This window comes from Sabulicella flocculans, from assembly GCF_045449635.1.
Lineage (GTDB): Bacteria > Pseudomonadota > Alphaproteobacteria > Acetobacterales > Acetobacteraceae > Roseococcus.
In genome coordinates this window covers 1-53630 of sequence record NZ_JBJJBR010000002.1, presented here as the reverse complement: position 1 = coordinate 53630, position 53630 = coordinate 1, and the positions used below count along the sequence as shown (strand labels likewise).

Below are 53630 nucleotides of genomic sequence, written 5' to 3'. Positions count from 1 at the left end.
CCGGCGCGAGACGGAGGAGGAGGCCGGGCTGACCCCGGACCGGCTGGAGCGCATCGGCCACTTCATGCTGATGCAGGGCGGCTCGGACGAGAACATCCACATCTACTGCGGCCGGGTGCGCCTGCCGCCCGAGGCGCCACGCCACCATGGGCTCGCCGCCGAGGGCGAGGACATCCGCCCGCTCCACCTCGCGGCCGAGCACGCCTTCCGGCGGCTGGACGAGGGCGGCATCCAGAACGCCACCGCGGCCATCTGCCTGTTCTGGCTGCGCACCCATCGCGCGCGGCTGCGCCAGGAATGGACATGACGACCAAGCTCTTTCTCGACGACGCCTATCTGCGCTCCTGCACCGCGCGGGTGGTGGACGTCACGCCCGCCGGCATCGTGCTGGACCGCACCGTGCTCTACGCGCGTTCCGGCGGGCAGCCGGGCGATGCCGGCACGCTGCGCTGGGCGCGCGGCGAGGCCCCGGTGGCCGAGGCGCTGAAGGGCGATGGCGAGGCGGTCGCCCACCCCATCGCCGGCGAGGGGCCCGCCATCGGCGACGAGGTGGAGGTGACGCTCGACTGGGCGCGCCGGCACCGCCACATGCGGATGCACACCACCATGCACCTGCTGTGCAGCCTGACGCCCGGCATCGGCGTCACCGGCGGGCAGATCGGCGCGGAGAAGTCCCGCCTGGACTTCGACCTGCCGGAGCCGCCGCCCAAGGAATGGTGGGCCGAGCGGCTGAATGCCCTGGTGGCGGAGGACCATCCCGTCTCCTTCACCTGGATCAGCGACGCCGATCTGGACGCCAACCCGCAGATGGTCCGCACCTTGTCGGTGCAGCCGCCGCGCGGTTCCGGCCGGGTGCGGCTGGTGCGCATCGGCGGCGAGCCGCCCGTTGACCTCCAGCCCTGCGGCGGCACCCATGTGGCCCGCACCGGCGAGATCGGGCGCGTCACGGTGCTGAAGCTGGAAAGCAAGGGGCGGCAGAACCGCCGCATCTCCATCGGCCTGGAGGACTGAACCGTGGACTCGCTCGTCTCGACCGAATGGCTGGCCGCGGAGCTGGGCGCGCCGGACCTGCTGGTGTTCGACTGCTCGACCTTCCTGCCCAACGAGGCCGGCAACAAGCATGACGGCTTCCGCGCCGCCCACATCCCCGGCGCGCGGCTGTTCGACATCGACGCCATCGCCGATGCCGACACCGACCTGCCGCACATGGTGCCCACCCCGGCGCGCTTCGCCCGGCTGGCGGGTGAGCTGGGCATCTCCAACGCCCATCGCGTCGTGTTCTACGACCAGCATGGCTGGCGCGCCGCGCCGCGCGGCTGGTGGATGCTGCGCCTGTTCGGCCATGACAACGTGGCGGTGCTGGATGGCGGCCTGCCGCTGTGGCAGCGCGAGGGCCGCCCGGTCGAGACCGGCGACCCCGCCCCCGCCACCCCCGCCCGCTTCGTGCCGGATTTCCGCGCGCGGATGCTGCGCGGCATCGGCGACGTGAAGCAGGTGCTGGCCGATGGCTCGGCCCTGGTGCTGGACGCCCGCGCCAAGGGCCGCTTCGACGGCACCACGCCCGAGCCCCGCGCCGGCCTGCCCAATGGCCACATGCCCGGCGCGCGCAACCTGCCGGTGAGCGAGGTCGCCGGCGCCGATGGCCGCCTGAAGGACCCCGCCGCGCTGCGCGCCCTGTTCGCCGCTGCCGGCGTGGATGGCGCCACGCCGGTGGTCACGAGTTGCGGCTCCGGCGTCACCGCCTGCGTGCTGGCCTTCGCCGCCGTGCAGGCCGGCCTGCCCGAACCCGCCGTCTATGACGGCTCCTGGACCGAATGGGCGCTGCGCCCCGAGACCGAGAAGGTGACCACCTGATGCCCGAGGCCCCGCACGGCAAGGACCGCTTCGCCACCCGCATGAGCCATGCCGGGCGGGCAGGCGTGAAGATCCACGGCTTCGTGAACCCCGGCGTGCACCGCGGCTCCACCGTGCTGTTCCCGGATTGCGCGGCACGCAAGGCGGGCGCCGCCAAGCGCTACGACCAGTTCCTCACCTACGGCACCCAGGGCGGCCCGACGCACCACGCGCTGGAGGACGTGATCTGCGAGATCGAGGGCGGCAGCCACTGCACCATCCTCGGCACCGGGCTGGCCGCCGTGGCGGTGCCGCTGCTGGCCTGGCTGAAGGCTGGTGACCACTGCCTGATGCCCGACAGCGTCTATGGCCCCGCCCGCACCCTGGCCGACACGCTCATGAAGGGCTGGGGAATCGAGACGACCTTCTACGACCCCTGCGTGGACGAGGCCGGCATGGCCGCGCTGATCCGCCCCAACACCAAGGTCGTCTACACCGAGAGCCCCGGCTCCCACACCTTCGAGGTGCAGGACATCCCGGCCATCGCCCGCGCGGCGCACGCGCGCGGTGCCAAGGTGCTGATGGACAACACCTGGGGCATCCACCACTTCCAGCCCTTCCGGCACGGCGTGGACTGCTCCATCCAGGCGCTGACCAAGTATGTCGGCGGGCACTCCGACATCCTGCTGGGCAGCGCCACGGTGAACTCGGAGGAGGACCACCTGACGCTGCGCTCCACCGCCTCCATCCTCGGGCAATACGCCTCGCCGGATGATTGCTGGCTGGCGCTGCGCGGCGTGCGGACCATGGCGGTGCGGCTGAAGGAGCAGGCCGAGGCCGGGCTGCGCATCGCCCGCTGGCTGGAGGCGCGGGAGGAGGTGAAGCAGGTGCTGCACCCCGCCCTGCCCTCGCACCCGCAGCACCACCTGTGGCAGCGCGACTTCACCGGCACCTGCTCGCTGTTCGGCGTGGTGCTGCACCCGCGCTACAGCCAGGAGCAGATGACCGGCGTGGTGGATGCTCTGCGGCTGTTCGGCATCGGCGCCTCCTGGGGCGGCTTCGAATCGCTCGCCATCCCCACCACCGGCAACCTGTCCCGCACCGCCGGCACCGGCGATTTCGGCGGCCCCACCTTCCGCATCCACATCGGGCTGGAAGCGGTGGAGGACCTGGAGGCCGACCTGGCGCAGGCGCTCGACGGCATCATGCGAAACTAAGGCCGACCTTGCGTCGTTGGCATGGGGCAAGAGGAACCCCATGCTGGAACGCGCATTCGCCATCGCCAAGGACACGCTCACCGGCTTCTTCGCCGATGACTGCCTGACGCGCGCCGCCGGCATCGCCTACTTCACGCTGTTCTCGCTCGGTCCGCTGCTGTGGATCTCCATGGGCGTGGCCGGGCTGATCTTCGGCGAGGAGCAGGTCCATGCCGCGCTGGCCGCGCAGATGCAGGACATGCTGGGCCGCGACGCCGCGGGCGCCGTCACCGAGATGGCGGACGGCGCGCTGGGCGACGCCCAGGGCGGCTGGGCGCTGCTGATCGGCCTGGGCACGCTGCTGCTGACCGCCACCGGCGCCTTCGGTGCCCTGCAGGGCGCGCTGAACGCCATCTGGAAGACCGCCGCGCCCGAGGCCGACACGGTGACGGAGACGGTGACGGTGTTCCTGCGCGCCAAGGCGGCCGCGCTGGGCCTGGTGGCCACCACCGCCTTCCTGCTGCTGGTGTCGCTGGCCGCCTCCGCCGCCCTTTCCGCCTTCGGCGACTGGATCGGCGCACGCTTCCCGGGGATGGAGGCGGTGCTGCATGTCGCCAACATCGTGCTGAGCATCGCCATCATCACCGGGCTGTTCGCCGCCGTCTACAAGGTGCTGCCCGACCGCGACCTGCACTGGCACGACGTGCTGGTGGGCGCCTTCGCCACCGCGGTGATGTTCACCGCCGGCAAGACGCTGATCGGCCTCTACATCGGCAGCTCCGGCGCGGCCGACGGCTTCGGCGCCGCCGGCGCCCTCGTGGTGGTGCTGCTGTGGATCTACTACTCCGCGGTCATCTTCCTGCTGGGCGCCGAGTTCACCCGCGCCTGGTCGGGCAAGGAGGAGGCGCGCCCCGAGGCCGCCCGCCTGCGGCAGGAGGCCGAGCGGAACCCGCCGCCGCCCCGCCCCGCCCCCATCGAATCGGAAAGCCTGGTCCGGGTCGCCACGACCGCGGGGCTGGTGGCCATCGCGCGCCGCATCTTCCGCGGCCCGCAGAACAAGGAGGGTTGAACACCATGAGTGGCGTCGGATTGATCGGCGCGATCATCATCGGCCTGCTGGCCGGATGGATCGCGGAGAAGGTGATGGGGCGCAGCCACGGGCTGCTGATGAACCTGGTGGTCGGCCTGGTCGGCGCGCTGCTGGGCGGCTTCCTCGCGGGGCTGTTCGGCGTCGGCTACCAGGGCTGGGTGGCCAGCCTGATCGTTTCCACCATCGGCGCCATCGTGCTGCTCGCCATCGTCGGCGCGCTGCGGCGCCGCGTCTGACAACCGCAACAGGAGGCAACACACCGCATGACCAGCAAGATCCGCATGGCGGCGCTCGGCGCCCTCGCCCTCGGCACGGCCGCCTGCACCAACCCTTATGACCCCGGCCAGCGCGCCCTGGGCGGCGCGGCGCTGGGTGCCGGCGGCGGCGCGCTGATCGGCGGCCTGGCCGGCGGCGGCTCGGGCGCGGCGATCGGCGCGGTGGCCGGCGGGCTGGGCGGCGCGGCCGTCGGCGCGGCGACCACGCCCTCGGCGCCGGCCTATTCCTCCCGCCGGCGCGGCTACCGCTCCTGGTGAGGCCTTCTGGCGGCGGGGCGCCTACATCCCCGCCGCCAGCCCGATCTTGACCAGGTCGGGCAAGGACTTCGCGCCCAGCTTCTCCATCAGGTTGGCGCGGTGCACCTCCACGGTGCGCGGGCTGATGCCCAGCTGGTGGGCCACCACCTTGTTCGCCATCCCCTGCACCAGGCAGGCCAGCACCTCGCGCTCGCGCGGGGACAGGCCGGCCACCTGCGCGCCGGCCCGCGCCACCTCGGCCCGGCGCTGCGCCGCCTCGCCGCCCTGGGCCAGCGCCGCGGCCACCGCTTCCAGCAGGCGCTCCTCCGTGTAGGGCTTCTCCAGGAAGTCCACCGCCCCGGCGCGCATGGCGCGCACCGCCAGCGGCACGTCGCCGTGCCCGGTCACCATCACCACCGGCAGCGGCGAGCCGCGGCGGGACAGCTCCTCCATCAGCTGCAGCCCGTCCATGCCGGGCATCCGCACGTCCAGGATCAGGCAGCCTGGCGCCAGCCCGGTGCCGGTGGGCCCGGCGGCCGCCAGCAGGGGCTGCGCCCCCGGATAGGTGATGACGCGATGCCCGGAGGCGACCAGCAGCAGCTCCGCCGAGCGGCGCACCGCTTCCTCGTCATCCACCAGGTGCAGCACAGGCTCCATGACCGAACTCCCGGAATCGCCTTCCCGCAATAACGCCCGCATTAGGTGCGAAGGCAAGAACTGACTCAACCCCTGCGACGTCGCAGCAGCAGGATGACGCCCACCGCCGCCGCAGCCAACGCCAAGGTGACCACGGCCAAGGCATTCGCCTGCGGCGTGAGCCCGAGCCGCAGCTGCGAGAACAGCCACACCGGCAGCGTCGTCCCGCCCGGCCCGGACACGAAGGATGCCAGCACCACGTCGTCCAGCGAAAGCACGAAGGCCAGCAGCCACGCCGCCGCCAGCCCCGGCGCCAGCAGCGGCAGCGTCACCGTGCGCCACGCCGCCCAGGGCGAGGCGCCGAGCCCCATCGCCGCTTCCTCCAGCCGCGGGTCCAGCGCGGCGACGCGGCCTTGCACCACCACGGCGGCGTAGGCGGCGCCGAGCGCGGCGTGGGCCAGCAGCACCGTGCCGGCCCCGCGCTGGACCGGCCAGCCGGCCAGGGATTGCAGCGCCACCAGCACCAGCAGCAGCGCCAGGCCGCTCACCACCTCGGGCAGCACCAGGGGGGCGCCGGCCAGCGCGCCGAACAGCGCGCGGCCGCGGAAGCGCCCGTGCCGCGCCAGCACCCAGCCCAGGGCGCCGCCGGCCAGGGTGGCCAGGGTGGCGGCGGCGAAGGCGACGCGCAACGACAGCCAGGCGGCTTCCAGCAGGCGCTCGTTCGCCGCCAGTGCCGCGAACCAGCGCAGGGAGAAGCCGCCCCATTCGAACGGCTCGCGCGAGGCGGAGAAGCCGAAGCCCGCCAGCAGCAGCACCGGCAGCCACAGGAAGGCCAGCCCCAGCCACAGCGCCGCGCGGGTCACGCGCGCCCCCGGGCCAGGCGCTGCTGCGCCCAGAGCGGCAGCAGCAGCAGGGCCAGCAGGGCAGTGGCCAGCACGGCGGCCAGCGGCCAGTCGCGGGTCTGGAAGAATTCGCCCCAGATGGCGCGGCCCAGCAGCACGGCGTCGGGCGGGCCCAGGAGTTCGGGAATCACCACCTCGCCCATGGCGGGGATGAACACCAGCAGGAAGGCGGCCAGCGCCGCGGGCGCGGCCAGCGGCAAGGTGACGGTGCGCCACGCCGTGAAGGGCGAGGCGCCGAGGTCGGCGGCCGCTTCCTCCAGCGCCACGTCGCGCCGCGACAGCGCTGCCCACAGCGGCAGCACGGCGAAGGGCAGGTAGGAATGGACCATGCCCAGCAGCAGCGCGCCATCGGTGTGCAGCATCTGCCAGGGCCCCAGCCCCAGCGGCGCCGCCAGCCGGTTCAGCAGCCCCGAATCGCGCAGCAGCCCGACCCAGGCCGCCATGCGCAGCACGAACCCCACCAGGAAGGGCGCCAGCACCAGCGCCACCAGCGCGGGCTGCCGGGCGGCCGGCGCGCGGGCGATGCCCAGCGCCATGGCGAAGCCCAGCACCAGGCACAGGGCCGCCGTCAGCCCCGCCAGCCGCGCCGAGCGCCCCGCCGCCTCCAGGTAGAAGGTGTCGGCGAGGAGCAGCGACCAGCCTTCCAGGCTGCCCTGCCAGCCCGCCGGGCCGAAGGGGGGCCGCACCGGCGGGATGCCGGGCTGCGCGGCGCCGAAGCCCATCAGCAGCACCACCGCCAGCGGCAGCGCCACCAGCAGCGCCAGCCACAGCCAGGCCAGGGCGCGGATCATGCGGGCAGCGGCACCAGGTCCGCCGCCTCCCATGCCAGGGAGATGGCGGCGCCGGGCGCGGGCAGCGCGCCGGCGGCCGGCAGCAGCACGCGCAGGGCGGTGCCGTCCGCCAGCCGCGCCACCAGCAGGGCGTCGGCGCCGCGGAACGCCACCTCCTCCACCGTGGCGGGGCGGCCCTGCGCCGCCAGCCGGATGCGCTCGGGGCGCAGGGCGAAGCCGCCGCCCGGGCCGTCCAGCAGGTTGGCGCTGCCGAGGAAGCGCGCCACGGCGCGGGTGGCCGGGCGTTCGTACAGCTCGCGCGGCGGGGCCAGCTGGGCGATGCGGCCGGCGTCAAGCACGGCCACGCGGTCGGCCAGGGCCAGCGCCTCGGCCTGGTCGTGCGTCACCATCACGAAGCCGGCCCCGGTGGCGCGCTGGATGCGGCGCAGCTCGAAGCCGGTGCGCTCGCGCAGGTTGGCGTCCAGCGCGGCCAGCGGCTCGTCCAGCAGCACCAGGGCGGGGCGGCGGGCCAGGGCGCGGGCCAGTGCCACGCGCTGCGCCTGCCCGCCGGACAGCTGGTGCGGGCGGCGCCGCTCCAGCCCATCCAGGCCCAGCAGCGCCACCAGCTCGGCCACGCGGGGGCGCGGGTCCTCGCCGCGGCGGCGCAGGCCGTAGGCGATGTTCTCGAACACGCTCAGGTGCGGGAACAGCGCGTAGGACTGGAACATCATCGCCACGTCGCGCGCCTGCGGCGGCGCGCGCGTGATGTCCTGCCCGCGCAGCAGCACGCGCCCGGCCTCGGCGCGCTCGAACCCCGCCACCACGCGCAGCAGGGTGGACTTGCCCGAGCCCGAGCCGCCCAGCAGCGCCAGGAACTCGCCCTCGCGCACCTCGAGATCCAGCGCGTCCAGGGCGGTGGCGGCGCCGAAGCGCTTGCTCACCCCCTCCAGCCGCAGCAGGCTCAACGCCCGGCCTTGAAGCGCGCCCACAGCCGCGCGCGGGCGCGCTCCGCCGCCTGGGGCGGCGTGCCGGCGAGGAAGGAGCGCGCGATCACTTCCGGCGGCGGGAAGATGCTCGGGTCCTCGCGCAGCTCCGCCGGCAGCAGCGCGCGCGAGGCCGGGACGGCGTTGGGGTAGCGCACCTGCCGGGTGATGCCGGCCATCACCTCGGGCTGCAGCACGAAGTTGATGAAGGCGTGCGCGGCCTCCGGGTTCGGGGCGTCGGCGGGGATCGCCAGCATGTCGAAGGAAAGCTGCGCGCCCTCGCGCGGGGGCAGGTACTGCACGGTGAAGGGGCGCCCGGCCTCGCGCGCACGGGCGCCGGCCTGGATGGTGTCGCCGCTGTAGGCCAGCGCGGCGCAGACCTCGCCCGCGGCCAGCTGCTCGATGATGGCGGGCGGGCTGGGGATGGCGCGCAGGTGCGGGCGGATGGCCAGCAGCCGGCGCTGCGCCTCGGCCAGGTCGGCGGCGTCTCCGCTCAGCGGGTCGCGGCCCAGGTGGCGCAGCACCGTGGGCAGCACGTCCACCGCGCTGTCCATCACCACCACGCCGCAGCGGGCGATGCGGCGCAGGTTCTCCGGGTTCAGCACCAGTTCCAGGCTGTCCAGCGGAGCGTCCGGCCACAGGGCGCGGATCCGCTCCGGCACCACGGCGAGGCCCACCGTGCCCCACAGGTAGATGACGCCGTGGCGGTTGCCGGTGTCCAGCTTCGCCACCTCGGCCATCAGCGCGGGGTCCAGGTGGCGGGCGTTGGGGATGCGCGCCATGTCCAGCGGGCGCAGCGCGCCGGCGCGCAGCAGCCGGTTGAAGGAGGGCTCGGAGGTCGGCACCACGATGTCGTAGCCCGAGCGCCCGGCGGAGAGCTTGCCCTCCAGGGTTTCCAGCGTGTCGTACACGTCGTAGCGCACGCGGATCCCCGTCTCGCGCGTGAAGCGCTCCAGCGCGGCGGGGTCGATGTAGTCGGCCCAGTTGTACACGTTCAGCACGCCCGGATTCGCCGGCGCCTGGGCGCGCAGCGGCGCGGCGCATGCCAGCAGGGCGAGGGCGAGCAGAAGGCGGCGCATCGGGCGGTCTCCGGCGGTTGTGCCGTTCATCGCGCAGCTTCGCCCGGCGGGCAACCGGCTTCGCTTTTTGCTTGACGTTTTTGTTTTGTTCCTGCATTCCGGCCGGGCCAAGGGGCGAGGTGCGCCCGACGCCCCGCCCCCTGGCCACCCCCCCTTCCCGCTTCGGCCCATCCCTTCAGGACACCGCCCGCGCGCGCGCGCCGGCGGCAGGAGACGCACGCCCATGCCCTTCGCCACCAACGCGCTGGTCCCGCTCGTGCAGAACGGCGGCTTCACCATGTGGCTCTACCGCTCGGACGACCTGCGGGCGGATGTCGCGGCGCCCGGCTACTTCAACCCGGCCGCGGCGCGGCTGCGCGCGGGCGACCTGATGCTGCTGGTAGCCGCCGACGCCATGGCCATGCTGCCGGTGCGCTCCAACGCCCTCACCGGCCCGGGCGTGACGCTGGACGGCGCGGTGGCGCCGGTGGCGCTGTCGCGCGCCGTGGCGCAGGCCTTCTCCATCACCCAGGCGGCGCAGGCGGTGGTGCGCACCGTGGTGCTGGCGCCGCTGCTGGCCGGCATCGTCGTCGGCACCGCCATCCCCGTGCAGGCGCAGGTGCACGGCCCGGTGCAGCAGGTGACGGTGACGCTGCGCGACGCGCGCGGCCAGGTGGTGCCCCCGGCGCAGACGCTGGGCGTCTCCCAGGGCTACGTCACCACCACCCTGCCCACGCCGCCGGTCGGCACCGGCTACCGCGTGCGGGTGGAGGACCCGCTGGACCCGGCGGTGGCGGCCACCAGCCCCGCCTTCAACATCCTGCCCGACCTGCGGCTGCTCCTCACGGAGGACGGGCTGCGCCTGGCGCAGGAGGACGGCTCGGTGCTGTCCCAGGGCTGACGCGGCCCCTTCCCCCTTCCCACCCCTGTCCGGAACGGAGCCCATGCCCGACCTCAAGATCAGCGAACTCCCCGCCGCCGCCAGCCTGGCGGACGGCGACGTCGCGCCGCTCACCCAGGGCCTCGGCACCCCGGTGACGCGGCGCGCCAGCCTGGCGCAGATCCGCGCCCACGTGCTGGCCGAGCGCGGCGTGCACGTGCGCGACTTCGGCGCCGCCGGCAACGGCACCGCCGATGACGGGCCGGCGCTGCAGGCCGCCATCAACGCGCTGGGCGCGGCGGGCGGCGTCGTGCACCTCGGCGCGCGCACCTACCGCATCGGCACGCCGGTGGTGGTGACCGGCGGCGCGGTGCGCCTGCAGGGCCAGGGCTTCAGCGAGGGCGGCAACCCCGGCGAGGGCACCTGGCTGACCTGCACCACGCCGGGCCTGTTTCCCCTCACCTTCACCGGCATCGCCGCGCGCGGCTCGGCCGTGCGCGACCTCGCGGTGCGCGAGGCGCACACCGCCAGCATGACCGGCAGCTGGGCGCCCACCCCCTACGAGTGGTTCTTCCGGGTGCTGGACTGCCTGGGCGGGGTGGACTTCGACAACGTGATGCTCTCGCCGGTGAACAAGGGCATCCTGGTGCGCAACTCGGGGCGCACCGACATCCGGCGCCTGCGCGGGCAGTGCTTCACCACCGGCGTCGAGTACGACGAGATCTACGACGTGGTGCGCATCGCCAGCCTGCACCTGTGGCCCTTCTGGTCGGCCAACGACAACGTGCTGCGCTGGCAGCAGGCCAACCACGACAGCCTGGTGTTCCGCCGGGTGGACGGCGTGTTCGTGGACCAGGCCTTCACCCTGGGCGCGCGGGCGATGTTCCGCTTCGGCGCCTCCGCCGCCGGCTACACGCAGAAGTTCTCCATCGGCCAGGCCTATGCCGACTTCGTGCGCCACGGCATCTGGATCGAGGCGGCGAACACCGACGGCCAGGTGGACGCCATGACGGTGCAGTGCGAGCTGTGGAACGGCGGCGGCGCGCACCTGCCGGGCTCGGTCGGCATCCTGCTGGGCGCCTCCAACGCGCGGGTGCAGCTGGGCCAGCTTCGGGTGGACGACGTGGAGGACCACGCCATCCGCGTCGAGGGCGCCGGCAACCGGCTGGACATCGGCGCGCTGCGCGTCGTGAACTTCAACCAGCGCAACAACGGCGCCGCCGCCGTGCACGTGGCGCACGTGGCCTCCGGCACGCCCAACCGGGTGCTGCTGCCCTCCGCCCCGCTGCTGGAGGGCGTCACCAACAACGGCCCGGCGGTGAACCCGGGCACCAACGCCTCCTTCGGGCTGGTGACGCCCGCGGGCAGCCCGGCGCGGCCGGCGCTGGCGGTGGGGGCGGCGGATGCCGGCCTCTCGCTGCCCGCGGCCAATGCCCTGGCCGCCTCGGTGGCGGGGGCGGAGGCGCTGCGGCTGGCGCCGGGCAGCGCCACGCTGGGCGGCCCGGCCGGCGCGCACGGCTTCGAGGTGGCGACGCCCGCCGGCGCGGCCAACCGCCTGCGCGCCCAGGGCGGCGCGGCGGGCGCGGCGCCGGCCCTGCAGGCGGCGGGCGCCGACGCCAACCTGGAGCTGGTGCTGGAAGGCAAGGGCAGCGGCGGCGTGCTGCTGCGCAGCGGCGCCGGCACCCAGGCGGTGGTGGCCCACGTGCCGTCGGCGGTGAACTTCGTGCAGCTGGCCGGCGGCGCCACCGGGGCGCCGGGCCGGGTGGGCATCCAGGCCGCCGGGGCGGACGCGCATGTCGGCCTGGTGCTGTCGCCCAAGGGCAATGGCGCGCTGACGGCCGCCGCGCCGGATGCCACCGCGGCGGGCGGCAACGCGCGCGGCGCCAACGCGGTGGACTGGCAGCAGACGCGCTCCAGCGCCGGTCGCGTCGCCTCCGGCGCCAATGCCACGCTGGGCGGCGGGCGCAACAACACCGCCTCGGGCGCCGACAGCACGGTGGCGGGGGGCGACAACTGCTCGGCCACCGCCTCGCGCTCCACGGTGGGCGGGGGCAACGACAACGCGGCCACCGCCCTGCAGGCCACGGTGGCGGGCGGGTTCAACAACGCCGCCTCCGGCGTGTCCTCGGCCATCGGCGGCGGGTCGTCCAACGTCGCCTCCGGGCAATGGAGCGCCATCCCCGGCGGGGCGGCGGCCTCCACCCGCGGGCATGTCGGGCGCATCGCCTTCGGCGGCGGCGCGTCCTTCGGCGCCGCGGGCGACGCGCAGCTGGGCGAGTTCCTGCTGGCGCGCGTCACCACCGATGGCGCGGCGGCGCGGCTGACCGCCGACAACGCGGCGCCCGGGGCGGCGAACACGCTGAACCTGCCCAACAACGGCACCAGCCGCCTGAAGCTGATGGTGGTGGCGCAGCAGACCGCCGGCACCGCCGGCACGGTGGGCGACAGCGCCTCCTGGGAGGTGAACGTGCTGCTGCGCCGCGGCGGCAGCGCCGCCACCACCGCCTTCGTCGGCGGCACCGCCTTCGCCGGCGCGGCGCTGGCGGCGGTGACGCCGGGCACGGGCTTCGCCGCCGGCCTGCGCGACGCCGGCGCGGCCGCCTGGCTGCTCACCCTGGCCGCCGACACCGCCAATGGCGGCCTGGCGGTGAGCGCGACCGGCGAGGCGAACAAGACCATCCGCTGGGTGTGCCGGGTGCTGTCCGTCGAAGTCGCCGCCTGAACCCCTTCCCCCCACGAGGAGACCCCGCCCCATGGCCTTCATGCTTCCCATCGAGCTCGACAACACGGGGGTGAGCGCCGCGTACTGGCGCATCACCCACCTGCAGCTGGACCGCAACGCGGGCGTGCTGGACGCCGTGCTGCACGGCTTCCGCGACGAGGCGGCGCGCCGCGCCGGCAAGGCGCCGATGCACCGCCTGGCCTTCCGCTTCGGGCCGCAGGCGCCCGTCACCGCGGGGGACCTCGCCATCGAGGAGGTCTACCGCGCCATCCGCGGCGAGCCCGGCCCTGACGGCGCCGCGCCGCTGTTCGCCCACGCCGCCGACATCTGAAGGAGAACGCACGCATGTCCAGCCTGACCGACCACGCCAAGAACCTGCTGGCCCGCGCCGTCGCCGGCCGCAGCCCCGCCCTGCCGACCGGCGCCTTCCTGGCGCTGGGCACCGGCGGCAACGACGCCACCGGCCTGTCCGGCGAGCCGGTGGGCAACGGCTACGCCCGCCAGCGCGTCGTGTTCACCGGCACCGGCGTCCAGGCCAACGCGGAGGCGGTGCGTTTCACCTTCACCGCCGCCGCCGGCACCTTCACCCATGTGGGGCTGTTCGATGCCGCCGCCGGCGGCAACGCGCTGACCTGGTCGGCGCTGGGCAGCCCCGCCGCGGTGGCCGGCCCGGGCACCTTGACGGTCAATCCCGGCGCCTTCACCCTGACCGGAGACTGAGCCTTCCCGCCCCTGCCCTGCCCGTGGCGCAGGGCAGGGGCGACCCGCCGCCAAGCTTGAAACCCGGCCATGTGCAGCATTACGTTCCGGGCTCGACGAGGAGCAAAGCGGTGAACCCACTGGACGCCACGCGGCCCGCGTTGCGCGAAGCCACGCGGACCGACCCCTGCGTGAACTGCGGCAGCCGCCTCACCGGCCTCTGCCAGCCGCTGGATGCGGCCGCGCTGGACGACATCTCCGCCGACAGCGAGCGTTTCGCGCAGCCCGCGCGCTCGGTGCTGTTCCGCGAGGGCGACCAGGCCAGCCGCGCCTTCTCCATCTCGTCCGGGGTGGTGAAGCTGTCGCGGCTGCTGGCGGACGGCAAGCAGCAGGTGGTGGGCTTCCGCTTCCCCGGCGACATCGTCGGCTACGGCGCCGCCGCCACCTATCCCTACGACGCCGAGCTGCTGACCTCCGGCGCCTTCTGCAAGATCGAGCGCCGGCGGCTGGACACGCTGCTGCGCCGCTACCCGGTGATGGAGCGCCGCCTGCTGGACATGTGCCTGGCGGAGCTGGCGGCCACGCAGGAGCACCTGGTGACGGTGGGCCGCCGCTCGGCCGAGGCGCGGGTGGCGTCCTTCCTGCTGGGGCTGGAGGAAGCCTGGCGCCGCCGCGGCGCCCTGCCCGACCCGCTGCCGATGCCGATGACGCGCTCCGACATCGGCGACTTCCTGGGGCTGACGCTGGAAACGGTGAGCCGCACCTTCACCGCCTTCAAGAAGGCCAAGTGGGTGGAGGAGCCGGCCCACCAGAAGCTTCGCATCCGCGACCGCCAGACTTTGGCGGACCTTGCGGAAGGGGTGGTGCAGGAGTTCTAGGGGCGCGTCGCCGCGGGTGGCGTTCCGGACCCCGGCTCCGCTGCACGGAACCGGGGTCACGGAGCCAGTGGCTGCCTTGGCGTCTCCGCCAAGGCGGAACGTGCCTCAGCCGCGCTTGGCGGCTTCGGGGTTCAGGATGCTTTCGGCCAGGCGGGTGAGCAGCTCGTCGGTCTGCTTCTCCTCCGCGAGGTTCTGGTCCAGCAGCTCGACGATCTCCGCCTTGCCGGCGGCCTGGGCCCAGGCGATCAGCGTGCCGTAGCGCGCGATCTCGTAGTGCTCGACGCATTGCGCCGCGGCCAGCAGGCCGGCGTCGCGCACCGGGCCGGGCTCCGGCTCCTCCTCGATCAGCTCGCTCGCTTCCTCCAGGATGCCGTTCATCGCCTCGCAGGTGACGCCCTGGGCGCGCTTGCCCAGCGCCTCGAACACCTGCTGCAGGCGCTCCACCTGGCCCTGGGTCTGCTCCTTGTGCAGGGTGAAGGCCTGCTTCAGCTCGGGGTGCTGGGCGGCGCGGGCCTGCTTGGTCAGCGCCTTCAGCACCTGGCGCTCGGCGTAGTAGACGTCCTTCAGCGTGTCCAGGAACAGCTTGTCCATCGTCATCGGCATGGGGGTGTCCTCCTCTGTCGGGTCAGGCCGCGCGGGCGTCGCGGCGCCGCGCGGGAATGGCGTTGAGGGCGCGCACCGCCGCCGCCTGCCCGGGGCGGAGGTGGCGATGCTGCACGGCGTCGCGCCGCAGGGGGCCGCAGGGCACGTGGCGGTCGTTGTCCCAGCCGGCGTAGTCCATGATGGGGTAGATGCACACGCCCTCCACCGGCACGCCGGCGTCCAGCGCGCGGGCCACCTCCTCGGCGACGTAGCCCATCCAGGCGTCGCCGCGCGGTTCCTCCGCGCCGGTCTCGGCCAGCATCAGCGGCTTGCGGAAGCGGCGGTGGGCATCAGCCAGCAGGCTGGCCAGGCGGCGGAACCGGCCGTCATCCCACCAGATCTGCGGCCCGTCCCAGACCCACTGGTTGTGCGGGTAGTGGTTGAACCCCACCACGTCCACGCTGGAACGGTCGGCGGCCAGCAGCCAGTCCACGATGGCGAAGGAGCCCTCGTTGTGGCCGGCGGCGAGGCGCGCCGCCTCCGGGTCGCCGGGCTCGGGCACCACGTTGATCAGCGGCTCGGCCACGATCACCGGCGCGCGCTCGCCGGCGGCGCGCAGCGCCTCCACCACCGCCAGGTGGCCGTGGAACAGCTGGCGCTTCAGCGCGTCGCCCTGCCCTTCCAGCCAGGGCTCGAAATGGCCCATGTCGCCGCCCGCCCAGGCCCAGAACGACATCTCGTTCATCGGCACCCAGCCGGCGGCCGGCGCCCCCTCCTCCCGCAGCAGGCGGGCGAAGGCGCGGGCCAGCCGGGCGGCACGCGCCGGGAAGGCGGTGGACATGACGTCCAGCCCCTCCGGCACGCCCCAGTGGCAGACGTCCCACACCACCTCCACCCCATGCGCCCGCGCGGCGCGCAGGATGGGCAGCACGGAGGACCAGTCGTAGCGCCCCTCCGCCGGCTCGATGAGGTGCCAGCGCAGCGCCTCGCGCGTCGCGCCGATGCCCAGCTCCCGCATCAGCGCGTAGTCGCGCGCCGCGTGCAGGTCGTGCGCGGAGCTGGCGATGGTGTCCACGCGCCGCCGGTCGCGCCGGCGGTGCGTGGACCCCTCGAAGCCCCCCAGCGCGAAGGAGCGGAACGGCATCACGCCTTCTCGGGCGCGGCCACCTGGATGGCGGTGCGGGCCGAGCCGCCGCCCTGCTGCGCGGGCAGCAGCCGCCGGGCCGTGGCCAGCGCCTGCCCCACCACCTGGTCCATGTTCATGTAGCGGTAGGTGCCCAGGCGGCCCAGGAAGGTCACGCCCTTCTCGGCATCCGCCAGCGCCTCGTACTTCTTGAACAGGGCCGCGTTGGCCGGGTTGGGGATGGGGTAGTAGGGCTCGCCCTCCGCCGTCGGGAACTCCCGGCACAGGCTGGACTTGCGGTGCTGCTGGCCGGTCAGGTGCTTGAACTCGGTGGTGCGGGTGAAGGGCACCGCGGCCGAGGGCTGGTTCACCGTCGCCACCGGCTGCACCCACTCCTGGTCCACCGTCTCATGCTCGAAGCGCAGCGAGCGGTAGGGCAGCGCGCCGTAGCGGTGGCCGAAATAGGCGTCCACCGGCCCGGTGTAGATGACGTGGCCGAACTCGCCGCGCGGCACCTCGTTGAAGTCCACGCCGACCATCGCGGTGATGTTGCGGTGGTCGAGCATGTTCTCGAACATGCGCGTGAAGCCGTGCAGCGGCATGCACTGGTGCTTGTCGGTGAAGTAGCGGTCGTCCAGGCTGGTGCGGGTGGGCACGCGGGCGGTGACGGACTTGTCCAGCTCCGACGGGTCCAGGCCCCACTGCTTGCGGGTGTAGCCCTCGAAGAACAGCTCGTAGAGGCGCTTGCCCACCGCGCTGATGACGAAGTCCTTGGCGGTGCGGATCTCGCCGGCCGGCTCGGCCAGGCCGTCGAGGAATTGCTGCGCCGCGGCCTCGTCGGCCAGGGTCACGTTGAACAGCTTCTCCAGCGTGGTGCGGTTGATGGGCATGGGCAGCATCTGCCCCTCCACCTCCGCCAGCACGCGGTGCTCGTAGGGGCGCCACTGGGTGAAGCGCGAGAGGTAGGCCAGCACCTCGTCGCTGTTGGTGTGGAAGATGTGCGGGCCGAAGCGGTGGATCAGCACCCCCGCGGCGTCGTGGTGGTCATAGGCGTTGCCGGCGATGTGCTGGCGGCGGTCCACCACCAGCACCCTGTGCCCGGCCGAGGCGATGCGCTCGGCCATGACGGAGCCGGCGAAGCCCGCGCCCACCACCAGGTAGTCCGCCGCCTTGGAGGGCACCACGCGCAGCGCCGGCGCCGCCGTGCCCTTGCGCGCGGCGGCGCGGTGCACCAGCGCGGCCATGGCGGCGTGGATGCCGTCCCAGCTCATCGCCTCCAGCATCGCGTCCACCTTGGCCTGGTCGGGCAGCTTCTCCCAGCGCAGGGCGCGCTCGCAGGCGGCGACGAAGGCCTCGGCCGAGCCCGCCACCTGCACCGCCTCCAGCCCCTCGTAGCGCGACACCACGTCGGCGACGGGGGTGGAGACCACCGGCTTGCCGCCGGCCAGGTACTCGGGCGCCTTGGTGGGGGAGATGAAGCGCGTCGCCTCGTTCAGGGCGAAGGGCATCAGCGCCACGTCCCAGTTGGCCAGGAAGCCCGGCAGCTCCTTGTAGTCGCGCCCGCCGAGCCAGTGGATGTTGGCGGCCTTGGGCAGCTCCTCCTCGCTCACCTTCACCACCGGGCCGACCATGACCACCTGCCAGTCGGGCTTCGCCTCGGCGATGGCGCGCAGCAGGTCGAGGTCCAGGCGCTCGTCGATGACGCCGAAATAGCCCAGGCGCGGGCGGGCGATGGGGTGCTGGTCCGCCGGGTCGGGCAGGCCGGCCAGGGCCTGGGCGAAATGCGCGCGGTCCACGCCCGAGGGGAAGCAGTGGATGTTGCCGTGCAGGTGCTTCTTGGCCTCGAACAGGGAGCGTCCGCCGGTGAACACCACGTCCGCCTCCGCGATCAGGCGGCGCTCCAGCTCCGGCAGGTCGGTGCGGGCGAAGCGGAAGGCGGACAGCTCGTCCATGATGTCATAGGCCAGGGCCTTCCACTGCACGTGGGCCGACCAGGAGCGCGTGGCCGGGGTGTAGTACCAGGCTATGCCCGGGCCCTTGTCGGCCAGCAGGGCGTCCAGCATGGCGGTCAGCGCCGCCTCGCCCGCGCCATGCGGCAGGTGCGGGGTGCAGACCGTCACGCCGGTGCGCGGGCACGCGTGCATGTGCAGGCGGGCTTCCTCGCCATGCACCGGCTCCTCGATGAAGAAGACGTCGCGGGCGCGGGCGAAGCGGGACATGAGGTGCTGCGGCCGCTGGAACACGCCGCCCCACCGGAGATGCGAGAAGCAGTAGATGGGCAGGGCATCGGTGCCGGCGCGGACGGAGCCATCCATGTTGCGGGTCCTCGTTCGGGTTGATGGGAACCCGCCCCCGGTGCGCGCGTTGCTGGGCTTCCCGGGGGAAAGCGTCATGCAGGGCGGCGGCGGCTGGTTCCCGACATATGCAGAACGAACAGACCGGGCACGGGTTGCATGCAGCGCAGCATGACCCTGACTGAATGTCACTCCGTGCCGAAGCAGCGGTCCCCGGCGTCGCCCAGGCCGGGCACGATGTAGCCGCGGGCGTCCAGGCGCTCGTCCAGGGCGGCGGCGATGACCGGCACGTCCGGGTGCTCGCCGCGCAGCCGCGCCACGCCCTCCGGCGCGGCCACCACGCAGGCGAAGCGGACCCCGGTCGCGCCCGCCGCCTTGACCCGCGCCACCGCCTGGGCGGCGCTGCCGCCGGTGGCCAGCATGGGGTCCAGCACCAGCGCCCCGCGCTCCGCCAGGTCGCGCGGCAGGCGCACCACGTATTCGCTGGCCACCAGCGTGTGCTCGTCGCGCACCAGCCCCAGGTGGCCGACCGGGGCTTCGGGCAGGATGGCGCGGGCGCCTTCCAGCAGCCCCAGCCCGGCGCGCAGCACCGCCACCAGGCAGGGCTCGGGCGAGGCCAGCATCGGCGCGCGCATGGGCTGCACCGGCGTCTCGAAGGCCACCGGGGCTTCGGGCAGGTCGGCCAGCGCCTCGGCGGTGAGGATGGCGCCGATCTCGGCCAGCAGGCGGCGGAAGGCGGCGCTGTCGGTGCGCCGGTCGCGCAGCCGGGCCAGCTTGTGGCGGAGCAGGGAATTGTCCGGGATGCGCAGCATGGCGGCCTATCTGTCGGTCAGGCGCAGCTCGATGCGCCGGTTGCGGGCGAAGGCTTCGGCGGTGTCGCCGTTGTCCAGCGGCTGGTGCTCGCCGAAGGCGGCGGCGGCGACGCGGTTGGCCGGCAGCCCGGCCTCGATCAGCAGGTTGGCCACCGCAATGGCCCGCGCCGCCGACAGCTCCCAGTTGGAGGCGAAGCGGCCGCCGCGGATGGGGTTGCGGTCGGCGTGGCCGTCCACCCGCAGCACCCAGGGCACGTCGGCGGGAATGCGCGCGGCGATGTCCAGCAGCACGCGCGACAACTGGCGGATCTGCGCCGCCCCGCCCGGCGACAGCTCGGCCGAGGCGGGGGGGAACAGCAGCTCGCTCTGGAACACGAAGCGGTCGCCGACCACGCGCAGCTCCGGCCGGTCGCCCAGCGCCTCGCGCAGGCGGCCGAAGAACTCCGAGCGGTAGCGCTGCAGCTCCTCCACCCGCTGCGCCAGGGCGGCGTTGAGCTGGGCGCGCAGGTTCACCACCTGGGCGTCGCTCTCGCGGTCGCGCGCCTCGGCGGCGTCCAGCGCGTTGGCGAGGCGGTTGAGCTGGCCGCGCAGCTCCTCCAGCTGCCGCGTCAGCAGCGCCACCTGGGCGCGGGCGGCCTCCGAGAGGCGCGCGTTCTCCGCCGCCGCGCCGCGGCGCTCCGTCTCCAGGCTGGCTTGCAGGCGGTCGCGCAGGGCGGCGAGGCGGGCGACCTCCTCTTCCAGCCGGGCGATGTCGGACAGGCGGGCCTCGATGGTGGCGCGGTCGGCGCGCACGGTGCGGTCCAGCGCCGCCTGGGCCTCGCGCAGGGCGGCGATGTCGCGCCGGGCCTGCTCCAGCTGCGCCGCCGCCTCCTGCGCCTGCCGGCGCAGCGCGGCGAGGTCGGCGCGGGCGGTGGCCAGAGCGCCTTCCGATTCGCGCAGCCGGCGGTCGCGCTCGGCCACCGCGCCCTCGGCGGTGGCCAGGCGCGTCTCGGCGGCGGCGCGGGCGCCGCGCTCGCTGGCCAGGGCGCGGTCGGTGGCGGCGCGGGCGTCGCGCTCGGTGCCCAGGGCGGCCTCGGTGGCGGCGCGGGCGCGGGATTCGGCGCCCAGGCGCTCCAGGCTGCGGGCGGCGTCGGCCTGGGCGGCCTCGGCGCGGGCCAGCGCGTCGGCCAGCCGCGCCTCGGCGCCGGTCAGGCGCTGGGTGGCGCCGGCGCGGGCGGCGTCCAGGTCGCTCAGGCGCTGGGCCAGGCGGTCGCGCTCGGCGCGCAGGGCGGCGGCCTCGCTGCCGCTGCGGTCGCGCTCCAGCCCGGCGGCGCGCAGCTGGACGGACAGGGCGTCGCGCGCCTCGCCGGCGCCGCGCAGCTCTTCCTGCGTGCGGGCCAGCAGGGCGCGCAGCTCCGCCGCGCCGCCGCGCTCCAGCGCCAGCATCTCGGCCAGTTCGGCCGCCTGGCGGTTCAGGCGCTCCAGCGCCGCGTCGCGGGTGGACAGGGCGGAGGACAGGAAGCCCTGCGCCAGCGCGAACACCAGCAGCACGAAGATGGTGACCATCAGCAGCGTGGACAGCGCGTCCACGTAGCCCGGCCAGGGCTCGATGGCCCCGCCGCGCCTAGGCCGGGCCATCGGGCGGGCCGGCCAGGGCGGTGATGGTGCGCGTCAGCAGCTTGATCTCCGAGCGCAGCTCGGCGGTGGCGCGGTCGCGCCCCTCGTTCATGTCCTGCAGCAGGCGCGCCAGGTAGATCTCGGTGTTGCGCAGGTGGGCGCGGCTGGCCTCGTCCAGCGCGCCCTCGCCCAGCTTGCCCAGGGCGGGGGCCAGGGCGGCCTGGGCCTCCGCCACCCGCTGCATCAGCCCCTGGGAGGCGCGCATCTGGTCGGTCAGCACCGCCATGCGCTCGGCCAGCTGGGCCAGGGCGGCGGCGTTGGCGCCGCGCGCCTCCTCGCCGCGCGCCATCACCTGCTGCAAGGATTCCAGGTTCTCCGCCGTCTGCTCCAGCAGGGCCTGGAGGTAGGCGGGCACCGTGCCGCCGCCCTCGCCCGCGCCGTCGCCCAGCACGCCGGAGGACAGGCGGGTCTGCCCGGCCAGCCAGTCCTCCAGCTCGGTGTAGAAGCGGTTCTGCGCCTGGCCCGCCGTGAGGTCGAGGAAGCCCAGCACCAGCGCGGCGGCGAGGCCCAGCATGGAGGAGGAGAACGCCACCCCCATGCCGCGCAGCGGCTGCGCGAGCCCGGCCTTGAGCTGGTTGAACAGGGCGTTCACGTCCCCCGTGCCCAGGTTCATGCCGCCGATCACCTCCGCCACCGCGCCGATGGTCAGCAGCAGGCCCCAGAAGGTGCCCAGCAGCCCCAGGAAGATCAGCAGCCCCGTCATGTAGCGCGACAGCTCCCGCGTCTCGTCCAGGCGGGAGGACACGCCGTCGAGCACGGAGCGCATGGCGCCGGCCGAGAGGGAGAAGCGGTCGGACCGCCGGGCGGCCAGCATGGCGGACATCGGCGCCAGCAGCCGCGGCGTCGGCCGGGCGCGGGCGCCGTCGCGCGGGGAGACGAAGCCCTCCAGCCAGTCCACCTCGGCGCGCAGCAGCAGCACCTGGCGGATGTTCCACGCCACGCCGCCCAGCGCCACGGCGAGGATGACGCCGTTCAGCACCGGGTTGGCGGAGAAGGCGGCCAGCAGCTCGGCGTGCAGAAGGACGGCGACGAGGCCGACCAGCGCGAGGAAGCCCAGCATGCGCCAGAGATAGGGGAGAGGCCGCGTCATCGCGGCCACACTAGCGGGACGGGACCGCCCGCGTCACGCCGGGGGGGAGGATGTCCACCAGGTCGCCGCCGGCGCCGGCGGGGTGGATGTCCACCCGGCGCTCGGCCAGACCGCCCTCCACCAGCGCCGCGGAGACGGCGCGGGCGCGGGCCAGGGACAGGCGGCGGGTGTCCGACAGGTCCCCCGAATCGGCGGCCTCGGCGAACAGGGTGACGCGGCCGGCGGTGCGTTCCTGCAGCCGGGTGCCGATGCGGCGCAGCGCCGCGGCCTGGGCGGCGTCGGGCTCGGCGCGGCCGGGGGCGAACAGCAGGCGCCAGCCGGCGGGGGCGATGGGGGCAAGGCCCGGCGCCATGGGCAGAGCCGGCTCGTTCCAGGGCTGGGCGGCCGCGGGGGCGGCCAGCAGCAGCAGGGGCAGCGCGCGCCGGCGCATCTCAGCCCCTGGCGGGGGCGCGGGCGGCCACGGCCTCGATGCCGGCCTGCACCGCCTCGCGCAGGCGGCCGTGCAGCTGGGTGTTGGCCGCGACGAGGTTGCCCGTGGCCAGGTGGGTGTCGCCGCCCTGCGGGTCGGTGACGTAGCCGCCGGCCTCCTTCACCAGCACCACGCCGGCGCCGATGTCCCACTTGTTCACCCCCAGCTCCCAGTAGCCGTCGTAGCGGCCGGCGGCGGTCCAGGCGAGGTCGAGCGCGGCGGAGCCGAAGCGGCGGATGCCGGAGACGGCGGGCATCAGCCGCGCCAGGGTCTGCACGAACTCGCCCTTGTGGCCGGTGGCGGCGAAGGGGATGCCGGTGGCGAACAGCGCTTGGTGCAGGTCCCGCCGGCCGGAGACGCGGATGCGCCGGTCGTTCAGGAAGGCGCCCATGCCCTTCTCGGCCCAAAACAGCTCGTCGGCGACGGGGTTGTAGACCACGCCGGCCACCATCTCGGTGCGCTCCGCGGACAGGCGCTTCTCCACGCCCACGCTGATGCACCAGTGGGGGATGCCGTGCAGGAAGTTGGTGGTGCCGTCCAGCGGGTCCACCACCCAGCGCCACTCCCAGTCCTTGTCGCCCTGCTCGCCCGCCTCCTCCAGCAGGAAGGCGAAGCCGGGGCGGGCGCGGCCGAGGTCCTCGCGCAGGGTCTTCTCCGCGCGCAGGTCGGCCTCGCTCACGAAGTCGCCCGGCGCCTTGGACTGGACCTGGAGCTGCTCCACCTCCCCGAAGTCGCGCAGCAGGCGGCGGCCGGCCTTGCGGACGGCGGCGACCACCACGTTGAGCGCGGGGGACAGGCGGGGCGAGGCGCCGGACACGCGCTCAGCCCTTCGCGCGCTCGACGTAGGAGGCGTCCTCGGTGCGGACGACGATCCTCTCGCCGGCGGTGATGAAGGGCGGCACCATGGTCTTGACGCCGTTGGCCAGCAGCGCCGGCTTGTAGGAGGAGGAGGCGGTCTGCCCCTTCACCACCGGGTCGGCCTCGGTGATCTCCAGCACCACCGTCTCTGGCAGGTCCATGGAGACGGGCTCGCCCTCGATGAGGCGGACGTTGACCGTCATGTTCTCCTGCAGGAAGGCCAGGCGGTCGCCGAGGATGGCGTTGGGCACCTGGGTCTGCTCGTAGGTCTCGGGGTCCATCAGGACCAGCATCTCGCCCTCGGCGTAGGAGTAGGTGAACTCCTTGTCCTCGGTGGTCAGGCGCTCCACGGTGTCGGCCGTGCGCCAGCGCTGGTCCTTCTTGGCGCCGGTCTTGATGTTGCGCATGTCCACCTGGATGATCGCGTTCCCCTTGCCGGGGATCATGATGTTCTGCTTCAGGATGGTGTAGCGCTGGCCCTCGAACTCGATGACCATGCCGGCACGCATCTGGTTGGCCTGCATCTTCGCCATGGGCGGCCGCCTTCGTGACTGGGTGTGTTGCGGGTGAGGCCGCGGGATTACACGCGCCCCGGCGCGAGGGCAACCCGGCCCACCCCCTTGCGGCGCGGGGCGTTCATGGGTAGGACGGCGCCGCGCTGCTGTTGTAGCTCAGTGGTAGAGCACTCCCTTGGTAAGGGAGAGGTCGAGAGTTCAATCCTCTCCAACAGCACCATCCGCCCTCAGTACATCACGTGGTCCGCCCGCGCCTTCCAGGCCCGGAAGCCTTCCCACGCCTCCGCCGCCAGCAGGCGGCGCATGGGGATCCGCCGCGCCTCCAGCGGGCGGCGCATCTCCTCGTAGACGGCGCTGTCGTCGAAGCCGATCGCCGCGGCCTCCGCATGGCCGTTGCCGTAGGCGATGGCGCCGATGCGCGCCCACCAGGCCGCACCCAGGCACATCGGGCAGGGCTCGCAGGAGGTGTAGAGCGTGGCCCCCGACAGGTCGTGGGTGCCCAGCCGGGCGCAGGCGGCGCGGATGGCCACCACCTCGGCGTGGGCGGTGGGGTCGCGGCCGGGCACCACGTGGTTGGCGCCCTCGCCCAGCACCTCGCCGCCGCGCGCCACCACGGCGCCGAACGGCCCGCCCGCGCTGCCGGCCGCCAGGGCCAGGGCGCGGCGCATCATCGCCTCGTCATCCATCGGCGCAGGCTGGCGCAGCCGGGCGCGGATGCCTAGCTTGCCATCGTCATGCTCCCTGCCCTGTCCATCCTCGACCAGTCCACAATCGTCTCGGGCCGCACCGCGGCCGACGCCATCCAGGAGACCCTGGCCCTGGCCCGGCTGGCCGACGGGCTGGGCTACCGCCGCTACTGGCTGGCCGAGCACCACAACAGCGAGAGCCACGCGGGCTCGGCGCCCGAGATCCTGATCGCCGCCATCGCCGCCACCACCCGGCGCATCCGGGTGGGCAGCGCGGGGGTGATGCTGCCGCACTACGCCGCGCTGAAGGTGGCCGAGCAGTTCCGCGCGCTGGAGGCCATCGCCCCCGGCCGCATCGACCTGGGCCTGGGCCGCGCCCCGGGCAGCGACGGGCGCACCGCCCACGCGCTGAACCCCAACGCCGCCTCCGCCGCCGACCACTTCCCCGCCCAGGTGCGCGACCTGCTGGGCTGGCTGGGCGACGGCCTGCCCGAGGGCCACCCGTTCCGCGCCATCCGCGCCTCGCCCCAGGTGGAGACGCGCCCGGAATGCTGGATCCTGGGCTCCAGCGACTACGGCGCGCAGGTGGCGGCCTTCTTCGGCCTGCCCTACTGCTTCGCCCACTTCATCACCGACGGCCACGGCGCGGCCGAGGCGCTGGCGATCTACCGCGAGACGTGGCGGGGCGCGGGGAAGCCGCACGGGGCGGTGGCCGTCTACGCCCTGGCCGCCGACACGCGGGAGGAGGCGGAGCGCCTGTTCCTGCCGCGCGCCCTGTGGCGCCTGCACCGCGACCGCGGCCACTACCCGCCGCTGCCCACCGCCGCCGAGGCCGAGGCCCACCCCTGGACGGAAGCCGAGCGCGCCCGGGTGGACCGCATGAGGGAGTCGGCGCTGATCGGCACCGCCGCGCAGGTGCGCGAGGGCATCGCCGACCTGGCCGCCCGGCTGGGCGTGGCGGAGGTGGCGGTGCTGACCCCCTGCCACGACGCGGCGGCGCGCCGGCGCTCCGTCACCCTGCTGGCCGAGGCCTTCGCGCAGGTGCCCGCCGCGGCTTGACGGCGCGGCGGCCCGGCGGGAGGGTCCGGGGGACGAAACGCCCGAAAGCTCCCATGGCCGCACCCGCCGGCGCCTCCGCCGCGCCCAGCCCGTTCCTTGCCCGCGCGCGCGCCGTCGCGCCGGGCCTCCTGCTCTGCCTGCTGGTCGCCTGGGGGTGCATCGCCCTGCGCGACGCCACCGGCGTGGCCGCGCTGAACCCGGTGGTGCTGGCGCTGGCGGCGGGCATCGGCATCGGCGCGGCGGTGGGGCGGCCGGCCTCCATCAAGCCGGGCATCGCCTTCGCGGTGCGGCCGCTGCTGCGCGCGGCCATCGTGCTGCTGGGGCTGCAGGTCACGCTGGGGCAGCTGGCGGCGCTGGGGCCGGGCGCGCTGGCGCTGGCGGTGGCGGTGGTGGCGGCGACCCTGCCCTTCACCATCTGGCTGGGCCGCCGGCTGGGGGTGGAGCCGGCGCTGGCGCAGCTCATCGGCACCGGCACCGCCATCTGCGGCGCCTCGGCCATCGTCGCCGCCAACCAGGTGGCGCGCGGCCGCGACGAGGACGTGACCTACGCCCTGGCCGTCATCACCCTGTGCGGCACGGCGGCGCTGATCCTGTTCCCCCTGCTGGGCGACCTGCTGGGGATGTCCGGCCGGGCCTACGGGCTATGGGCCGGGGCGGCCATCCACGAGGTGGTGCAGGCGGTCGGCGCCGCGGCGGCCGGCGGGGCGGAGGCCGCGCAGTCGGGCACGGTGATGAAGCTGGCGCGGGTGTTCCTGCTGGCGCCGGCGGTGGTGGCGCTGGGCTGGTGGGTGGCGCGGCAGGACCGTGCCGCCGGCCAGGCGCGGGTGAAGGCGCCGGTGCCGTGGTTCGCCTTCGGCTTCCTGGCGCTGGTGGTGCTGGGCTCCACCGGGCTGGTGCCGGCGGTGGCGGTCGAGGCCTCGCGGGCGCTGGTGCCGCTGATGCTGGCGGCCTCGGTGGCGGCGCTGGGCATCTCGACCGACCTGAAGGCGCTGCGGGCGCGCGGGGCGCGGCCGCTGCTGCTGGGGGTGGCCAGCACGCTGTTCATCGCCGGCCTCGCCCTGCTCGGGGTGGGGCTGCTGGGCTGACGCGGGATGTCAGCGAATTTGACACCTCTCGCGAATACATGCGGATTCGTCTCAATTTTTCGTTCTTATTCAAACTTTGGGTCGAATGGCACGGAAGCTGCATAGCTCCTGGCGGGATTATACCGCATTTTGAGATGGAGCCATCATGAGCACCTTCCGTGCCGCCCTCCTGGGCACTGTCCTCGCCATCGGCGGCGCCGTCGCGGCTGACGCGGCCGTCATCGTCAACAGCGCCATCGGCGGCGCCCCCACCGCCGTGGGCGTCACCCGCGACAACTTCGACAACCTCGCCCCAGGCAGCTCGGGCGTGTTCGCGCGCAGCGGCTACACCCTGACCATCACGCCGGGCGCGCAGGTCGCCTCCGGCAACGTGGGGGGCCAGTACGCCGCGCCGGTGCTGTCCGGCGCCAACGGGAACGGCTTCGGCTCGCCCGACCAGCCGGATGGCGTGAACGCCACGCCCTACCTGACCAGCGGCTCCACCGGCTCCGTCGCCGCCTCGGCCATCACCTTCAGCTTCAGCGCGCCGCAATCCTACCTGGGCGTGCTGTGGGGCTCGGTGGACGCCTACAACAGCATCCTGTTCTACAGCGGCGCCACCCTGCTCGCGACCGTCACCGGCAACGACGTGAACGCGGTGATCCCCAACGGCAGCCAGGCAGCCGACGGCACGGCCTACGTCAACCTCTCGGCCAGCAACGCCGCCAGCGCCTTCGACCGCGTGGTGTTCCGCTCCAGCCAGTTCGCCTTCGAGTTCGACAACGTCGCCTTCGCGCCCTTCGTGCCGACAGGCGTGCCGGTGCCGGCCTCGCTGGCGCTGCTGGGCATGGGCCTGCTGGGGCTGGTCGCCGCCCGCCGCCGCCCGGCGCACGCCTGAGGCGCTACACCTCCCGCGCGTCGAACCGGCGCGCGGGGGACACCCATTCCTCCTGCGCCGCCACCGTCAGCAACTCGCGCGAGCCGGCCTCGGCGGTGCGGCTCAGCACGCCGAACACGGCGGCGGCGGCGGCGGCCAGCGCCTCGGCCGGGGCGCCGCTGCGCAGGCGGTGGAACAGGAACAGCGCCGCCACCGCGTCGCCGGCGCCGTTGACGCTCAGCGGCAGCAGCGGCGTCTCCAGGTGCCAGAACCGCCCGCCCTCCGCCGCCATCATGCCGATGCGCCCCGGCCCGGCCTCCAGGCTGGTCAGCAGCACGCAGCGCGGGCCGCGCGCCTGCAGCGCCGCGATGGCCGCCTTGGCGGATTCCCTGTCCGTCACCGCCATGCCGGTCAGCCATTCCAGCTCGAACCGGTTGGGGGTGGCGATGTCGGCTTCCGGCAGGGCGCGGTCGCGCAGGAACTCGCCGATGCCGGGGCGCACGAAGACGCCGCGGCCCACATCGCCGATCACCGGGTCGCAGCACCACAGGGCGCGCGGGTTGGCCGCCTTCACCTGCCGCGCGGCGTCCAGGATGGCCTCGCCGATCGCGGCGTCGCCCATGTAGCCGGACAGCACGGCGTCGCAGCCCGGCAGCACGCCGCGCTCGGCGATGCCCTGCACGCAGTCGCGCACCAGCTCCGCCCCGAACACCTGGCCGCGCCAGGCGCCGTAGCCGGTGTGGTTGGAGAACTGCACGGTGTTCACCGCCCAGACCTCCGCCCCCAGGCGCTGGAGCGGGAACACGGCGGAGGCGTTGCCGACATGGCCGTAGGCGACGTGGGACTGGATGGAAAGGATGTTCATCGCGGCCCCCTCGATAAACCGCGCCGGGAGGGGCGGAAAGGCGTTAAGGTCAGGCGATGAAGCGCCTGGCCCTCCTTCTCCTCCTGGCCGGCTGCGCCGTGGACGGCGCGCCGCCCGGGGCCTATGTCCCGCCGCCCTCGCCCGGCTCGCCGGGCGGCATGGCGCAGGAGGCGGCCCTGCCGCCGACCGCCCATGAATGGGACCACGGCCCGCCCTGGGAGGCGGAGGACCGCGCCTGGGCGGCCACGCCGGGCTGGGCGACGGTGCCGACGTCGAACTGGGCCTGGGGCGGCACGGCGCTGGGGCCCTGGGCGGCGGCGCCCACCGTTTCCATCGGCATCGGCACCGGCTGGTGGTGGGGCTACCGGCCCTGGCCGCGCTACCACGGCTGGTGGGGGCCGAGCTGGGGCCCCAGCCCGGTGTGGCGGCCCTATGCCTGGGCCTACCGGCCCGCGCCCTGGGGCGGCTGGGGCCGGCCCGGGTGGGGCCGGCCGGGCTGGGGCTATGCGCGCCCCGGCTGGGGCTATCGCGGCGGCGGCTGGCGCGGCGGGCGCCGCTGGTAGCTAGCCGCCCGCGAACTCCGCCCGGATGGCGGCGCCGTGCTGGTCCAGCGCCGGCACCGGCCCCAGGGCGCGGTCGCCATCGCTGAAGCGCGCCGCAGGCGCGGCGATGGCGACCGGACCGGCCTCGGTCTGCACCGTCACCCGCCGCAGCGCCGGGTGGGCGGACAGGCCATCCACCCCGTTGACGAAGCCGTACGCGATGTCCGCCGCGTTCAGCTTCGCCGCGCATTCCGCCCGGCCCAGCCGCGCGAAGCCCTGGCCGACATGGGCATCCACCACCGCGCGGTTCGCCACGCGCTCGACGTTGGAGCGGAAGCCCTCGCGCTGCGGCAGCTCCGGCTCCTCCAGGAAGGTGGCGCAGAGGCGCTGCCACTCGCGCTCGTTCTGGATGGAGATGAGGACCGATGCGCCGTCCCGCGTCTCGAAGGCGCCGTAGGGGCAGATGGAGGGATGCGCGAGGCCGATGCGGGCCGGCGCCTTGCCGGTGCCCTCGAAATACAGCAGCGGCACGTTCATCCAGTCCGCCATGCCGTCGAACAGCGAGCAGGAGATGCCCTTGCCCTGGCCGGTGATGCCGCGCTCGAGGAGCGCCTCCAGCACCGCGGCGTGGGCCATGGTGCCGCAGGCGATGTCGCAGACGGAGAAGCCGACGCGCCCCGGCCCCTCGGCGCGGCCGGTGACGCTGGCCAGGCCGGATTCCGCCTGCACCAGCAGGTCATAGGCCTTCATCGCCGCGTACTCGCCCTCCTCGCCGTAGCCGGAGATGTCCACGGTGATCAGGCGCGGGTTGGCGGCGCGGAGGTCGGCGGAGGCGAAGCCGGCGCGCGCCATGGCGCCGGGGGCGAAGTTCTGGATGAAGACGTCGGCCTTCGCGATCAGGCGCCGCAGCAGCGCGCGGTCGCCCTCGTCCTTCAGGTCCAGGCCAAGGCTTTCCTTGCCGCGGTTCAGCCAGACGAAATAGGAGGACTGCCCGTTGCAGGCGGCGTCGTAGCGGCGGGCGAAGTCGCCCTCGCCCTTGCGCTCCACCTTGATGACGCGCGCCCCCGCATCGGCCAGCTTGGCCGAGCAGGTGGGTGCGGCCACCGCCTGCTCCATGCTGACGACCAGCAGCCCTTGCAATGGGCGGCTTCCCGCTCCCTTGGGCGTCATTCGCGCTCGATCCGCGCGGAGCGGATGAACTCGCCCCAGGCCTGGCTTTCGCGGCGCACCAGCGCGTCGGCCGCCGCCGGCCCGCGCTGCGCGCCCTGCGGGGCGATGGCGGAATAGGTGGCGAAGCGCTCCTTCAGCGTGGCGTCCTCCAGCGCGAAGTCCAGCGCCTCGGCCAGCGCCTGCACAGTGCGCGCGGGCGTGGCGCGCGGCGCGGCGAGGATGTTCCACACCTGCAGCGTCAGCCCGGGCAGCCCGGCCTCCTGCGCCGTCGGCACCTCGGCGATCTGCGGCAGGCGCTGCGGGCCGGTGACCGCCAGCGGCAGCGCGCCGCCCTGGATGGCCGGGATGGCGGTGATGGCCTGGTCCACCACCACGTCCAGGATGCCGGCCAGCAGGTCGTTGATGGCGGGCGCGCCGCCGCGATAGGGGATCAGGTCGCCCTGCCCGCCCAGGGTCTGCACCAGCATGGCGCCGCCCATGTGCAGCGTGGTGCCCAGGCCGGAGGAGCCGATGGTCAGCCGCCCGCTGCGCGCGCGCTCACGCAGCTGCGCGATGCTGCGGATGCCCGACTGGCGCGACACAAGCAGCACCATCGGGTTGGTGCCGATCTCGCCGATGTAGGCGAAGTCGGAAAGCGGGTCGTAGGGCAGGCGGTTGAACAGGTGCTGGTTGAAGGCGAAGATGCCGACATGGCCCACCAGGATGGTGTGGCCATCGGCGTTGGCGCGGGCCGCCCGCCCGGCGCCGATGGAGCCGGAGGCGCCGGTGACGTTCTCCACCACCACCGGCTGGCCCAGGCGCTGCCCCATCGGCCCGGCGGCGAGGCGGCCCATCACGTCGGTGGCGCCGCCGGCGGCGAAGGGGCAGATCATGGTCACGCCGCGCTCGGGGCGCCACGCCGGCTGGGTGCTGGCGGGCTGGGCGCCGGCGGGCTGGGCGCCGGCCGGGCGGGCGGCGAGGCCCCCGAGGGCGGGCGCGGCGATCAGCGCGGGCGCGGCGCCCAGCAGGGTGCGTCGGTTCATTCTTCCTGTCCTCCCGTGCGCCGGCTCAGTAGGAGCGCGGCATGCCCAGCACATGCTCGCCCAGGAAGGAAAGGACAAGGTTGGTGCTGATCGGCGCCACCTGGTAGAGGCGCGTCTCGCGGAACTTGCGCTCGATGTCGTATTCCTCGGCGAAGCCGAAGCCGCCATGGGTCTGCACGCAGGCCTCGCCCGCCGCCCAGCTCGCCTCGGCGGCCAGCATCTTGCCCATGTTGGCTTCCTCGCCGCAGGGGATGCCCGCGTCGAACTTCTCCAGGCCGCGCTGCACGATGGCCTCGGCGGCGCGCATCTGGGCGTAGGCGCGGGCGATGGGGAACTGCACGCCCTGGTTCTGGCCGATCGGGCGGCCGAACAGCACGCGCTCCTTCGCGTAGGCCACCGACTTCTGCGTGAACCACTTGGCGTCGCCGATGCACTCGGCGGCGATCAGCAGGCGCTCGGCGTTCATGCCGTCCAGGATGTAGCGGAAGCCCTTGCCCTCGACGCCCACGAGGTTCTCCGCCGGGACCTCCATGTTGTCGAAGAACACCTCGCAGGAATTGTGGTTCATCATGGTGCGGATGGGGCGGATGGTCAGGCCCTTGCCCAGCACGGCGCGCATGTCCACGATGAAGGTGGACAGGCCGTCGGTCTTCTTCGCCACCTGGTCGCGCGGGGTGGTGCGCGCCAGCAGCAGCATCAGGTCGGAATGCTCGGCGCGCGAGGTCCAGATCTTCTGGCCGTTGACGATCCACTTGTCGCCCTCGCGCCGCGCGGTGGTGCGCAGGGCGGTGGTGTCGGTGCCGCTGGTGGGCTCGGTGACGCCGAAGGCCTGCAGGCGCAGCTCGCCGCTGGCGATGCCGGGCAGGTACTTCGCCTTCTGCTCCGGGCTGCCGTGCCGCAGGATGGTGCCCATGATGTACATCTGGGCGTGGCAGGCGGCGCCGTTGCAGCCCTGCGCCTGCACCTCCTCCAGGATGGCGGCGGCCGCCGAGAGGCCGAGGCCGGAGCCGCCGAACTCCTCCGGGATCAGCGCGCCCAGGAAGCCGGCCTCGGTCAGCGCGCGCACGAACTCGGTGGGGTAGCCGCGCCGGGCGTCCAGCTCGCGCCAGTACTCGCCGGGGAAGCGGGCGCAGAGCTTGCGCACCTCCTCGCGGATCTCGGCATGCGGGTCGGCGGCGATCAGGGCGTGGTCCATGGGCGTTCCGTGCGGTCTGGGTCGCGCCCCTCATCGCGCGGCGCGGGCCGGCAGGAAAGCACAATCCTGGCCATGCACCTATGCCGGCATTGTATCGGCCGCCAGCAGCCGCCCCTCCCACAGCCCGTCGCGCACCATGGCCGCCACCTCGGCGCGCAGCACCTCCTCGAAGCGGCGCACTGCGCGCGAGGCCGGGCGGCCCATCGGCAGCGCCACAGCGAGCTGGCGCGACAGCACCGGCGCCACGATGGGCGCGGCAGCCAGCCGCCCCTCGCGCACATCCTCGTGCACCGCGGCCAGGGGCAGCACGGTGCTGCCCAGCCCGCGCGCCACCAGGCCCTTGAGCATCTGCAGCGCGTCGGCCTCCACCGCCACCGCCAGCTTCACCCCCTCGCGGCGCGCCGCGCGCTCCAGCAGGCGGCGCAGGCCGTGCTGCGGGCCGGGCAGGATGAGCCGCCGCTGCGTCAGCGCGGCGAAGCGCACCGCGTGGTCGGGCGCCGGCGCCCCTTCCGGCGGGGACACCAGGCACAGGCTCTCCACCAGCAGCGGCGACAGCCGGGTGGAGGCCTGCGCCTCGCTGCCGTAGAGCACGGCGATGTCCACCTCGCCCGCGTGCAGCCATTCCAGCAGGTAGCCGCTGAAGGCGGGGATGGCGCGCAGCTCCACCTCCGGGTGCAGCGCCAGGAAGCGCTCGACCAGCCGGGTGCCCAGGATGTCCACCAGGGTGGTCGGCATGCCGAACACCACGCGGCCGCGCACCGTGCCGGCGTCCTCCGCCAGGTCGGCCCGCGCTTCCTCCAGCTGGCGCAGGATGGCGCCGGCGCGCGCGCGCAGCTTCTCGCCCGCCGGGGTCAGCGCCATGCCGCGGCCGTGCCGGTCGAACAGCGCCACCTTCAGCTCGGCCTCCAGCAGCCGCACCTGCCGGCTCAGCGCCGGCTGGGCGATGCGCAGCCGGTCCGCCGCGCGCGACAGCGAGCCGAGCTCGGCGACCTGGAGGAAGGTGTTCAGCTGGCGCAGGTCCATTGGCCATCGAATCCCGGCATGGCTGGTGGGGGCACCATGCCACGCCGGGGCGGCGGCGTCAGTCCGCCGTCACCCGGTGCTCGCGCACCACGGCGCCCCACTTCGCCACCTCGCGGTCCAGGAAGGCGCGCAGGGCCTCGCCGTCGCCCAGCACCAGCCGGGCCTGCTGCGCCTCCGTCATGGTGCGCGCCACCCGCTCCTCGCGGAACGACTCGGCCAGCGCGGCGCGCATCCGCGCCTGCGCGGCGGCCGGGGTGCCGGCGGGGGCGAAGACGCCCCACCACGCCTCGGCCTCCAGACCGGGGAAGCCGGATTCGGCGGCGGTCGGCACCTCGCGCAGCGCCGGTAGGCGCTCCGGCCCGAACTGCACCACGGGGCGCAGCGTGCCGCCGGCGATGTGCGGCGCCACCATCGCGGCGGAGCCGATCATCATCTCCACGTGGCCCGCCACCGTGTCGTTCACCGCCAGCCCGCCGCCGCGATAGGGCAGGTGCGCCATGCGCGTGCCCGAGCGCGCCTGCAGCAGGATCATCGCCAGGTGCCCCACCGTGCCATTGCCGGTGGAGCCGAAGTTGATCGCCTCCGGCCGCGCCCGCGCCGCCGCCACCACGTCCGCCAGCGTGCGGTAGGGCTTGTCCGGCCGCGTGGCGATGACGTAGGGCGCGCCGCCGATCAGCAGCACGGGGTCGAGGTCGCGCGTCAGGTTGAAGGGCAGGCTGGGCAGCAGCGCCGGCAGGGTGGCGTGGCTGTCGAAGGTCAGCAGCCAGGTCTGGCCGTCGTTGCGCGCCTGGGCCACCGCGGCGGTGCCCAGGCTGCCGGCGGCGCCGGAGCGGTTCTCGACCACCACCGGCACGCCCAGCCGCTGCTGCAGCCCCGGCGCGGCCAGGCGCGCGACCGCGTCGGTGGAGCCGCCGGGCGCGAAGGGCACGATGAAGCGCACCGGCCCGCTGGGCCATTCCTGCGCGCGGGCGAGGGCGGGGATGGCCAGCGTGGCGAGCGCGGCGCGGCGGGCAAGGCGCATGGGTTCCTCCGGGGTTGCTTTCCCGGGAGGCTAGACGCCCTCGCCCTCGCGCGCCACCGGGCGCAGGCGCTGCGGCGCGCTGCCGGCCGCGCGCCCGCCGATGGGGATGGAGCGCACCCGCACCTCGGGCAGCGGGCGCTTCAGCTCGATGTGCAGCAGGCCGTTGTCCAGGAAGGCGCCCTCGACCTCGATGCCCTCGGCCAGCACGAAGGCGCGCTGGAACTGCCGCGCCGCGATGCCGCGGTGCAGGAAGACGCGGCCCTCCCCGTCCTCCTTCTGGCGGCCGCGGATCACCAGCTGGTTGTCCTCCTGCGTGATGGCCAGGTCCTCCATGGAGAAGCCGGCCACCGCCAGGGTGATGCGCAGCCGGGCCTCGCCCGTCGCCTCGATGTTGTAGGGCGGGTAGCCCTCGGCGTTCTTGCCGACGCGGTCCAGCATCTGCTCCAGGTGGTCGAAGCCCAGGAAGAGGGGCGAGCCGAAGAGCGGCGAGCGGGACATGGCGGCCTCCTGGGTGACGGCAAGCGCGGGCGCCGCCCCGCGAGGCAGCGGCGCCCGCGGGAGACTTGGCCCGCGCCCCGCGCCGTTGCAAGCCCGCGGCGCCGGCGCTAACCCCAGCGCCCATGTCGCTCCTGCCCATCCTCGTCGTGCCCGACCCCCTGCTGCGCCGCAAGGCGCGCCCCGTGACGCCGGCCGACGCCGAGGTGGTGCGCGGCCTCGCGCCGCGCATGCTGGAGGCGATGTACGCCGCGCCGGGAATCGGCCTCGCCGCGCCGCAGGTGGGGGAGCTGCTGCGGCTGGTGGTGCTGGACCTGGGCAAGGACGAGGAAAGCCGCGCGCCGATGGTGCTGGTGAACCCCGAGATCGTCGCCCACAGCACCGAGAGGACGCTGCGCGAGGAGGGCTGCCTGTCCATCCCCGGCCAGTACGCCGACGTGGAGCGCCCGGCGCGCATCAAGGCGCGCTGGCAGGAGCTGGACGGCACGCGGCGCGAGATGGGGGCGGACGGCCTGCTGGCCACCTGCATCCAGCACGAGCTGGACCACCTGGACGGCGTGCTGTTCGTGGACCACCTCTCGGCGCTGAAGCGCAACATGCTGCTGCGCAAGCTGGCCAAGGAGCAGAAGGCAAAGGGGCGCGACTGATGCGCCTGGCCTTCATGGGCAGCCCGGACTTCGCCGTGCCGGCGCTGCGGGCGCTGCACGCGGCGGGGCACGAGGTCGCCGCCGTGTACTGCCAGCCGCCGCGCCCCGCCGGCCGCGGCCAGCTTGAGGCCCCCTGCCCCGTCCACCGCGCCGCGCTGGAGCTGGGGCTTGAGGTGCGCACCCCCGCCCGGCTGAGGCGCGACGAGGCGGCGCACGCCGCCTTCCGCGCCCTGGGGCTGGAGGTGGCGGTGGTGGCGGCCTACGGCCTGCTGCTGCCGCCGGCCATGCTGGAGGCGCCGGCGCTGGGCTGCTGGAACATCCACGCCTCGCTGCTGCCGCGCTGGCGCGGCGCCGCGCCCATCCAGGCCGCCATCCTGCACGGCGACGCCGAGAGCGGCGTGACCATCATGCGCATGGAGGAAGGGCTGGACACCGGCCCGATGCTGCTGCGCGAGGCCGTGGCGCTGCCGCCGCGCGCCACCACGCCCTGGCTGCACGACCAGCTGTCCGACCTGGGCGCGCGCCTGCTGCTGGAGGCGCTGGCGGCCCGGCCCCCCGCGGTGCCCCAGCCGGAGGCCGGCGTCACCTACGCCCCCAAGCTGGCCAAGGCCGACGGGCTGCTGGACTGGCGCGCCGACGCGGCGGCGCTGGACCGCCGGGTGCGCGCCATGAACCCCTGGCCGGGCGCGCATTTCCTCCATGCCGGCGAGGCGGTGCGCGTGCTGGAAGCCGTGCCGGCCGAGGGCGCGGCGCCGCCCGGCACCGTGCTGCCCGGCCCCGGCCTGACGGTGGCCTGCGGCGCCGGCGCGCTGCGCCTGACCCGCCTGCAGCGGCCCGGCCGCCCGGCCATGGACGCCGACGCGCTGCGCCGCGGCTTCGACTTCGGCCCATGCCTCGCTACGCCCTCCTGATCGCCTACCGGGGCGAGGGCTTCCACGGCTGGCAGCGCCAGCCCGGCCTGGTGACGGTGCAGCAGGTGCTGGAGGAGGCGGCGGCGGCGCTGAACGGCGGTGCCCCGCCCACCGTCACCGCCGCCGGCCGCACCGATTCCGGCGTCCATGCCGAGGGGCAGGTGGCGGAGGTCGAACTCGCCGCCGCGCTGCCGCCCGAGCGGCTGCGCGCGGCGCTGGACTTCCACACCCGGCCGCACCCGCTCTCGGTGCGCGCGGCGGCGCTGGCGCCGGCGGGCTGGTCGCCGCGCTTCTCGGCGGTGATGCGGCACTACCGCTACCGCATCCTCAACCGCCCGGCGCGGCCGGCGCTGGAGGCCGGGCAGGTGTGGCACGTGCCGCAGGCGCTGGACGCCGGGGCGATGCACCGCGCCGCGCAGGGCCTGCTGGGCAAGCACGACTTCAGCGCCTTCCGCGCCGCCTCCTGCCAGGCGAAGGACGCGCTGCGGACGCTGTCGCGCCTGGAGGTGACGCGGGTGGGCGAGGAGGTGCACGTGCTGGCCGCCGCGCGCTCCTTCCTCCATCACCAGGTGCGCAACCTGGTCGGCACGCTGCACGCGGTGGGCCGCGGCGCCGAGGCGGAGGAATGGCCCCGCCGCGTGCTGGACGCGCGCGACCGCCGCCTGGCCGGGCAGACCGCCCCGCCGGAGGGGCTGTGCTTCATGGCGGTGGAATACGCGCAGGCGCCGGACTGGGCGCCGCCTACATCCCGCTGATGCGCGCGGTGAAGCCGCGGGTGAACAGGCCCAGCGCCAGGTCCAGCACCACGAACAGCACCGCGGTGGCGCCCGGCACCTCCAGCGCGGCGCGCGCCACAAACCACACCAGCCACAGCACGTAGCCCAGGGTGAGGATGCCCAGCAGGTCCGCCGCCCAGCCGGGCAGCACGGTCATGGAGGGCACGGCCACCAGCGCCAGCACCGCGTACTGCACCAGGTTGGTCCAGTTCCAGGCGGCGATGAAGCGCGGCCAGCGCGCCCCCCGCCCGGCAACGAGGCACATGGCGCGCGAGGCCAGGGCGAAGCCGGCCCAGGCGACCACGAAGCCCACCGCCTCGGCCGCCAGCGCCACCGGGATGCCGGCGCGGGGTGCGGTGCCCACCGACCAGTCCAGCAGCCGCAGCCCCAGGAAGGCGGGCAGGCAGAGCCACGCGGCGCGGAAGGAGAAGGCGGCGCTTTCCATCGCCGGCGGCAGCAGGGCCAGGCCCTCCGGGCGGCCGCGCGCCAGCAGCAGCGCCGCCGCCAGCCCCTCGGCGAGGCTCACGCCGCCAGGCACGCGGCGATGACCCGGGCGTAGAGGCGCGACAGCGCGTGGAGTTCCGCCACCGGCACGTTCTCGTCCACCTGGTGCAGGCTGCGCCCCACCCCGCCCAGCTCCGCCACCGGGCAGTGCGCGGCGATGAAGCGCGCGTCGGAGGTGCCGCCGCCGGTGTCCAGCCGCGGGGCGACGCCGCATTCCGCCTGCACGGCCTGGCTCAGCGCCTCCACGAAGGGGCCCGGCTGGGTGACGAAGCTCTCGCCGCTCACCTCCACCCGCAGCTCGTGGCGGGGGGCGTGGCGGGCCAGCACGTCGCGCAGCATCGCCTCCAGCGCCGCGCCGCTGTGGTGGTCGTTGAAGCGGATGTTGAGGAAGCACGACGCCTGGGCGGGGATGACGTTGGTGGCCGTGTTGTCCACCCGCAGCCCGGTCACCTGCAGGGTCGAAGGCTCGAAATGCGCCGAGCCGGCGTCCAGCGGCCGCGCCGTGAGTTCCGCCAGCGCCGCCACCAGCCGGTGCACCGGGTTGTCGGCCTTCTGCGGATAGGCGCTGTGGCCCTGGGTGCCCTGGACGGTGACGAAGGCGTTGAGCGAGCCGCGCCGGCCGATCTTGATGACGTCGCCCAGGCGCTCCTGGCTGGTCGGCTCGCCGACGATGCACATGCCGGGCAGCAGGCCGTTCCCGGCCAGCCAGGGCATGCAGCGCTTCACGCCGTCCACGCTCGGCCCTTCCTCGTCGCCGGTGATGAGCAGGGAGAGGGTGCCGCGGGGCTGTTGCGCCGGGATGGCGGCCAGGAAGGCGGCGATGCCGCCCTTCATGTCGCAGGCGCCGCGGCCATACAGCACGCCGTCGCGCACGGTGGCGGCGAAGGGGTCGTCGGTCCAGCGCGCGAGGTCGCCGGGCGGCACCACGTCGGTGTGGCCGCAATACATCAGGTGCGGCGACCCCTGCCCCCGGATGGCGTGCAGGTTGTCCACCTCGTTGAAGCGCAGCCGGGTGCAGCGGAAGCCCAGCCCTTCCAGGTGGCGCTGCACCACGTCCAGCGCGCCGTCATCCGCCGGCGTGACGGAGCGGCAGCGGATCAGCGCCTGCGCGAGGGCGAGCGCATCAGTCACGCAGCAGGTCGTTGATGCTGGTCTTGGCGCGGGTCTGCGCGTCCACCCGCTTCACGATGACGGCGCAGTAAAGCGAAGGGCCGGGCGTGCCGTCCGGCAGCGGCTTGCCGGGGAGCGAGCCGGGCACCACCACCGAATAGGCCGGCACGCGGCCCGTGAAGGTCTCGCCGGTGGTGCGGTCCACGATCTTGGTGGTGGCCGAGATGAACACGCCCATGGACAGCACGGAGCCGCGCTCGACGATCACGCCCTCCACCACCTCGGAGCGGGCGCCGATGAAGCAGTCATCCTCGATCACCACCGGGTTGGCCTGCAGCGGCTCCAGCACGCCGCCGATGCCCACGCCGCCGGAGAGGTGCACGTTCCTGCCGATCTGCGCGCAGGAGCCGACGGTGGCCCAGGTGTCCACCATGGTGCCGCTGTCCACATAGGCGCCGAGGTTCACGAAGGAGGGCATGAGGATGACGTTGGGCGCGATGTAGGCCGAGCGGCGCGCCACCGCGCCCGGCACCGCGCGGAAGCCGGCCGCCTTGTGCCGCGCCTCGTCCCAGCCGGCCCACTTCAGCGGCACCTTGTCCCAGCCGCCTTCCATGATGCGGCTGTCCTCGATGCGGAAGCTCAGCAGCACCGCCTGCTTCAGCCACTGGTTCACCACCCAGCCGCCATTGCCGCCGGGCTCGGCCACGCGGGCCTGGCCGGAATCCAGCAGCGCCAGCGCCCCCTCGATCGCCTCGCGGTCGGCGCCCTGCGTGGCGGCGGACAGGGTGTCGCGGCGCTCCCAGATGGATTCGATGGCGGCTTGCAGGCTCATGGGCGGGTTCCTCGTCTCCCCGCTGCCATCACCCCGGAACGCGGCGGTGGTCAACCCTGCTCCAGCTCGCTGTCCCAGTACAGGTAGTCGCGCCAGCTCTCGTGCAGGTGGTTGGGCGGGAAGGCGCGGCCGTTCTCCTGCAACTCCCAGGAGGTGGGCTGGCGCGGCGCGGTCAGCGGCTGCATGTGGCAGTCGCGCGGCAGCTTGTCGCCCTTGCGCAGGTTGCACGGCCCGCAGGCGGCCACCACGTTGTCCCACCCGGTGCGCCCGCCGCGCGAGCGCGGGATGACGTGGTCGAAGGTCAGCTCATGCGGCGGCAGGGCGTCGCCGCAATACTGGCATTCGAAGCGGTCGCGCAGGAACACGTTGAAGCGGGTGAAGGCCGGGCGCCGCGCCGCCGGGATGTACTCGCGCAGCGCGATGACGGAAGGCAGGCGCATGGCGAAGGAGGGGGAGCGCACCTCCGTCTCGTACTCGCTCAGCACGCTCACGCGGTCCAGCACCACGGCCTTCACCGCGTCCTGCCAGGCCCACACGGACAAGGGATAGTAGGAGAGCGGCCGGAAATCGGCGTTCAGCACCAGGGCGGGGAAGCCGCCGGGGCCGTGGATCTGCGGGACAAGACTGCCATCGGGCAAACCGGCCACCTCCGCGCTTTCGCGGTGGCCTGGACCCGGGGGCTGGAAGGCGCCCCGGATTCGCCGGCCGCCGCACGATGTGCCCGATGCATGCCACCCCTGCCGCGGCGCCGCAAGGCGGTTCATGGATTGTTTCATCATCCCGTCACGGGCAAGGTGGCGGCCGATGGAGGAGGTCACCCGCTTCGCGCCCTCGCCCACCGGGTGGCTGCACCTGGGGCACGCGCATGCCGCGCTGTTCGCGCGCCGGCTGGGCCGCCGCTGCCTGCTGCGCATCGAGGACATCGACGCCGCGCGCTGCCGCCCCGCCTTCGCCGAGGCGCTGCGCGAGGACCTGGACTGGCTGGGGCTGGCCTTCGACGGCCCGGTGCGCGTGCAATCCGCCCACATGGCGGAGTACGCGGCGGCGCTGGAGGCGCTGCGCGTGCGCGGCCTGCTGTATCCGTGCTTCTGCACCCGCGCCGACATCGCCGCCGCCGCCTCGGCGCAGCATGGCCCCTCGGGGCTGGTGTATCCCGGCACCTGCCGCGGCCGGCCCGACGCGGCGGCGCTTCTGGCGCAGGGCGCGGCCCATGCCTGGCGGCTGGACGTGGCGCGCTCCGTTGCGACGACCGGCCCCCTGTCCTTCCAAGAGCGCGGCGAGGGCCGCCTGCCCTGCGACCCCCGCCCGCACGGCGACGTGGTGCTGGCGCGCAAGGACGTCCCGGCCTCCTACCACCTCTGCGTGGCGCATGACGACGCGGCGCAGGGCGTGACCTGCGTGACGCGCGGCGAGGACCTGCGGCCCGCCACCGCCATCCACCGCCTGCTGCAGGCCCTGCTGGGCTGGCCGGAGCCGCGCTACGCCCACCACCGGCTGCTGGCGGGGCCGGACGGGCGGCGCCTGGCCAAGCGCGACGGCGCGCCCTCGCTGCGGGCGCTGCGCGCGGCGGGGCACTCGCCCGCGGCGGTGCGCGCCATGGCGGGCCCGGCATGACGCAGCGCCACGCCGGGCTGCTGTTCCTGCTGCTGTGCGTGGCGGGGTGGGGCTCCAACTGGCCGGTGGTCAAGCTGCTGCTGGGCGAGATGCCGCCCATGGCCACCCGCGCCTATGCCGGGATGCTGGCGGCGGGCGGCTTCATGCTGGCCGCGCGCCTGCTGGGGGTGCCGCTGGCGGTGCCGCGCGCCTTGCGCGGGCGGCTGGTGCTCTACGCCCTGCTGAACGTCGGCGCCTGGATGTGCTTCGTCACCCTGGCGCTGCTCTGGCTCTCCTCCTCCGAGGGGGTGATCATCGCCTCGCTGGCGCCGGTCATCGCCATGGGGCTGTCCTGGGTGATGCTGGGCGAGCGCCCGCGCCGGGACAAGCTGGCGGGCATGGCGCTGTCGGTGGGCTCCATCACGCTGCTGTTCGCCGGGCGCGGCGTGGAGGTGGGGCTGGCCAAGCTGCCGGGCTTCGCGCTGCTGCTGGCCGCCGCCTTCCTGTTCGCCTTCGCCACGGTGCGCGCCAAGCGCAAGCCGCTGCCGCTGCACCCCATGGCCGCCGCCGCCTGGCAGCTCGGCATCGGCATGGCGCCGCTGCTGCTGTGGTCCCTGCTGTTCGAGGAGGTGGCCTGGGCCGCCCTGCCGGCGCGCGACTGGGCGCTGCTCGGCTGGACGGCGCTGGTGCCGCTGGGCCTGGCCTACATGGGCTGGTTCGGCGCCTTGCAGCGCCTGCCGGCCACCACCGCCTCCATGGGCACGCTGCTGGTGCCGGTGGTGGGGGTGCTGGGCAGCGTGGCCGTGCTGGGCGAGGCGGTGGGCTGGCGCGAGGGCGCCGCCCTGCTGGGCGCCATGGCCGGGGTGGCGCTGGCCCTGCGGCCGGAACCCCCGCCGCGCCCGTGATGCGCGCCCCTGGCGCACGCCCCCGACGCCCACCGGGCGCGTTCCGCCCGCGGCGGCGAGGCGCTAGACGGGCGGCATGACCGCCCTCCCCCTCCTCCGGCTGCTGCCCGGGCATGACCGGCGCGTGAAGCACGGCCACCCCTGGGTCTTCTCCAACGAGGTGCGCATGGACGCCGCCGCGCGCGCCCTGCCGCCCGGCGGCCCGGTGCGGCTGGAGGGCGAGGACGGGGTGCGCCACGGCGTCTGGCACTTCAACCCGCACAGCCTGATCGCCGCGCGGCTGCTGGACCGCCGGCTGGACCGCGCGCCCGACGCCGCCTGGTTCGGCGCGCGCCTGGCCGCCGCCCTGGCCCTGCGCGAGCGCCTGGGCGTGGCGCGCTTCTGCCGCCTGGCCCATGCCGAGGCCGACGGGCTGCCCGGCCTGGTGGTGGACCGCTTCGGCGAGGTGCTGGCGGTGCAGGCCAACACCGCCGGCATGGACGCCGCCCTGCCGCTGGTGGTGCAGGCGCTGCGCGACCTGCTCTCGCCCCGCGCCATCCTGCTGCGCAACGACAGCCCGGTGCGCCGGCTGGAGGGCCTGGCGGAGGAAGCGCGGCTGGCCCACGGCACGGAGGCGGTGGCGCGGGTGGAGGAGAATGGCCTGACCTTCGAGGTGGACCTGCTGGGCGGGCAGAAGACCGGCTGGTTCTTCGATCAGCGCGACAACCGCGCCCGCGTCGCTGCCCTGGCTCGCGGCGCGACGGTGCTGGACGCCTTCTGCCACACCGGCGGCTTCGGCCTGGCGGCGGCGCGGGCCGGCGCGGCGCAGGTGACACTGCTCGACCGCTCGCAGCCGGCGCTGGACCTCGCGCTGGCCACGGCGGCGGCCAACGGCCTGCCGGGGGTGGAGGCCCTGCGCGGCGATGCGCTGGAGGTGCTGGAGCGCCTGGGGGCGGAAGGCCGCCGCTTCGGCGTGGTGGTGAGCGACCCGCCCGCCTTCGCCAAGACCCGCAAGGACATCCCCAACGCCCTGCGCGCCTATGTCCGGCTGGCGCGGCTGTCGGCCGCGCTGGTGGAGCCGGGGGGCTTCCTGTTCATCGCCTCTTGCTCCCACCACGCCGAGCCCGGCGCCTTCGCGGGCGCGGTGGCCGAGGGGGTGTTCCGCGCCCGGCGGACCGGGCGCATCCTGTGGTCGGGCGGGGCGGGGCCGGACCACCCGGTGCATCCCATCCTGCCCGAAAGCGCCTACCTGAAGGCGCAACTGCTGCAACTGGACTGACCGCCCATGCCCTCCGCCATGGATCGCGGCTACCGCCTGTCGCGCTACGCCGCCGGCCCGGTGGCGGCGCGCATCGGCGAGCCCTCGCCCTCCGCCGACGCCTGGCTGGCGCAGCACCGCGCCGCCTCTGCCGTGCTCATCACCGCGCACAACCCGATGAGCCGGATGATGCCCGCGGCCTGGAACGCCGCCGCCCATGCCCGGCTGCTGCGCGCCCTGCGCGGCCGGCCGGTGGAGGTGGGGGTGTCCGGCATGCATGGCTGGCAGGAGGTGACGGTGTGCACGCCCGGCGGGCTGCGGCTGGGCCACCGCCTAGCCCGGCGCTTCCGCCAGCGCGCCTTCGTGCTGCTGCGCCGCAGGCGGCCGACGCTGCTGGTGCGCGCGGACGGCTGACGCCGGCCGGGCGCGGCGCTCAGCCCCCTGCCCCCACCGCCCGCCCTAGCACGCTGGCCAGCCGGGGCGCCTCGCCTTCCGGGTGGGGCACCGGGCGGCAGGCGGCGATGACCAGCAGGCCCAGGCGGCCCATGCGCTGGGCACCCAGCAGCGCCTCGCCGGCCCGCCCGGCGGCCAGCGACGCCCATTGCCCGCCGGCGCTGGCCACGGCGTCGGTCGCCAGGTCGGCGCCGGCCATCAGCGCGCCTTCGGCGAGGGCGCGGCGCAGCAGGCGCAGTTCCGCCGCCCGGCCCGGGCGCAGGCCGTAGGCCAGGGCGACCTCGCGCAGCATGCGCAGGGCGCGCCAGGTGAACAGCGCCAGGTCGCCCGCCGGCGAGGGGCTGACCATCACCGCCACCCCGGCCTCGCGCGAGGCCCGCGCCACGGCGGCCAGCGCCCGCGCGTCGGCGCCGGCCAGCACGGCGCGGCCGAAGCTGGCCTCCAGCGCCACCGCCGTGGGCGCCTCACGCGCCGCCGCGGCCCAGGAGCGCACCGCCGCCGCCGGGGCGATGCCGCGGTCGGCCAGGCGCTCGCCCAGGGCGGACAGGCGGCGCAGCGCATCCTCCGGCGGCGCGCCTGGGGCAATGCGGTGCAGCGCGGCCACCGACTCCAGCGCGCGCAGCGCCGCCCATTCGCGCCAGCCCGTGGCCAGCAGCGCCAGCAGCAGCAGCGCCAGCCCGGCCCACCCCAGCGCCGCCAGCAGCGGGCGCTCCGCCGCCAGGGCCAGCAGGCTGTCCAGCACCACGGCGCCCGCCAGCAGCGCCAGGCCGGCAAGGGCCAGCGGCCACAGGCGGCGCCGGGGCGTTGCGGGCGGCGGCGGCAGGGGTGGCGGCGCGTCGGGGGTGAACGGGCCGGCGCCGAGTTCCGGCGCGTGCACCACCGGCGCCGCGGCGGCGGGCGGCGGCGTGGTGGCGGGGCCGATTTCCGGGCGGAACACCTCGCGCTCAGGCATGGCCGTGGAGCAGCCAGGCGATGGCGGCGTCGAGGTTCAGGTGGGGCATGTCGGGCCGTCCCTTCAGGTCGCGCGGGTCGGGGATGAACTCGGGCAGGCGAAAGCCGATGACGCCGGCCGCGGCCCAGGCCTCCCAGTCGGCCTCGGTGGGCATGCCGGCCGGCGGCGGCGGGAAGCGGAAGCTGCGCCCCTCCTGCACCTCGCCGGTGGCGGGGTCGCGCAGGGTGCCGGACACCACCGGGCGCCCCTGGGCGTCGGTGCCCGAGCGGGTGGCGGCGATGGCGGCCAGGGCGATGGTCTCGCTCACCTGCCGGTCGGGGGCGCCGAGCTCGGCCACGATGGCCTCCACGTGGCGGCGCAGGCGCTCGCGGTGCGGGGCGGGCAGCAGGTCGGCCTTGGTGGCGGCGTGCAGCACGCGCAGCGAGCCGCCGAACAGCCGCGCCAGCAGGCCCAGCCGCGGCCGCATGGCCCCGGCGATGGCGCCCAGCGCCTCGCGCGCGTCCTCGTAGGCGGCCGGGCCGGCGGCCAGCGCGGAGAGCAGGTCGAACAGCACCACCTGCCGCGTCTCGCCGGGGCCGCGCAGGCTGGCGAAGAAGGCCTCCACTTGGTCGCGGCGGTAGGCATCGAAGCGGCCGGCAAAGGCGTGCCAGTTGCTGCCGCGGGGGGCGTCGCGCGCGGTAGCGCCGGGGGGCAGGCGCAGCGGCGTGAACAGGAAGGCGTCGTTGGCCAGCAGCGCCTCGCGCCCGCCGATCTTCTCCGGGCGCAGGAACAGGCCGGGCTGCAGGAAGGACAGGCGCAGCTCGTCCCGGCAGCGCTCCAGCAGCGCGAGGAAGGCGCGCTGGGCGCGGCGGGCCAGGCGCTCGTCATGCGGGGCGAAGGGGTCCAGCGCCGCCAGCGCCTCGGTGAACGGGCCGGCGATGGCGGCGCGGGGCGGCTGGGCGATGCGGGCCAGGGTGGCGGCGGACCAGGCGGCGAAGTCCATCTCGCGCAGCGGCAGGTCCAGCGCCCATTCGCCGGGGTAGTCCACCAGGGTGATGGTGAGCTGCGCCGCCGCTTCGCCGACCGGGCGGCCGAGCTGGCGGCTGGTCCAGCGCCAGGCGTCGCCCAGCACGCCGGGCTGCGGCACCACGCTGCATTCCAGGGTCAGCGCGCGCACCGCTTCCGTGCCCTGGGGCCAGGCGGGCGGGGTGGCGGTCAGGGCGCGGCGATTGGCCTCGAAGGGGAAGGCCTCCAGCGCCGACAGCGCGCCGCCGGGCGGGCGCACCTTGGCGCCGCGCCAGCGCCCCTCGGCCACGGCGGGCCAGGCGGGGAAGTTCTGCGGCGCGCGCTGGGCGTGGCGCAGGGCATCGGCCAGGGCGGTGATGAAGGCGGTCTTGCCGGCGCGCGACAGGCCGGTGACGCAGATGCGCAGGTCCTCCGCCATGCCGGCTCCCGATGCGGTGGCGGCGATGATGCGCGAAGCGGCGGCCGGGGGGAACCGGGCGGGCGGTCAGCCCGGGGTACGGGCGTTGGTGAAGGGGGAAGTGCGCGGTGGAGCTGGGCTTCTGGCGGAGGGAGTGCACCAGGATTCGAACCGTCGCTGCCTGTAGAGCGGGCGTCGTCGGTGCCGGCGCCGGCCGCTGCTCCGCAGACTGGTTGATCGAGAAGAACGGCTACCTCAGCCCAACTGACGCGCTAGCAAAATGGCTGGACGCCACCCTCGGCCGCGCGGCATCGTGCTAACGCGTGTCCAGGAAACCGGGTGCGGAACAGCTGCCACTGACCATCCTCACCACCGAAGGGAGTGGATTCGAACTCATAATCAGTGCACGCTGGCAGTAGCAAAGCCAGTGAGCGATATCTACCTATGGGCACATCCCATGATGTTGAAGGAGGAACTTGGCTGGTTCGGCCTGAACGAGGCCTTGCACAGCGCTTGGGCTCTCTCGAAGGAATTGCTTTCGTCGGAGTCGATTTTGGTACCTCCACGACCGTCGCAAGCCTCGTCGTTCGCGACGATCCAGATCGATCGATCGCTGTTCGGCCGCTGACTCTTTCACAGCCGAGCCTGCATGGCGGGGTAGTGCGCGACGAGATCGTCAATACGGTTCTGGCGTTCCGCAATGACACACTTCTCTTCGGTCGGGACGCCTACAACCTTCGGTCCCGCCTAACCGAAGGCCGCAACACCTTTTCGTCGTTCAAGATGGGCCTGGGCCTCGATCTCGGACCCGAGTTCGGGGCCACGGCCCTGCCAGCCGGTCGCGTGCCCGGTATTACTATCGAGCGGCCAGCCGACGCGGCGCGCGAGTTCTTCAAGCTGCTGATGCGCGCGGTACATGACGAGCTCGCAGAATTTGGACTTACGCGGGGAGCCCGTTTCGCATTCTCGGTGCCCGCGGCCTTCCAGGCCAATCAGCGTCGCGACCTAATGGCCGCCATCCGCGGTTGCGGGATCGAGGTGGACGAGAGCTGTCTCATCGATGAGCCCAACGCGGCGTTCCTCAGCTACGTCCATGAGGTCGCCCGTTCGCCCGACGGCGAGGACCTGCTTGTCCGCGCTAAGGCCGGCCAGATCAGCGTTCTGGTCTACGACTTGGGGGCCGGGACGTGTGACGTATCGCTTCTCGACTTCTCGATCTCGGCCAATAGGGTGACGTCCCGCAATCGGGCGATCTCCAAATTCACCGCTCTGGGCGGCGATGACATCGACCGCGAGATCGCGCGGCGGATCCTTCTCGGCCAGCTGCAACAGGCGGACGGATCGGTGGTCGAGCTCACGGCCCTCGACATCGAGGAAAAGGTCGTCCCTGCCCTCGCCCCAGCGGCAGAGAAGCTCAAAGTGGCGATCTCAAAGATGATGGCCGACAAGAACGTTGGGCGTCTAGACGCGGCCCGGCGACTACCTGACTTGGTGTTCGAGACACAGGCCGTGCCCCCCTTCAAGCTGCGCGGGGCTGTGGTGGGCATCGAGACCCCGGCGCTGTCGCTGCATCAGTTCCTCGACATCTTGGGTCCGTTCTGCGGGCCGCGGAGCGGTGCGGACGCTAGCCGACACCTAGTAGGTCCAGTTCACGACGTCCTTGACAAAGCCTCACTCGATCCGGGCGAAGTGGATGCGGTGCTGTTCATCGGTGGGAGCGCCCAGAACCCGCTGGTTCGTGCGGCGGTGATGGACCTATTCCCACCTGAGGTGCGCGAGGTGGTGCCTCGAAACCTTCGCGCCCTCGTGTCGCAAGGTGCGGCCATCCATAGCCTGGGCCTGCACGGCTTCGGTTTCGACTTCATCGCCCCGATCACCTCCGAGGCGATCTCGGTGGTGGCACGCGGCGGTTCAGTTGAAACCCTGATTCCAGCCTCGACGCCGGTACCAACCGAAGCTCCCTTCGTGATCGAACTGTCAATCCCCGACGACGGCCAGCGGCAGCTCGACGTGCCGATCTGTTCGGGTGGCCGCGAAAAACTGGTTGGGATCGTGTCGGTCAAGCCGGTCGGCTCCAGCGGTTTCGCACGCGGGGATGCTGTTATTGTCACCGGGCGGCTGAGCAAAGAGAAGCTGCTTGATGTAACAGTGACTGTGGCGGGGAGAACGGCGCGGGCGGAGATCATGAACCCGCTCTCAAATTCGGCCACCTCGCCGGCCGAGTTGGCCATGCTGCGCGAGCGGCAGCGATTCAATGAGTCGATGCTTCGCAACAACGGTCGACCCGAAGCGGGCGTGGTCCAAGCCTACAGCCGGGCAGCTGCCAAGGCGGGGGAGCACGAGTTGGCGGCCGATCTTTTGGTGGCGCTGGAGCGGATCACGCCGGGCAGCGACCACGCGACCAGCATCTGTTATCACTACTCGATGGCCGGTCGCGATCGGGCGAGCCACGAATGGGCGGCCATCGCTCACCGGCGCAGGCCGACAGCGCTGACCGCGCACAACCTCGCCTGTGGAGAACGGGACGCGGCGGCAAAGGAACGGCTTCTGCGGGAGGCGCTCGACCGTGACCCCGGCTACACTTCGTCCGCTGCGATCCTTGCAAAAATGATCGAGGGTCGCAGTCCGGCCGAGGCGAGACAGTTGCGTGAAGGCATCGTCGCGGCGCTCGAGCCCGAGATCCGCTCGCCGGACACGGACCTGAGCGAGTTGCGGCGGCTGCGCGACGCAGCCCGCGACACGGGTCAAGCTGCGGTTGCCAGCCGGGCGACGGCCGAGATCGAGCGTCGCGAGAGGGAGGTGGCGACGCGCGACGCGGTCTTCCATGAGGAGAACCTGGCGCAGGGCCGGAGCAGCGGTCGTCTTCTCGGGCGGGACGGCTGACATGTCCTGGTTCAAGGTGGCGAGCGACCTGAGCCAGTTGCAGCTAAAGCTGGTCGAGCTGGCCGTGGACCGGATCCGTGCAACGCCGGACGGCGCCGCTTTCTGGGTGCAAGGTGGCGCAGGCTCGGGCAAGACTATCGTGCTCGCGCATATCGCTCGGCGTCTGAAGGCCGAGCAACCGGGCTTGCGTGTTGTGTTCCTGACGTACACTCACGCGTTGGCAGGGATGATCCGGCAGGCGGTTAGGGGGTCGGGCGTCCACGCGGAGGTTTCGACCCACCTCAACTTCCTTCATTCCCAGCAGGGACGCGCTGACGTCATACTGCTCGACGAAATCCAAGACGTTAAGCGCGTAGACCTTGAGGCGATGCGGCGGCGCTGCACCCACCTCGTGGTCGCTGGCGACTGCGAGCAGCGCATCTACGAGGTCATGAACACCGAGGCCGCCATCGACGAGGTGATCCGGTTCGAGAAGGGTCGCCTGCTCGAGCTCTTCCGGATCACCAAGTTCATCGTCCGGGCCGTCAGGACAGTCCTTCCCAGCACCCGTCTCGCGGAGAACGACGTCCGCAAGCTGCGCGACGTCACCGCTGCGGTGAAGCGGTTTGACAGTCCAAGGCGTGAGGTACGTTGGACCTATGACGAGGCCCTCGCGCTCGCGCGACCGAAGTACCCTTCAGCCATCCTCCTGCCCAACCATCGCGCTATATTCGATTTCTGCCGCGAGTTGGCCGAAGATCTGGGAATCGCCGCGACGGGCCCCGCGATCAAGGTGAAGGACGGCAGGGTCGTAGACTACCGGGAATTGAACGCCCATTTTGAGGCTCACCGTATGCCGATACGATACTTCGGCAACGGGATAGGCGAGCTGTCGGACGCCGATGGACGTCCGCTCGTCTTCGTCATGACCTACCACAGCTCGAAGGGGCTCGACTTCGACGTCGTTCATATGCCCGGACTCGTCTCCACTATGCAGATCGTTCCGCCCCGCGCCTTGCTGGAAGCACCCGACCTTGACCGGACGCTTTTTTTCGTCGCCATGACCCGCTCGCGCGAGCGACTAGTCATGACTTACTCCGGAAGCCGAGCGCATCCCTTCGTTGAGGGGCTACCGCGGGACGCCGTGGCCTTCAGCGAGCACCGCGAGACGTCGGCCGAAGAAGAGGATGCGCTGTTTTGATGCGCCAGGAAGCCGTCGCGCTCAGCTATCTTGAATGGGTCCGGCTAATCGGAACCGGCGCCATTCGCCTCGCCGAGGCGCGGATCGTCCGATGGCGGCCGGATCGGGCTGATCCGGCCGAGGTGGTCGCCAACCTCATGTTGGGCGCGCCAGACCTAGGGACCTCCGCCACAAGCTTTGTCCTAGCGATGCTCGAGCCGGAGGTGCTCGATCGGATGCGGGAGGGCGGGATCGACCTCGGACAGCGCTTGAATCTTGAGACGGTGCGCTCGTTCCATTCATTCAGCGACACGGCCTTGGCCGTCCACCGCCCCGATGCCGAGGCGGCCGGCGTCTTCATCGACCTCACTCCACTTGCCGCGGGATGGGCCGGTTGGGCAGCGGCTGTGGAGGCAGCAGACCGCCGGGCCAAAGGTGAGGCGCTGCTGGCGCTGCTCGGCGTGCCGCCGTGCGACCGCTTCGGTCAGGCTACGGATCGGCTCGCTGACCGAGAACGGTGCATCGTGCCCAATGACATCGTCCGGGCCCGCGACAGCATGTTCTTCGGCTGGGCCTGCGTACTCAATGCGGAGAAGGTGAGGACCGGCGTAGCACCGATCCTGCCGGCAGACGTCAAGGACGAGGCAGACGCCCTGCGGCGGGATTTCGATGTCGATCAGCCCTTCCTCGCCCGAGCGCCACGGTTGCGCGCTTTTGTTGCCACCTTGGCTGCCGAGGGAGACCGACCGTCGGATCTCCTTGCGATGGCGTCGCTGAAACAACACGAGCGCTATGTCATTAAGCGGGAGGGCGCCGCTCTCGACCTCCCGAGCCTACTCGACGACATCCGCATTCTGGAGGGGCTCGACGCTGGCGCGGCGGGGTTCCTCGTCCAGTCCCTCGGCGAGCGAGTGCCGAGCGAACTGATCCGCGCGCTGAAGGTTCGATGCGCGACCTGCGCCGTTGCGCCGACTGCGGTGCCCACCTCGGCAGGCGACGACGCGGCCCGGGTACCGGATCAGGACGATTGTGCGGACGTCGTTCCGACCATCAATCCGCATCCTCCGACACCGATCGAGGGAGCGACGCCTCCCCTGGAGCGCCCGATGCTGCCAGAGGCCACGAGCGAACAGTCTGCCGGCGCTGGCGTCGTGACTTCGGTCTTTGTCTCAGCCGAAGCTTCGACCTTCGTTCCCAGCGATGCTGTCACCGAGCCACTGCAAGAGGACGAAGCCCCGCTCAACGCCGCGCGCCGCCGCCGATCTTCCTCAGCGCCCGATCTACTTGGCTATCCTCTCCCCCCTTGCCCGGTAAGTCCGGAGGCAGAGAGCTCAGCAGAAGCTGCCTCCTCTCGTGGTCCCGAAGACAGGCAGCGAGCGGACGTCGCGACCAGATCTAGGTCTAGGGCCGGCAAATCGGCTCCAAAAACCAAGAAGCCAAAAAGTCAGAGGGATCAGCTGACTGACCCTATCAAGGGATTCTGAGAGCCCATCTGGAGAGTTTGGATCCACGCGGAGCGCGTTACGGCGGGGCGGCGAAGCATGATGCGGATCATGGCCAAGCGTGTTCGGCGACTCGAAAGCGCGGGGACCGCCGGAGACGCCGCACTGCGGGGCGGATCGACGGCGGTGGTGGGGATGGCGGCGAACCCGCCCGGAGCCCACCAGGCCGGCCGGCATAGGGCCGGCCGAGGCCCGGCGCGCTGCGGTGGGCGCGGAGAGAGGGGACGCGCACCGGGCCGCGGTGGCGTCCCCTCTACCTTTTCCGCAGCTCGGCGGCGCACCCTGTTCGGCCTTGACCCTACGGCACCCGCCGCTTCGCCACCGCGACCGACAGCGTCGCGGCGCCCAGGTCGAAGGTGGCGGTGGGCGAGATGTTGCGCGCCATCACCCGGACCGTGTTGTTGCTCCAGGCCGTCGCGTCGAGCTCGACGAAGCGGGTGGAGGCGGCCAGCGCCGCGTGGGCCAGGTCACCCTGCCGGCCGCCGGTGACGGTGACGTCGAGCAGGCTGGTCGCGCCCGGGGCCAGCGAGGGCAGGTCCCAGGCGACCTCGGCCGCGAGCTCCCGCTGACCCACCGGTAATGCGGGCGTGCCGCAGAGCAGCGCCGGCGCGTCCTCCGGCAGGCCGTAGAGCCGCAGCGCCTCGAGCTCGATCGCCCCGTCCAGGCCGACGACGCCGATCTGCGCGAAGGCCACGCCGGGCCCGAGCCGCACGGTCATGCGGCGGTTGAGCGAGGAATCGGCCATGGTGGCGCCGCCGGTCCAAGCCTTGGAGGGGGTGTTCCACAGCATGGTGGTCAGCGAGGCCAGCACGTCGCCGGCGAGGTTCTCTCGGACGTTCATCGCCGCGTCGAAGCAGCGCACGAACAGCCGCCCGCCGTCGGCGCCGCCGACCAGCCAGTGCGCCAGGGAGAATTCCTTCGCCCGGGAGCAGTCCACCACGAAGGCGAAGCCCTTCTGCGCGTCAAGCAGCAGGCCGCGGGCGGTCGGCGTGATGCCGTCCAGCCCGTTGAAGGACAGCCCGGCCAGGGTGGTCGCGCTGGTGGTCGAGGTGGCGATCGCCGCCAACCCCTCGACGCCGATCTCGGCGGTGCTGTGCCGGAAGGCGGCGGCGCGCAGGTTCGGCACCCCACCCAGCAGGCGGAGGTGGCGCGAGGCCGGGGCACGGTGGCGGTTGAGGACCGCGTTGCCGCAGCGGGTGGCCGTCGCCGTGTGCTCGATGCCGACCCGGTAGGTGTTGGCCCAGGCCACCTCGTACTCGCAGTCCTGCGCCGCCCCGGTGTGGCGGGCGACGATCGGCGAGCAGGCCTCCATGCGCAGCGCCCGGCCGATGATCGCCGAGCCGTTGGTCTCGTTGAGGAACGGGATGGCGACGTTCGGATCAAGCTGGCGCAGCTCGAAGTTCGGCCCGTCGAAGACGTGCCGGTTGTGGTTGGTGTAGGCCCCCGGCGCCTGGCTGAGCCGGATCCCGAAGCGGTCCATCGCGGGATTGATCCCGGTCGCGCAGGCGAAGTGGCCGCCGTAGTAGCGGATCGAGGTGTTCCAGGCGGTGGCGGTGGCGCAGTGCGCGTCGAGCCCGTAGCGGTTGTTCAGGATGCGCCCGAGGATCAGGGTGGTGTCCTCGAAGCCGCGCCCGTCGCCCAGCGTGCGCAGCCCGATCGTGAAGCCCGAGACCAGGCGCAGGTCGAGGAGCGAGGAGTCGAGGTTGCGGGCGAGGATGCCGATGTCGGCCTCGCTCGCCCAGTCCGACTGGAGCTGCCGCGTGACCTGGAGGTTGAGGTAGAGCTTCTCGCCGTTGCGCGTGGTGCCGCCGTCGCCCAGCGTCAGCACGGTGGCCGGGGCGTTGGCCGCACCGGTGTACTGGATCACGCCCTGCATGATCAGCCCGCGGGCGCCGCCGCCGAGCGTGACGCCGGCATCGACGTTCCAGGTGCCGGGCGGGATGACGGCGAACTTTCCGTCTGCCGCGGCCCGGTCGAAGGCGGCCTGGATGGCGGCGCGGTCGTTGGCGGCACCGTCGCCGAGGCCGCCGAAGTCGCGCGGCAGTACTGCCTCGCGGTCACGCAGGTACTTCGCCAGGTCGGTCTTGGAGATGTTCTGGCCGAGGACCATCAGGTCGTCGATGCGGGCGGCCATGGCTGCCTCCAGTGAGCGTGGTTGGGGAGGGCTGCGGCGCGCCGCGGCGCGTC

The 53630-nt window shown here is 73.7% G+C and carries 56 protein-coding genes and 1 tRNA gene (1 of these 57 running past the window's edge); 28 read left to right on the top strand and 29 right to left on the bottom strand.

Features of this window, described 5'->3' with window-relative positions; all coding sequences use genetic code 11:
* The 7 genes in view from ACI6QG_RS03075 to ACI6QG_RS03045 are tightly spaced (at most 40 nt apart) and all read left to right on the top strand, a layout consistent with a single transcriptional unit that may run on beyond the window.
* Positions 1-307, top strand: the 3' portion of a protein-coding gene (locus ACI6QG_RS03075; RefSeq protein ID WP_407023094.1) for an NUDIX domain-containing protein. It extends 329 nt beyond the left edge of the window; only the last 307 of its 636 coding nucleotides appear in the window; its start codon lies off the left edge, out of view; it ends in the stop codon at positions 305-307.
* Entirely contained in the window at positions 304-1011 is a 708-nt protein-coding gene (locus ACI6QG_RS03070) for an alanyl-tRNA editing protein (RefSeq protein ID WP_407023093.1), read from the top strand. Before ACI6QG_RS03075 ends, ACI6QG_RS03070 begins: the two co-directional genes overlap by 4 nt.
* A 3-nt stretch (positions 1012-1014) precedes the next feature.
* Entirely contained in the window at positions 1015-1854 is an 840-nt protein-coding gene (locus ACI6QG_RS03065) for a sulfurtransferase (RefSeq protein WP_407023092.1), read from the top strand.
* Positions 1854-3050 (top strand): cystathionine beta-lyase, encoded by a 1197-nt coding sequence (gene metC, locus ACI6QG_RS03060; RefSeq protein WP_407023091.1) that lies wholly within the window; start codon positions 1854-1856, stop codon positions 3048-3050. The genes ACI6QG_RS03065 and metC overlap by 1 nt, the downstream gene beginning before the upstream one ends.
* Positions 3051-3090: 40 nt before the next feature.
* The gene (locus ACI6QG_RS03055; RefSeq protein ID WP_407023090.1) at positions 3091-4098 is read left to right on the top strand and encodes a YihY/virulence factor BrkB family protein; all 1008 of its coding nucleotides are present in this window, start codon (positions 3091-3093) and stop codon (positions 4096-4098) included.
* 5 nt (positions 4099-4103) lie between these two features.
* Complete coding sequence (locus tag ACI6QG_RS03050; protein WP_407023089.1) at positions 4104-4355, top strand: GlsB/YeaQ/YmgE family stress response membrane protein; 252 nt, start codon at positions 4104-4106, stop codon at positions 4353-4355.
* Positions 4356-4382: 27 nt separating this feature from the next.
* A complete protein-coding gene (locus tag ACI6QG_RS03045; protein ID WP_407023088.1) occupies positions 4383-4652 on the top strand; it encodes a YMGG-like glycine zipper-containing protein in 270 nt (89 codons plus the stop codon).
* Between the two features lie 21 nt (positions 4653-4673).
* On the opposite strand, the gene ACI6QG_RS03040 is transcribed toward ACI6QG_RS03045, so the two are convergent.
* From ACI6QG_RS03040 to ACI6QG_RS03020, 5 genes are all read right to left on the bottom strand, one after another.
* On the bottom strand, positions 4674-5288 hold the full coding sequence (locus tag ACI6QG_RS03040) for a response regulator transcription factor (RefSeq protein WP_407023087.1): 615 nt from the start codon (positions 5286-5288) through the stop codon (positions 4674-4676).
* Between the two features lie 65 nt (positions 5289-5353).
* Positions 5354-6130, bottom strand: coding sequence for an ABC transporter permease (locus ACI6QG_RS03035; RefSeq protein ID WP_407023086.1), 777 nt, complete (start codon positions 6128-6130; stop codon positions 5354-5356).
* Positions 6127-6960: an ABC transporter permease gene (locus tag ACI6QG_RS03030; protein WP_407023085.1), complete on the bottom strand. Its 834-nt coding sequence runs from the start codon at positions 6958-6960 to the stop codon at positions 6127-6129. Before ACI6QG_RS03030 ends, ACI6QG_RS03035 begins: the two co-directional genes overlap by 4 nt.
* On the bottom strand, positions 6957-7904 hold the full coding sequence (locus ACI6QG_RS03025) for an ABC transporter ATP-binding protein (RefSeq protein WP_407023084.1): 948 nt from the start codon (positions 7902-7904) through the stop codon (positions 6957-6959). The genes ACI6QG_RS03030 and ACI6QG_RS03025 overlap by 4 nt, the downstream gene beginning before the upstream one ends.
* Entirely contained in the window at positions 7901-9001 is a 1101-nt protein-coding gene (locus ACI6QG_RS03020) for an extracellular solute-binding protein (protein ID WP_407023083.1), read from the bottom strand. The genes ACI6QG_RS03025 and ACI6QG_RS03020 overlap by 4 nt, the downstream gene beginning before the upstream one ends.
* Positions 9002-9224: 223 nt before the next feature.
* On the opposite strand from ACI6QG_RS03020, the gene ACI6QG_RS03015 reads away from it, so the two are divergent.
* From ACI6QG_RS03015 to ACI6QG_RS02995, 5 genes are all read left to right on the top strand, one after another.
* On the top strand, positions 9225-9881 hold the full coding sequence (locus ACI6QG_RS03015; protein ID WP_407023082.1) for a hypothetical protein: 657 nt from the start codon (positions 9225-9227) through the stop codon (positions 9879-9881).
* Between the two features lie 43 nt (positions 9882-9924).
* Positions 9925-12582: a hypothetical protein gene (locus tag ACI6QG_RS03010; protein ID WP_407023081.1), complete on the top strand. Its 2658-nt coding sequence runs from the start codon at positions 9925-9927 to the stop codon at positions 12580-12582.
* 31 nt (positions 12583-12613) lie between these two features.
* Positions 12614-12913, top strand: coding sequence for a hypothetical protein (locus ACI6QG_RS03005; RefSeq protein WP_407023080.1), 300 nt, complete (start codon positions 12614-12616; stop codon positions 12911-12913).
* Positions 12914-12927: 14 nt separating this feature from the next.
* Complete coding sequence (locus tag ACI6QG_RS03000; protein WP_407023079.1) at positions 12928-13302, top strand: phage tail fiber protein; 375 nt, start codon at positions 12928-12930, stop codon at positions 13300-13302.
* 110 nt (positions 13303-13412) lie between these two features.
* Complete coding sequence (locus tag ACI6QG_RS02995; RefSeq protein ID WP_407023078.1) at positions 13413-14159, top strand: Crp/Fnr family transcriptional regulator; 747 nt, start codon at positions 13413-13415, stop codon at positions 14157-14159.
* Between the two features lie 105 nt (positions 14160-14264).
* Here ACI6QG_RS02995 and ACI6QG_RS02990 read toward each other — a convergent pair whose 3' ends face one another.
* The 9 genes from ACI6QG_RS02990 to efp form a co-directional block, all read right to left on the bottom strand.
* The gene (locus ACI6QG_RS02990; RefSeq protein ID WP_407023077.1) at positions 14265-14762 is read right to left on the bottom strand and encodes a YciE/YciF ferroxidase family protein; all 498 of its coding nucleotides are present in this window, start codon (positions 14760-14762) and stop codon (positions 14265-14267) included.
* A gap of 22 nt (positions 14763-14784) precedes the next feature.
* Positions 14785-15885, bottom strand: coding sequence for a beta-galactosidase (locus ACI6QG_RS02985; protein ID WP_407023076.1), 1101 nt, complete (start codon positions 15883-15885; stop codon positions 14785-14787).
* Entirely contained in the window at positions 15885-18179 is a 2295-nt protein-coding gene (gene glf / locus ACI6QG_RS02980) for a UDP-galactopyranose mutase (protein WP_407023075.1), read from the bottom strand. Before glf ends, ACI6QG_RS02985 begins: the two co-directional genes overlap by 1 nt.
* Positions 18180-18346: 167 nt before the next feature.
* Positions 18347-18970: a uracil phosphoribosyltransferase gene (upp, locus tag ACI6QG_RS02975; protein WP_407023074.1), complete on the bottom strand. Its 624-nt coding sequence runs from the start codon at positions 18968-18970 to the stop codon at positions 18347-18349.
* Between the two features lie 6 nt (positions 18971-18976).
* Positions 18977-20587 (bottom strand): peptidoglycan -binding protein, encoded by a 1611-nt coding sequence (locus tag ACI6QG_RS02970; RefSeq protein ID WP_407023073.1) that lies wholly within the window; start codon positions 20585-20587, stop codon positions 18977-18979.
* On the bottom strand, positions 20574-21716 hold the full coding sequence (locus ACI6QG_RS02965) for a flagellar motor protein MotA (RefSeq protein ID WP_407023072.1): 1143 nt from the start codon (positions 21714-21716) through the stop codon (positions 20574-20576). Before ACI6QG_RS02965 ends, ACI6QG_RS02970 begins: the two co-directional genes overlap by 14 nt.
* Positions 21717-21726: 10 nt before the next feature.
* Positions 21727-22146, bottom strand: a complete 420-nt coding sequence (locus tag ACI6QG_RS02960) for an OmpA family protein (RefSeq protein ID WP_407023071.1) — start codon at positions 22144-22146, stop codon at positions 21727-21729.
* A gap of 1 nt (position 22147) precedes the next feature.
* A complete protein-coding gene (locus ACI6QG_RS02955) occupies positions 22148-23002 on the bottom strand; it encodes an inositol monophosphatase family protein (RefSeq protein WP_407023070.1) in 855 nt (284 codons plus the stop codon).
* Positions 23003-23006: 4 nt separating this feature from the next.
* Positions 23007-23576 (bottom strand): elongation factor P, encoded by a 570-nt coding sequence (efp, locus tag ACI6QG_RS02950; protein WP_407023069.1) that lies wholly within the window; start codon positions 23574-23576, stop codon positions 23007-23009.
* 127 nt (positions 23577-23703) lie between these two features.
* Between efp and ACI6QG_RS02945 the strand changes: the two genes are divergently transcribed.
* A tRNA-Thr gene (locus ACI6QG_RS02945) sits at positions 23704-23778 on the top strand.
* Between the two features lie 7 nt (positions 23779-23785).
* Here the strand turns inward: ACI6QG_RS02945 and ACI6QG_RS02940 are convergent.
* Positions 23786-24244, bottom strand: a complete 459-nt coding sequence (locus tag ACI6QG_RS02940; protein ID WP_407023068.1) for a nucleoside deaminase — start codon at positions 24242-24244, stop codon at positions 23786-23788.
* 48 nt (positions 24245-24292) lie between these two features.
* Between ACI6QG_RS02940 and ACI6QG_RS02935 the strand changes: the two genes are divergently transcribed.
* From ACI6QG_RS02935 to ACI6QG_RS02925, 3 genes are all read left to right on the top strand, one after another.
* The gene (locus ACI6QG_RS02935; protein WP_407023067.1) at positions 24293-25303 is read left to right on the top strand and encodes an LLM class flavin-dependent oxidoreductase; all 1011 of its coding nucleotides are present in this window, start codon (positions 24293-24295) and stop codon (positions 25301-25303) included.
* Between the two features lie 53 nt (positions 25304-25356).
* Positions 25357-26388, top strand: coding sequence for a YeiH family protein (locus tag ACI6QG_RS02930; protein ID WP_407023066.1), 1032 nt, complete (start codon positions 25357-25359; stop codon positions 26386-26388).
* Between the two features lie 145 nt (positions 26389-26533).
* Positions 26534-27265, top strand: a complete 732-nt coding sequence (locus ACI6QG_RS02925; protein ID WP_407023065.1) for an Npun_F0296 family exosortase-dependent surface protein — start codon at positions 26534-26536, stop codon at positions 27263-27265.
* A 4-nt stretch (positions 27266-27269) separates the two neighbouring features.
* On the opposite strand, the gene pdxY is transcribed toward ACI6QG_RS02925, so the two are convergent.
* The gene (pdxY, locus tag ACI6QG_RS02920) at positions 27270-28109 is read right to left on the bottom strand and encodes a pyridoxal kinase PdxY (RefSeq protein ID WP_407023064.1); all 840 of its coding nucleotides are present in this window, start codon (positions 28107-28109) and stop codon (positions 27270-27272) included.
* Between the two features lie 56 nt (positions 28110-28165).
* Between pdxY and ACI6QG_RS02915 the strand changes: the two genes are divergently transcribed.
* Positions 28166-28672 (top strand): hypothetical protein, encoded by a 507-nt coding sequence (locus ACI6QG_RS02915; protein ID WP_407023063.1) that lies wholly within the window; start codon positions 28166-28168, stop codon positions 28670-28672.
* Here the strand turns inward: ACI6QG_RS02915 and ACI6QG_RS02910 are convergent, their stop codons facing one another.
* From ACI6QG_RS02910 to ACI6QG_RS02885, 6 genes are all read right to left on the bottom strand, one after another.
* Positions 28673-29821: a CaiB/BaiF CoA transferase family protein gene (locus ACI6QG_RS02910; RefSeq protein ID WP_407023062.1), complete on the bottom strand. Its 1149-nt coding sequence runs from the start codon at positions 29819-29821 to the stop codon at positions 28673-28675.
* Positions 29818-30843, bottom strand: coding sequence for a Bug family tripartite tricarboxylate transporter substrate binding protein (locus tag ACI6QG_RS02905; RefSeq protein ID WP_407023061.1), 1026 nt, complete (start codon positions 30841-30843; stop codon positions 29818-29820). The genes ACI6QG_RS02910 and ACI6QG_RS02905 overlap by 4 nt, the downstream gene beginning before the upstream one ends.
* A 25-nt stretch (positions 30844-30868) precedes the next feature.
* A complete protein-coding gene (locus ACI6QG_RS02900; RefSeq protein ID WP_407023060.1) occupies positions 30869-32038 on the bottom strand; it encodes an acyl-CoA dehydrogenase family protein in 1170 nt (389 codons plus the stop codon).
* Positions 32039-32116: 78 nt separating this feature from the next.
* The gene (locus tag ACI6QG_RS02895) at positions 32117-33061 is read right to left on the bottom strand and encodes a LysR family transcriptional regulator (protein ID WP_407023059.1); all 945 of its coding nucleotides are present in this window, start codon (positions 33059-33061) and stop codon (positions 32117-32119) included.
* Positions 33062-33119: 58 nt separating this feature from the next.
* Positions 33120-34082: a tripartite tricarboxylate transporter substrate-binding protein gene (locus ACI6QG_RS02890; protein ID WP_407023058.1), complete on the bottom strand. Its 963-nt coding sequence runs from the start codon at positions 34080-34082 to the stop codon at positions 33120-33122.
* 30 nt (positions 34083-34112) lie between these two features.
* Positions 34113-34580 (bottom strand): Hsp20 family protein, encoded by a 468-nt coding sequence (locus ACI6QG_RS02885; RefSeq protein ID WP_407023057.1) that lies wholly within the window; start codon positions 34578-34580, stop codon positions 34113-34115.
* A 122-nt stretch (positions 34581-34702) separates the two neighbouring features.
* Between ACI6QG_RS02885 and def the strand changes: the two genes are divergently transcribed.
* The 3 genes from def to truA are packed head-to-tail and all read left to right on the top strand — an operon-like array spanning position 34703 to position 36890.
* Positions 34703-35224 carry a peptide deformylase gene (def, locus tag ACI6QG_RS02880; RefSeq protein WP_407023056.1) on the top strand — a complete coding sequence of 174 codons (522 nt, stop codon included), beginning with the start codon at positions 34703-34705 and terminating at the stop codon, positions 35222-35224.
* Positions 35224-36135, top strand: a complete 912-nt coding sequence (gene fmt, locus ACI6QG_RS02875) for a methionyl-tRNA formyltransferase (RefSeq protein WP_407023055.1) — start codon at positions 35224-35226, stop codon at positions 36133-36135. The genes def and fmt overlap by 1 nt, the downstream gene beginning before the upstream one ends.
* Positions 36114-36890 (top strand): tRNA pseudouridine(38-40) synthase TruA, encoded by a 777-nt coding sequence (truA, locus tag ACI6QG_RS02870; RefSeq protein ID WP_407023054.1) that lies wholly within the window; start codon positions 36114-36116, stop codon positions 36888-36890. Before fmt ends, truA begins: the two co-directional genes overlap by 22 nt.
* On the opposite strand, the gene ACI6QG_RS02865 is transcribed toward truA, so the two are convergent.
* The 4 genes from ACI6QG_RS02865 to ACI6QG_RS02850 are packed head-to-tail and all read right to left on the bottom strand — an operon-like array spanning position 36877 to position 39995.
* Complete coding sequence (locus ACI6QG_RS02865) at positions 36877-37437, bottom strand: hypothetical protein (RefSeq protein ID WP_407023053.1); 561 nt, start codon at positions 37435-37437, stop codon at positions 36877-36879. The two genes, truA and ACI6QG_RS02865, sit on opposite strands and share 14 nt — an antisense overlap.
* A complete protein-coding gene (dapE, locus tag ACI6QG_RS02860; RefSeq protein ID WP_407023052.1) occupies positions 37434-38546 on the bottom strand; it encodes a succinyl-diaminopimelate desuccinylase in 1113 nt (370 codons plus the stop codon). Before dapE ends, ACI6QG_RS02865 begins: the two co-directional genes overlap by 4 nt.
* Complete coding sequence (gene dapD / locus ACI6QG_RS02855; protein ID WP_407023051.1) at positions 38539-39357, bottom strand: 2,3,4,5-tetrahydropyridine-2,6-dicarboxylate N-succinyltransferase; 819 nt, start codon at positions 39355-39357, stop codon at positions 38539-38541. Before dapD ends, dapE begins: the two co-directional genes overlap by 8 nt.
* Before the next feature lie 50 nt (positions 39358-39407).
* A complete protein-coding gene (locus tag ACI6QG_RS02850; protein WP_407023417.1) occupies positions 39408-39995 on the bottom strand; it encodes an HNH endonuclease in 588 nt (195 codons plus the stop codon).
* 166 nt (positions 39996-40161) lie between these two features.
* Here ACI6QG_RS02850 and gluQRS point away from each other — a divergent pair, with 166 nt between their 5' ends.
* From gluQRS to ACI6QG_RS02830, 4 genes are all read left to right on the top strand, one after another.
* A complete protein-coding gene (gene gluQRS, locus ACI6QG_RS02845; protein ID WP_407023050.1) occupies positions 40162-40971 on the top strand; it encodes a tRNA glutamyl-Q(34) synthetase GluQRS in 810 nt (269 codons plus the stop codon).
* Entirely contained in the window at positions 40968-41855 is an 888-nt protein-coding gene (locus tag ACI6QG_RS02840; protein WP_407023049.1) for a DMT family transporter, read from the top strand. Before gluQRS ends, ACI6QG_RS02840 begins: the two co-directional genes overlap by 4 nt.
* 76 nt (positions 41856-41931) lie before the next feature.
* Positions 41932-43113, top strand: coding sequence for a class I SAM-dependent rRNA methyltransferase (locus ACI6QG_RS02835; protein WP_407023048.1), 1182 nt, complete (start codon positions 41932-41934; stop codon positions 43111-43113).
* Between the two features lie 18 nt (positions 43114-43131).
* The gene (locus ACI6QG_RS02830; protein WP_407023047.1) at positions 43132-43506 is read left to right on the top strand and encodes a DUF3293 domain-containing protein; all 375 of its coding nucleotides are present in this window, start codon (positions 43132-43134) and stop codon (positions 43504-43506) included.
* Positions 43507-43525: 19 nt separating this feature from the next.
* Here ACI6QG_RS02830 and ACI6QG_RS02825 read toward each other — a convergent pair whose 3' ends face one another.
* Entirely contained in the window at positions 43526-44497 is a 972-nt protein-coding gene (locus ACI6QG_RS02825; protein WP_407023046.1) for a YcjF family protein, read from the bottom strand.
* Complete coding sequence (locus ACI6QG_RS02820; protein ID WP_407023045.1) at positions 44490-45920, bottom strand: YcjX family protein; 1431 nt, start codon at positions 45918-45920, stop codon at positions 44490-44492. Before ACI6QG_RS02820 ends, ACI6QG_RS02825 begins: the two co-directional genes overlap by 8 nt.
* Positions 45921-46356: 436 nt before the next feature.
* Between ACI6QG_RS02820 and ACI6QG_RS02815 the strand changes: the two genes are divergently transcribed.
* From ACI6QG_RS02815 to ACI6QG_RS02800, 4 genes are read left to right on the top strand one after another with little or no spacing between them, the layout of a single operon-like run.
* Entirely contained in the window at positions 46357-46527 is a 171-nt protein-coding gene (locus ACI6QG_RS02815; protein ID WP_407023044.1) for a hypothetical protein, read from the top strand.
* Between the two features lie 32 nt (positions 46528-46559).
* Positions 46560-48782 (top strand): Hsp70 family protein, encoded by a 2223-nt coding sequence (locus ACI6QG_RS02810; protein ID WP_187830092.1) that lies wholly within the window; start codon positions 46560-46562, stop codon positions 48780-48782.
* A gap of 1 nt (position 48783) precedes the next feature.
* Positions 48784-49962 carry an AAA family ATPase gene (locus tag ACI6QG_RS02805; protein ID WP_187830093.1) on the top strand — a complete coding sequence of 393 codons (1179 nt, stop codon included), beginning with the start codon at positions 48784-48786 and terminating at the stop codon, positions 49960-49962.
* Entirely contained in the window at positions 49962-51425 is a 1464-nt protein-coding gene (locus tag ACI6QG_RS02800) for a hypothetical protein (RefSeq protein WP_407023043.1), read from the top strand. Before ACI6QG_RS02805 ends, ACI6QG_RS02800 begins: the two co-directional genes overlap by 1 nt.
* Before the next feature lie 316 nt (positions 51426-51741).
* Here ACI6QG_RS02800 and ACI6QG_RS02795 read toward each other — a convergent pair whose 3' ends face one another.
* Positions 51742-53577 carry a pectate lyase family protein gene (locus ACI6QG_RS02795; RefSeq protein WP_149537193.1) on the bottom strand — a complete coding sequence of 612 codons (1836 nt, stop codon included), beginning with the start codon at positions 53575-53577 and terminating at the stop codon, positions 51742-51744.
* Positions 53578-53630 lie beyond the last annotated feature (53 nt).

Bases quoted from the DNA above. Each gene is read 5' to 3' on its own strand.
- ACI6QG_RS03070 (WP_407023093.1), top strand. From the start codon at position 304: ATGACGACCAAGCTCTTTCTCGACGACGCCTATCTGCGCTCCTGCACC.
- metC (WP_407023091.1), top strand. From the start codon at position 1,854: ATGCCCGAGGCCCCGCACGGCAAGGACCGCTTCGCCACCCGCATGAGC.
- ACI6QG_RS03055 (WP_407023090.1), top strand. From the start codon at position 3,091: ATGCTGGAACGCGCATTCGCCATCGCCAAGGACACGCTCACCGGCTTC.
- ACI6QG_RS03050 (WP_407023089.1), top strand. From the start codon at position 4,104: ATGAGTGGCGTCGGATTGATCGGCGCGATCATCATCGGCCTGCTGGCC.
- ACI6QG_RS03045 (WP_407023088.1), top strand. From the start codon at position 4,383: ATGACCAGCAAGATCCGCATGGCGGCGCTCGGCGCCCTCGCCCTCGGC.
- ACI6QG_RS03040 (WP_407023087.1), bottom strand. From the start codon at position 5,288: ATGGAGCCTGTGCTGCACCTGGTGGATGACGAGGAAGCGGTGCGCCGC.
- ACI6QG_RS03030 (WP_407023085.1), bottom strand. From the start codon at position 6,960: ATGATCCGCGCCCTGGCCTGGCTGTGGCTGGCGCTGCTGGTGGCGCTG.
- ACI6QG_RS03020 (WP_407023083.1), bottom strand. From the start codon at position 9,001: ATGCGCCGCCTTCTGCTCGCCCTCGCCCTGCTGGCATGCGCCGCGCCG.
- ACI6QG_RS03015 (WP_407023082.1), top strand. From the start codon at position 9,225: ATGCCCTTCGCCACCAACGCGCTGGTCCCGCTCGTGCAGAACGGCGGC.
- ACI6QG_RS03010 (WP_407023081.1), top strand. From the start codon at position 9,925: ATGCCCGACCTCAAGATCAGCGAACTCCCCGCCGCCGCCAGCCTGGCG.
- ACI6QG_RS03005 (WP_407023080.1), top strand. From the start codon at position 12,614: ATGGCCTTCATGCTTCCCATCGAGCTCGACAACACGGGGGTGAGCGCC.
- ACI6QG_RS03000 (WP_407023079.1), top strand. From the start codon at position 12,928: ATGTCCAGCCTGACCGACCACGCCAAGAACCTGCTGGCCCGCGCCGTC.
- ACI6QG_RS02990 (WP_407023077.1), bottom strand. From the start codon at position 14,762: ATGCCGATGACGATGGACAAGCTGTTCCTGGACACGCTGAAGGACGTC.
- ACI6QG_RS02985 (WP_407023076.1), bottom strand. From the start codon at position 15,885: ATGCCGTTCCGCTCCTTCGCGCTGGGGGGCTTCGAGGGGTCCACGCAC.
- glf (WP_407023075.1), bottom strand. From the start codon at position 18,179: ATGGATGGCTCCGTCCGCGCCGGCACCGATGCCCTGCCCATCTACTGC.
- upp (WP_407023074.1), bottom strand. From the start codon at position 18,970: ATGCTGCGCATCCCGGACAATTCCCTGCTCCGCCACAAGCTGGCCCGG.
- ACI6QG_RS02970 (WP_407023073.1), bottom strand. From the start codon at position 20,587: ATGGCCCGGCCTAGGCGCGGCGGGGCCATCGAGCCCTGGCCGGGCTAC.
- ACI6QG_RS02965 (WP_407023072.1), bottom strand. From the start codon at position 21,716: ATGACGCGGCCTCTCCCCTATCTCTGGCGCATGCTGGGCTTCCTCGCG.
- ACI6QG_RS02960 (WP_407023071.1), bottom strand. From the start codon at position 22,146: ATGCGCCGGCGCGCGCTGCCCCTGCTGCTGCTGGCCGCCCCCGCGGCC.
- efp (WP_407023069.1), bottom strand. From the start codon at position 23,576: ATGGCGAAGATGCAGGCCAACCAGATGCGTGCCGGCATGGTCATCGAG.
- ACI6QG_RS02940 (WP_407023068.1), bottom strand. From the start codon at position 24,244: ATGGATGACGAGGCGATGATGCGCCGCGCCCTGGCCCTGGCGGCCGGC.
- ACI6QG_RS02935 (WP_407023067.1), top strand. From the start codon at position 24,293: ATGCTCCCTGCCCTGTCCATCCTCGACCAGTCCACAATCGTCTCGGGC.
- ACI6QG_RS02930 (WP_407023066.1), top strand. From the start codon at position 25,357: ATGGCCGCACCCGCCGGCGCCTCCGCCGCGCCCAGCCCGTTCCTTGCC.
- ACI6QG_RS02925 (WP_407023065.1), top strand. From the start codon at position 26,534: ATGAGCACCTTCCGTGCCGCCCTCCTGGGCACTGTCCTCGCCATCGGC.
- pdxY (WP_407023064.1), bottom strand. From the start codon at position 28,109: ATGAACATCCTTTCCATCCAGTCCCACGTCGCCTACGGCCATGTCGGC.
- ACI6QG_RS02915 (WP_407023063.1), top strand. From the start codon at position 28,166: ATGAAGCGCCTGGCCCTCCTTCTCCTCCTGGCCGGCTGCGCCGTGGAC.
- ACI6QG_RS02910 (WP_407023062.1), bottom strand. From the start codon at position 29,821: ATGACGCCCAAGGGAGCGGGAAGCCGCCCATTGCAAGGGCTGCTGGTC.
- ACI6QG_RS02905 (WP_407023061.1), bottom strand. From the start codon at position 30,843: ATGAACCGACGCACCCTGCTGGGCGCCGCGCCCGCGCTGATCGCCGCG.
- ACI6QG_RS02900 (WP_407023060.1), bottom strand. From the start codon at position 32,038: ATGGACCACGCCCTGATCGCCGCCGACCCGCATGCCGAGATCCGCGAG.
- ACI6QG_RS02895 (WP_407023059.1), bottom strand. From the start codon at position 33,061: ATGGACCTGCGCCAGCTGAACACCTTCCTCCAGGTCGCCGAGCTCGGC.
- ACI6QG_RS02890 (WP_407023058.1), bottom strand. From the start codon at position 34,082: ATGCGCCTTGCCCGCCGCGCCGCGCTCGCCACGCTGGCCATCCCCGCC.
- ACI6QG_RS02885 (WP_407023057.1), bottom strand. From the start codon at position 34,580: ATGTCCCGCTCGCCGCTCTTCGGCTCGCCCCTCTTCCTGGGCTTCGAC.
- def (WP_407023056.1), top strand. From the start codon at position 34,703: ATGTCGCTCCTGCCCATCCTCGTCGTGCCCGACCCCCTGCTGCGCCGC.
- fmt (WP_407023055.1), top strand. From the start codon at position 35,224: ATGCGCCTGGCCTTCATGGGCAGCCCGGACTTCGCCGTGCCGGCGCTG.
- truA (WP_407023054.1), top strand. From the start codon at position 36,114: ATGCCTCGCTACGCCCTCCTGATCGCCTACCGGGGCGAGGGCTTCCAC.
- dapD (WP_407023051.1), bottom strand. From the start codon at position 39,357: ATGAGCCTGCAAGCCGCCATCGAATCCATCTGGGAGCGCCGCGACACC.
- gluQRS (WP_407023050.1), top strand. From the start codon at position 40,162: ATGGAGGAGGTCACCCGCTTCGCGCCCTCGCCCACCGGGTGGCTGCAC.
- ACI6QG_RS02840 (WP_407023049.1), top strand. From the start codon at position 40,968: ATGACGCAGCGCCACGCCGGGCTGCTGTTCCTGCTGCTGTGCGTGGCG.
- ACI6QG_RS02835 (WP_407023048.1), top strand. From the start codon at position 41,932: ATGACCGCCCTCCCCCTCCTCCGGCTGCTGCCCGGGCATGACCGGCGC.
- ACI6QG_RS02830 (WP_407023047.1), top strand. From the start codon at position 43,132: ATGGATCGCGGCTACCGCCTGTCGCGCTACGCCGCCGGCCCGGTGGCG.
- ACI6QG_RS02825 (WP_407023046.1), bottom strand. From the start codon at position 44,497: ATGCCTGAGCGCGAGGTGTTCCGCCCGGAAATCGGCCCCGCCACCACG.
- ACI6QG_RS02820 (WP_407023045.1), bottom strand. From the start codon at position 45,920: ATGGCGGAGGACCTGCGCATCTGCGTCACCGGCCTGTCGCGCGCCGGC.
- ACI6QG_RS02815 (WP_407023044.1), top strand. From the start codon at position 46,357: ATGATGTTGAAGGAGGAACTTGGCTGGTTCGGCCTGAACGAGGCCTTG.
- ACI6QG_RS02805 (WP_187830093.1), top strand. From the start codon at position 48,784: ATGTCCTGGTTCAAGGTGGCGAGCGACCTGAGCCAGTTGCAGCTAAAG.
- ACI6QG_RS02800 (WP_407023043.1), top strand. From the start codon at position 49,962: ATGCGCCAGGAAGCCGTCGCGCTCAGCTATCTTGAATGGGTCCGGCTA.
- ACI6QG_RS02795 (WP_149537193.1), bottom strand. From the start codon at position 53,577: ATGGCCGCCCGCATCGACGACCTGATGGTCCTCGGCCAGAACATCTCC.